At 57.1% G+C, this 46,284-nt stretch carries 42 protein-coding genes and 3 tRNA genes (1 of these 45 running past the window's edge); 21 read left to right on the forward strand and 24 right to left on the reverse strand.

Features of this window, described 5'->3' with window-relative positions; genetic code table 11:
• Positions 1-1,611, forward strand: the 3' portion of a protein-coding gene (locus ACYVJT_RS04960; protein ID WP_343956594.1) for a phosphoenolpyruvate carboxykinase (GTP). 237 nt of this gene lie to the left of the window's left edge; 1,611 of the gene's 1,848 nt are visible here — the last part of the coding sequence; its start codon lies beyond the left edge, outside the window; its stop codon occupies positions 1,609-1,611.
• A gap of 61 nt (positions 1,612-1,672) precedes the next feature.
• A complete protein-coding gene (locus ACYVJT_RS04965; RefSeq protein ID WP_343956595.1) occupies positions 1,673-3,745 on the forward strand; it encodes a RecQ family ATP-dependent DNA helicase in 2,073 nt (690 codons plus the stop codon).
• Here the strand turns inward: ACYVJT_RS04965 and ACYVJT_RS04970 are convergent.
• Positions 3,742-5,160 (reverse strand): phosphomannomutase/phosphoglucomutase, encoded by a 1,419-nt coding sequence (locus ACYVJT_RS04970; RefSeq protein WP_343956596.1) that lies wholly within the window; start codon positions 5,158-5,160, stop codon positions 3,742-3,744. The two genes, ACYVJT_RS04965 and ACYVJT_RS04970, sit on opposite strands and share 4 nt — an antisense overlap.
• A gap of 47 nt (positions 5,161-5,207) precedes the next feature.
• On the opposite strand from ACYVJT_RS04970, the gene ACYVJT_RS04975 reads away from it, so the two are divergent.
• Positions 5,208-6,473 carry an MFS transporter gene (locus ACYVJT_RS04975; RefSeq protein ID WP_343956597.1) on the forward strand — a complete coding sequence of 422 codons (1,266 nt, stop codon included), beginning with the start codon at positions 5,208-5,210 and terminating at the stop codon, positions 6,471-6,473.
• 24 nt (positions 6,474-6,497) lie between these two features.
• Positions 6,498-7,214, forward strand: coding sequence for a hypothetical protein (locus tag ACYVJT_RS04980; protein WP_343956598.1), 717 nt, complete (start codon positions 6,498-6,500; stop codon positions 7,212-7,214).
• A 47-nt stretch (positions 7,215-7,261) separates the two neighbouring features.
• On the opposite strand, the gene ACYVJT_RS04985 is transcribed toward ACYVJT_RS04980, so the two are convergent.
• Positions 7,262-7,576: an XRE family transcriptional regulator gene (locus tag ACYVJT_RS04985; RefSeq protein ID WP_343956599.1), complete on the reverse strand. Its 315-nt coding sequence runs from the start codon at positions 7,574-7,576 to the stop codon at positions 7,262-7,264.
• Between the two features lie 394 nt (positions 7,577-7,970).
• Positions 7,971-8,059: transfer RNA gene (locus tag ACYVJT_RS04990), tRNA-Ser, on the reverse strand.
• Between the two features lie 198 nt (positions 8,060-8,257).
• Between ACYVJT_RS04990 and ACYVJT_RS04995 the strand changes: the two genes are divergently transcribed.
• Entirely contained in the window at positions 8,258-10,171 is a 1,914-nt protein-coding gene (locus tag ACYVJT_RS04995) for an AMP-binding protein (protein WP_343956600.1), read from the forward strand.
• Here the strand turns inward: ACYVJT_RS04995 and ACYVJT_RS05000 are convergent.
• From ACYVJT_RS05000 to ACYVJT_RS05070, 15 genes are all read right to left on the reverse strand, one after another.
• Positions 10,168-10,926, reverse strand: a complete 759-nt coding sequence (locus ACYVJT_RS05000) for an IclR family transcriptional regulator domain-containing protein (protein ID WP_343956601.1) — start codon at positions 10,924-10,926, stop codon at positions 10,168-10,170. The two genes, ACYVJT_RS04995 and ACYVJT_RS05000, sit on opposite strands and share 4 nt — an antisense overlap.
• Positions 10,910-11,566, reverse strand: coding sequence for a 3-oxoacid CoA-transferase subunit B (locus ACYVJT_RS05005; RefSeq protein ID WP_343956602.1), 657 nt, complete (start codon positions 11,564-11,566; stop codon positions 10,910-10,912). The genes ACYVJT_RS05000 and ACYVJT_RS05005 overlap by 17 nt, the downstream gene beginning before the upstream one ends.
• A complete protein-coding gene (locus ACYVJT_RS05010) occupies positions 11,566-12,267 on the reverse strand; it encodes a 3-oxoacid CoA-transferase subunit A (protein WP_343956603.1) in 702 nt (233 codons plus the stop codon). Before ACYVJT_RS05010 ends, ACYVJT_RS05005 begins: the two co-directional genes overlap by 1 nt.
• A 10-nt stretch (positions 12,268-12,277) precedes the next feature.
• Complete coding sequence (locus ACYVJT_RS05015) at positions 12,278-13,471, reverse strand: thiolase family protein (RefSeq protein WP_343956605.1); 1,194 nt, start codon at positions 13,469-13,471, stop codon at positions 12,278-12,280.
• Between the two features lie 108 nt (positions 13,472-13,579).
• Complete coding sequence (gene pcaDC / locus ACYVJT_RS05020; RefSeq protein WP_486389585.1) at positions 13,580-14,776, reverse strand: bifunctional 3-oxoadipate enol-lactonase/4-carboxymuconolactone decarboxylase PcaDC; 1,197 nt, start codon at positions 14,774-14,776, stop codon at positions 13,580-13,582.
• Entirely contained in the window at positions 14,773-16,179 is a 1,407-nt protein-coding gene (locus tag ACYVJT_RS05025; protein ID WP_343956606.1) for a lyase family protein, read from the reverse strand. The genes pcaDC and ACYVJT_RS05025 overlap by 4 nt, the downstream gene beginning before the upstream one ends.
• Before the next feature lie 76 nt (positions 16,180-16,255).
• Entirely contained in the window at positions 16,256-16,849 is a 594-nt protein-coding gene (gene pcaG, locus ACYVJT_RS05030) for a protocatechuate 3,4-dioxygenase subunit alpha (RefSeq protein ID WP_343956607.1), read from the reverse strand.
• Positions 16,839-17,648, reverse strand: a complete 810-nt coding sequence (pcaH, locus tag ACYVJT_RS05035) for a protocatechuate 3,4-dioxygenase subunit beta (RefSeq protein WP_343956608.1) — start codon at positions 17,646-17,648, stop codon at positions 16,839-16,841. Before pcaH ends, pcaG begins: the two co-directional genes overlap by 11 nt.
• A 24-nt stretch (positions 17,649-17,672) precedes the next feature.
• A complete protein-coding gene (locus tag ACYVJT_RS05040; protein WP_343956609.1) occupies positions 17,673-18,863 on the reverse strand; it encodes a 4-hydroxybenzoate 3-monooxygenase in 1,191 nt (396 codons plus the stop codon).
• A 93-nt stretch (positions 18,864-18,956) separates the two neighbouring features.
• A complete protein-coding gene (locus ACYVJT_RS05045; protein ID WP_343956610.1) occupies positions 18,957-19,727 on the reverse strand; it encodes an IclR family transcriptional regulator in 771 nt (256 codons plus the stop codon).
• Positions 19,728-19,851: 124 nt separating this feature from the next.
• Positions 19,852-19,980, reverse strand: a complete 129-nt coding sequence (locus ACYVJT_RS05050) for a putative transporter small subunit (protein WP_343956611.1) — start codon at positions 19,978-19,980, stop codon at positions 19,852-19,854.
• A 1-nt stretch (position 19,981) separates the two neighbouring features.
• A complete protein-coding gene (locus ACYVJT_RS05055; RefSeq protein WP_343956612.1) occupies positions 19,982-21,700 on the reverse strand; it encodes a sodium:solute symporter family protein in 1,719 nt (572 codons plus the stop codon).
• 413 nt (positions 21,701-22,113) lie between these two features.
• Complete coding sequence (locus tag ACYVJT_RS05060; protein ID WP_343956613.1) at positions 22,114-23,184, reverse strand: MFS transporter; 1,071 nt, start codon at positions 23,182-23,184, stop codon at positions 22,114-22,116.
• The gene (locus ACYVJT_RS05065) at positions 23,102-23,293 is read right to left on the reverse strand and encodes a hypothetical protein (RefSeq protein WP_425579858.1); all 192 of its coding nucleotides are present in this window, start codon (positions 23,291-23,293) and stop codon (positions 23,102-23,104) included. Before ACYVJT_RS05065 ends, ACYVJT_RS05060 begins: the two co-directional genes overlap by 83 nt.
• 925 nt (positions 23,294-24,218) lie before the next feature.
• Positions 24,219-24,306, reverse strand: a tRNA-Ser gene (locus tag ACYVJT_RS05070).
• A 112-nt stretch (positions 24,307-24,418) separates the two neighbouring features.
• Between ACYVJT_RS05070 and ACYVJT_RS05075 the strand changes: the two genes are divergently transcribed.
• The 5 genes from ACYVJT_RS05075 (at position 24,419) to ACYVJT_RS05095 (ending at position 29,035) form a co-directional block, all read left to right on the forward strand.
• The gene (locus tag ACYVJT_RS05075; RefSeq protein WP_343956614.1) at positions 24,419-25,435 is read left to right on the forward strand and encodes an NAD(P)H-quinone oxidoreductase; all 1,017 of its coding nucleotides are present in this window, start codon (positions 24,419-24,421) and stop codon (positions 25,433-25,435) included.
• 14 nt (positions 25,436-25,449) lie between these two features.
• A complete protein-coding gene (locus ACYVJT_RS05080) occupies positions 25,450-25,896 on the forward strand; it encodes a hypothetical protein (RefSeq protein ID WP_343956615.1) in 447 nt (148 codons plus the stop codon).
• Positions 25,897-25,963: 67 nt separating this feature from the next.
• On the forward strand, positions 25,964-26,686 hold the full coding sequence (locus ACYVJT_RS05085; protein WP_343956616.1) for a TVP38/TMEM64 family protein: 723 nt from the start codon (positions 25,964-25,966) through the stop codon (positions 26,684-26,686).
• Positions 26,687-26,782: 96 nt separating this feature from the next.
• A complete protein-coding gene (locus tag ACYVJT_RS05090; RefSeq protein ID WP_343956617.1) occupies positions 26,783-27,418 on the forward strand; it encodes a TetR/AcrR family transcriptional regulator in 636 nt (211 codons plus the stop codon).
• A gap of 54 nt (positions 27,419-27,472) precedes the next feature.
• Positions 27,473-29,035, forward strand: coding sequence for an MDR family MFS transporter (locus ACYVJT_RS05095; protein WP_343956618.1), 1,563 nt, complete (start codon positions 27,473-27,475; stop codon positions 29,033-29,035).
• A 76-nt stretch (positions 29,036-29,111) separates the two neighbouring features.
• Here ACYVJT_RS05095 and ACYVJT_RS05100 read toward each other — a convergent pair.
• The 4 genes from ACYVJT_RS05100 to tmk all read right to left on the reverse strand — a co-directional run bounded on the left by ACYVJT_RS05100 (position 29,112) and on the right by tmk (position 32,622).
• Positions 29,112-29,184: transfer RNA gene (locus ACYVJT_RS05100), tRNA-Thr, on the reverse strand.
• Between the two features lie 79 nt (positions 29,185-29,263).
• Positions 29,264-30,802 carry an alpha/beta hydrolase gene (locus tag ACYVJT_RS05105; protein ID WP_343956619.1) on the reverse strand — a complete coding sequence of 513 codons (1,539 nt, stop codon included), beginning with the start codon at positions 30,800-30,802 and terminating at the stop codon, positions 29,264-29,266.
• Between the two features lie 18 nt (positions 30,803-30,820).
• Positions 30,821-31,993, reverse strand: coding sequence for a DNA polymerase III subunit delta' (locus ACYVJT_RS05110; RefSeq protein WP_343956620.1), 1,173 nt, complete (start codon positions 31,991-31,993; stop codon positions 30,821-30,823).
• On the reverse strand, positions 31,993-32,622 hold the full coding sequence (gene tmk / locus ACYVJT_RS05115; protein ID WP_343956621.1) for a dTMP kinase: 630 nt from the start codon (positions 32,620-32,622) through the stop codon (positions 31,993-31,995). The genes ACYVJT_RS05110 and tmk overlap by 1 nt, the downstream gene beginning before the upstream one ends.
• Positions 32,623-32,682: 60 nt before the next feature.
• Between tmk and ACYVJT_RS05120 the strand changes: the two genes are divergently transcribed.
• Genes ACYVJT_RS05120 through ACYVJT_RS05135 form a run of 4 tightly spaced genes read left to right on the forward strand, consistent with a single transcriptional unit; the run spans position 32,683 to position 36,591 of the window.
• Positions 32,683-32,997, forward strand: a complete 315-nt coding sequence (locus ACYVJT_RS05120; RefSeq protein ID WP_343956622.1) for a DUF2516 family protein — start codon at positions 32,683-32,685, stop codon at positions 32,995-32,997.
• An 18-nt stretch (positions 32,998-33,015) separates the two neighbouring features.
• Positions 33,016-33,762, forward strand: coding sequence for a phosphoglyceromutase (locus ACYVJT_RS05125; RefSeq protein WP_343956623.1), 747 nt, complete (start codon positions 33,016-33,018; stop codon positions 33,760-33,762).
• Between the two features lie 22 nt (positions 33,763-33,784).
• On the forward strand, positions 33,785-35,761 hold the full coding sequence (locus tag ACYVJT_RS05130) for a chorismate-binding protein (RefSeq protein ID WP_343956624.1): 1,977 nt from the start codon (positions 33,785-33,787) through the stop codon (positions 35,759-35,761).
• Entirely contained in the window at positions 35,758-36,591 is an 834-nt protein-coding gene (locus ACYVJT_RS05135) for an aminotransferase class IV (protein ID WP_343956625.1), read from the forward strand. Before ACYVJT_RS05130 ends, ACYVJT_RS05135 begins: the two co-directional genes overlap by 4 nt.
• Here the strand turns inward: ACYVJT_RS05135 and phoU are convergent.
• On the reverse strand, positions 36,581-37,237 hold the full coding sequence (gene phoU / locus ACYVJT_RS05140; RefSeq protein ID WP_343956626.1) for a phosphate signaling complex protein PhoU: 657 nt from the start codon (positions 37,235-37,237) through the stop codon (positions 36,581-36,583). The genes ACYVJT_RS05135 and phoU overlap by 11 nt on opposite strands.
• 179 nt (positions 37,238-37,416) lie before the next feature.
• Between phoU and ACYVJT_RS05145 the strand changes: the two genes are divergently transcribed.
• Both ACYVJT_RS05145 and ACYVJT_RS05150 read left to right on the forward strand, forming a co-directional pair.
• Complete coding sequence (locus ACYVJT_RS05145; protein WP_343956627.1) at positions 37,417-38,637, forward strand: sensor histidine kinase; 1,221 nt, start codon at positions 37,417-37,419, stop codon at positions 38,635-38,637.
• A complete protein-coding gene (locus tag ACYVJT_RS05150; protein WP_343956628.1) occupies positions 38,637-39,317 on the forward strand; it encodes a response regulator in 681 nt (226 codons plus the stop codon). The genes ACYVJT_RS05145 and ACYVJT_RS05150 overlap by 1 nt, the downstream gene beginning before the upstream one ends.
• Positions 39,318-39,386: 69 nt before the next feature.
• Here ACYVJT_RS05150 and ACYVJT_RS05155 read toward each other — a convergent pair whose 3' ends face one another.
• Entirely contained in the window at positions 39,387-39,941 is a 555-nt protein-coding gene (locus ACYVJT_RS05155; RefSeq protein WP_343956629.1) for a hypothetical protein, read from the reverse strand.
• A 244-nt stretch (positions 39,942-40,185) separates the two neighbouring features.
• Here ACYVJT_RS05155 and cysS point away from each other — a divergent pair, with 244 nt between their 5' ends.
• The 5 genes from cysS (at position 40,186) to ACYVJT_RS05180 (ending at position 45,552) form a co-directional block, all read left to right on the forward strand.
• Complete coding sequence (cysS, locus tag ACYVJT_RS05160) at positions 40,186-41,634, forward strand: cysteine--tRNA ligase (protein ID WP_343956630.1); 1,449 nt, start codon at positions 40,186-40,188, stop codon at positions 41,632-41,634.
• Between the two features lie 28 nt (positions 41,635-41,662).
• Positions 41,663-42,595 carry a 23S rRNA (guanosine(2251)-2'-O)-methyltransferase RlmB gene (rlmB, locus tag ACYVJT_RS05165; RefSeq protein WP_499418156.1) on the forward strand — a complete coding sequence of 311 codons (933 nt, stop codon included), beginning with the start codon at positions 41,663-41,665 and terminating at the stop codon, positions 42,593-42,595.
• Positions 42,596-42,660: 65 nt separating this feature from the next.
• A complete protein-coding gene (locus ACYVJT_RS05170) occupies positions 42,661-43,689 on the forward strand; it encodes an ABC transporter substrate-binding protein (RefSeq protein ID WP_343956632.1) in 1,029 nt (342 codons plus the stop codon).
• Between the two features lie 104 nt (positions 43,690-43,793).
• A complete protein-coding gene (locus ACYVJT_RS05175; protein WP_343956633.1) occupies positions 43,794-44,768 on the forward strand; it encodes an ABC transporter permease in 975 nt (324 codons plus the stop codon).
• Positions 44,761-45,552: an ABC transporter ATP-binding protein gene (locus ACYVJT_RS05180; RefSeq protein WP_343956634.1), complete on the forward strand. Its 792-nt coding sequence runs from the start codon at positions 44,761-44,763 to the stop codon at positions 45,550-45,552. The genes ACYVJT_RS05175 and ACYVJT_RS05180 overlap by 8 nt, the downstream gene beginning before the upstream one ends.
• The last annotated feature ends 732 nt before the right edge of the window (positions 45,553-46,284 follow it).

Raw genomic sequence — 46,284 nt, forward strand, 5'->3', positions numbered from 1 at the left:
GATCCCGCTGATGTTGCGCGCGTAGAGTCGCGGACGTTTATCTGTTCCGAAAAAGAAGAAGACGCTGGTTTTACGAACAACTGGAAAGACCCAGCAGAAATGAAAGGCATCCTCAACGATGCCTTCGACGGTGCGATGCGCGGACGTACCATGTACGTCGTGCCATTCGTGATGGGCCCACTGGACGCCAAAGATCCTAAATATGGTGTTGAGATTACCGACAGCCCCTATGTTGTTTTGTCGATGCGCGTCATGGCTCGGATTGGCACCGACGTGCTTGAGAAGATCGCCGATACCGAAGCCTTCTTCGTGCCGGCTCTTCACTCTGTTGGGGCACCGCTGGCAGAGGGTCAAGAAGATGTTCCGTGGCCATCGAACGATACCAAGTGGATCGTGCACTTCCCAGAAGAGCGATCGATCGTCTCCTATGGTTCCGGCTACGGCGGTAACGCGCTGCTGGGCAAAAAGGCCTACTCACTGCGCATCGCCTCGGCTATGGCGCGTGACGAGGGCTGGATGGCAGAGCATATGCTGATCCTGAAACTCACCAGCCCCGAGAACAAGTCCTACACCATCACGGGGGCATTCCCTTCGGCAACGGGTAAGACGAACCTGGCACTCATTGATCCAACGCTGGAAGGCTGGATGGCCGAGACACTCGGTGACGATATCGCCTGGATTACCCCCGATGATGAGAATAACCTGCGCGTCGTCAACCCTGAATACGGGTTCTTCGGCGTTGCACCGGGCACCGGCTGGCACACTAACCCCAACGCGATGCGCGCCATCGCCAAAGGCAACAACATTTTCACCAACGTCGCACTGACTCCAGAAGGTGGCGTGTGGTGGGAAGGCATGACCGACGAAAAACCCGCCAAACTCACTGACTGGTTGGGTAACGAGTGGACACCGGAATCTAGTACCCCGGCAGCCCACCCGAACTCACGGTTCTGCACCCCCATCGACCAGACCGATATGCTCGCCGATGAGTACTTCAACCCAGAAGGCATCAAACTCGACGCGGTGCTCTTCGGTGGTCGTCGCGACAATGCCATCCCACTGGTGACTGAAGCTCGCTCCTGGCAGGATGGCGTGTTCAAGGGCGCGACACTGTCCTCGGCGCGCACCGCGGCAGCGGAAGGCAAAGTCGGCGAGGTGCGTCGCGACCCCATGGCCATGCTGCCATTCATGGGCTACGCAGCCGGCGACTACGTCCAAAACTGGTTGGATATGGAAGACAGAATCGGCAGCGAAAACATGCCGCAGATCTTTTTGGTCAACTGGTTCCGCCGCAATGACGCAGGCAAGATCTCCTGGCCAGGATTCGGGGAAAACTCCCGCGTTTTGAAATGGGTCGTGCAACGTCTGGAAGGCAACGGAGCCGGTGTGGATACCCCAATCGGTATCGTACCCACCGAGGATGCGCTCGATCTGACCGGGCTAGACATCTCCGAAGAGAACCTCATCAACTCGATCTCTTTCGAAGCCGAAGAATGGCACGACGAGATCCCGATGATCGAAGAATGGTTCGAAAAATTCGGTGACAAACTGCCGCAGGCCATGACTGACGAACTCGAAAACCTCAAAGCTCGTCTTGGTCTAGACAGCTAAGTTTTCCACAATAAGTCAACCGGGTCTGCATTAGCGGGCCCGGTTGACTAGGTTAACGGGTATGGCATTACGCGACGAAGCAACTCAGGTCCTGTCCGAACTCGTGGGCAAATCCGCACAATTCCACGAGGGACAGTTCGAAGCCATCGAGGCAATCGTGGATCAACGCCGACGGGGGCTCGTCGTTCAACGTACCGGTTGGGGAAAATCCGCGGTCTACTTCGTGTCCACAGCACTGCTTCGTCGACGTGGGGCAGGCCCCACCCTGATCATCTCACCTCTTTTGGCGCTGATGGCCGATCAGATTGCCGCAGCACAACGAGCCGGGATCGTCGCCGAATCGATCAACTCCACCAATGCCACATCCTGGGGCGTCATTGCCGAACAACTGGCGCGCGACGAAATCGACGTCCTGCTCATCTCCCCGGAACGACTCAATAACCCGATGTTCCGCGAAACCCAACTGCCCGACCTGATCGACCGGCTCGGCATGATGGTGATCGATGAAGCCCACTGCATTTCGGACTGGGGCCACGATTTCCGCCCCGACTATCGACGCATCGGTACAGTCATCAACGAGCTCCCCAACACCCCGATCCTGGCGACGACGGCCACCGCAAACCAACGCGTCGTCGATGACGTGTTAGAACAACTCGGGGACAACGTCTTCCTCACCCGTGGGCCCCTGGCGCGATCCTCACTGCGACTTAGCGTCCTACCTACCGCCGATTCACCAACGCGCATCGGATGGCTGATCGATCACCTCGAGCAGTTTGAATCGTCGGGGATAATTTATACACTCACCGTTGCGGCCGCACAGGATATTGCCCAGGCCCTGCAGACTGCCGGGCATAACGTGGCTGCCTACACCGGAGCCACCGCACCGGAAGAGCGCACCGAATTAGAACAGGCGCTCAAAGACAATCGGGTCAAAGCCCTGGTCGCCACCTCGGCGCTGGGGATGGGCTTCGACAAACCGGATCTGGGATTCGTCGTACACTTCGGGGCGCCATCATCGCCGGTGTCGTACTATCAACACATCGGACGTGCCGGACGTGGCACCCAAGACGCTCAAGCCGTGTTGTTGCCGGGAGTTGAGGATCAACGGATCTGGGAGTTCTTTGCCACCGCATCGATGCCAGATGAATCCACCGCACACGCCGTCCTGCAAGCCGCGAGCAGTCCGATATCGGTTCCCGCACTGTCGGCTCGGGTGGATCTTTCGCCCTCGAGACTAGAGCTCCTTCTGAAAATCTTAGCCGTCGATGATGCCATGGTGCGGGTCAAAGGCGGGTGGCAGACCACCGGGACCCCGTGGCAGTACGACGCGGCCCGGTATGAGCACGTCGCAGCCCAACGCGTGGCCGAACAAAACCTCATGTTGGACTATCAACAGACCCCGGTGTGTCGAATGCGGTTTCTCTCGGAAACCCTGGATGACCCCTATGCTCAGGATTGCGGCCGGTGCGACAACTGCGTCGGGCCGTGGCTGACACTCGCCATATCCAATGACGCTCGTGGCCATGCCCAGCGGGTGCTGTCGCGTCCGGGCGTCGAGATCGCTCCGCGGCGGATGTGGCCCACCGGTCTGGACAATTTGGGGATCAAACTCAAGGGCAAGATCACACTCCAGCATGAACCCGGGCGTGCGCTCGCACGGCTCACCGATCTCGGTTGGGGCCCGACGCTGCGCCAGCTGATGGACTCGGAAACGCCCGATGTACCGGTCTCGCAGCACATCGTGAAAGCCATCGTCGAGGTCTTAGCGGACTGGGACTGGGCGCAACGACCCATCGCTGTGGTCTCGATGCCGTCACCGAATCGACCGCAACTGGTGGGATCACTGGCGCACGAGATCGCAAAAGTCGGCCAGATGCCCTATCTCGGTGAACTCCAGTGGCTCGGAGAAGTGGGCACACCTGCGGCGAACAGTGCCTTCCGACTGGCCCAGGTATATGAGCGCTATGCTGTGTCGGACCACGTGCGGCAGGCCCTGGCCTCCGCACCACAGGAAGGTCCCGTGTTGCTAGTCGATGATTTTGCCTCGACGCGGTGGTCACTCACCGTCGCCACGATGACCCTTCGTGAAGCCGGCGCCCACGGCGTGCTGCCGCTGACCCTGGGAACCGCTTAAGCCCGAATAATGCCGAGGACGCTATCGCGCAGCCACACCATCGTGGGTTCATCTGGTGCCTCGGCGTTAAAGCGAAGCAGTGGTTCGGTGTTTGATGGGCGAATGTTGAACCACCAGGAGCCATCCGTTGCTCGTACGGTGGTGCCGTCCATCGTTGAAATGTGCGTTTCCACGCCGGGATCAAATTCGGCCAGAACCCGTGCGACCGTCGCAGCTTGATCCTCGACCTGCGAATTGATCTCACCCGAGGCAACATACGGGGTGTACGCGGCAGCCAGGGTTGACGCCGACTCGTCGGTTGCCCCCAGCATAGCCAGCACGTGCATCGCCGCGAGCATCCCGGTGTCGGCGTTGAAGAAGTCCCGGAAATAATAGTGTGCCGAATGTTCGCCACCAAACACCGCAGAATGTTCAGCCATGTAGGCCTTGATAAACGAGTGTCCGACGCGGGTCTCGATGGCCCGGCCACCGGCGGCTTCGACGGATTCCGGCACCACTTTGGACGTGATGAGGTTATAAATGATGACGGGTGTGGTTTCCCCGGCCTTTTTGGCACGGGCAATCTCGCGGATGGCGACCATCGCGGTAATGGCTGAAGGTGTCACTGACGCGCCACGTTCATCAACCACAAAGCACCGATCGGCGTCGCCGTCGAACGCGAGGCCAATATCGGCACTGTGGGCGCGCACAGCGGCCTGCAAATCCACCAGGTTGGCCGGTTCAATCGGGTTGGCCGGGTGATTTGGGAATGTGCCGTCCAGCTCAAAGTACAGCGGGATAATCTCTAGGGGCAAGGCCTCTAACACCTCGCCCCCGAGCACCGCCGGGGTGGTGTAACCGGCCATTCCATTGCCGGCATCCACAACCACTTTCAGCGGGCGAATGGCCGATAGATCCACCAGTGAGCGCAAGTATTGAGCGTAAGCTTTCAACGTATCGCGCTGTGTCACCTCACCTGTACGCTCGCGTGACTCGAGAAAACCGGCGTCCAAATATCCTTGGGCCAAACGTTGAATGTCCGCCAGCCCGGTGTCGGAGGAAATGGGCGCTGCGGCGGCACGGGTCATCTTCATACCGTTGTACCCGGCCGGATTGTGTGACGCTGTGAAGACGACGCCCGGAGCATCCAGGACACCGGAGGCGTGATACAACATGTCCGTGGAGATCAATCCCAACTGTTCCACATCGGCTCCGGCTGCGACTGCACCGCGGGTGAATGCCGCAACGTAGTCTTCCGAGGACGGGCGCATATCCCCGCCAACCAGCACGCGCGTCGCGTCGGTCACTTCAACGAAAGCGAAGCCCACCGCGAGGGCCGCATCCGCATTCAACGTTTGGTCTTCGATACCTCGAACATCATAGGCTTTGAAACTGTCGGCTAAATCTATACTGGGTTGATGAAACTCAATCTTCACAGTTTCAGAGTCTAGCCCCAAACCCCACACAGCGACGAAAGGCGACCATGCACCCGCCCGTGACCCCCGACCCACAGACCGGGCACATCTGGTTGGGGCACCCACCCAAAACCGCGGGGTTCCGTCGTCTACTGGCCGGGTTATTTTTCGCAGGGGTCGCGACATTCGCGCAGTTATATTCGCCACAGGGTCTGCTGCCACTCATCGCAGCAGACCTCGAGACCACCGCAGACCAAGCCGCCCTGCTCGTGTCAGCCTCGACAATTGGACTGGCAGCGGCCGTGATCCCGTGGTCGTTTGTGGGGGATCGTCTCGGTCGGAAACCCGCAATGACCATCTCCATTGTTGCCGCCTGTCTCTTCGGCATCGGCGCGACCTTAGCGCCGAGTTTTGGGGCCATCCTGGCGTTTCGTGTGCTAGAAGGTGTTGCACTGGGTGGTGTGCCAGCCTTAGCCATGGCCTATCTCAATGAAGAGGTTCACCCGGCTTCAGCCGGTCAGACGGCCGGCACCTTCATCGCGGGAACCGTCATCGGTGGACTGATCGGTCGCATCATCGCCGCACCCATCGGGGAGTGGTATCACTGGCGCATCGGCATGGCTGTCGTGCTTGCGCTTGCCGTCGCATCGGCGATTTGTTTTCTGTTGTTGACCCCGGTGGCTCGGAAATTTACCCCGACGACGACGTCGCTGCGCAGGGCTGTCGCATCGATCACCACCAACCTGCGCTCGCCGGTGCTCAACGTGATGTATTTGCAGGGGATGCTGCTGATGGGTGGTTTCGTTGCGGTGTACAACTTCTTAGGCTTCCACCTGCTCGACGAATTCAGCCTGCCGGTCTCCGTGGTATCACTGGTGTTCTTGGCGTATCTGATGGGGACCGTCACGTCGCCGTGGGCGGGACGCATGGCGACGAAATACCGGCCGTCCCAAGTGCTCATGGTGTTGACCATCACGATGATTGCCGGCGTGCTGCTCACACTCGTCCCAAACATTTGGGTCCTGTTCTTTGGGCTCCTGGTATTTACCGGGGCGTTTTTTGGTGCGCATTCGGTGGCCTCGGGGTGGGCCGGCGCCGCAGCTGAGGGTGGCCGGGCGCAATCGACGTCGTTATATAACCTCTATTATTACGCGGGATCTTCGCTGTTCGGCTGGCTTGGTGGCATTTTTCTCACCGGTTACGGTTGGCTTGGAACCGTGCTCATGACGGCGGGTTTGGCCAGCGTCGCGTTGGTTGCAACGGCGCTGTTATATGTTTTTGTTGTCCAACCGCGAATTAAAGCCGCCCAACAGCAGAACGCGTCACAGCCGTGACCACTTGACAGTACAATGGGCTGCATGGAATTCATTATCCCTCTGCTGCTGCTTGCGGTGTCAGGTTTAGTCGTCTGGGGCTTCATTGCCTTCTTGGGCAAGTCGACCGGTACGAATAACGCCGACGCAACCGCGGGTGCCCGGGGCAAACCGGCACTGTTTGACCGCATGTCTGAAGACGGTGCGGTAGCTGCTGCCAACCGGCTCGACGAAGACACCCATACCAAGGTGTACCGCTATCTTGCTGTGGGCCAGTTGGCGCAGGCGGCCGAGGTGTATCACAAGGCGACCGGTGTGGGTCGTATCGAAGCATTCGTCGATGTGCAAGCGCTCTATCAGTTCCCACAGGAGCACGGCGATGAAGCGCAGGAAAACAGCGATGACGCGCCGCTGGAGGATGTGGCGGGTTCTGATCCGTTTATTCCCGCCGGTCATGATGCGGAACAAGAAGTGACCGATCTGACCGTGCCTGCTGAATGGCTCGAACAGGTGGAAGATACACCACAGCCACAGCAGTTTGAGGTGCAGATTAGTCGCGAATCGGAAACCATTACGATGTCATCCGACGATCTTCCACCGTGGATCCGGGATCAAATCGAAGCGATGGTCCGTGATGAGCGTCTTGATGATGCAGCGGAAACACTCACGGAGCACACGGTGTTGGAGCAGCATGAGGCACAGGATCTGATTAAGATTATTGCGCAGCAAATCCACACCACGGATGATGACGGCAAAGAATAAGACATAATAAAAGCGCCCCGGGTTTCCGGGGAGCTTTTTTCATGGGCTTAGACGTCGTCTTCGGCGGCGGGGCCACCTTCGCCTTCCCAACGATCAATTTGTTTGGCTTTTGAACCGGAGTATTTGAGGCGAACACCGTAGCCACCAGCCTGGGAATCCGGTAGGAACAAGGCGCCGTGTTCGATTAGTACGGCGCGGATGGCATCTTGTTGTTCATCCGGCAGACCCAGGATGCCGCGTTCAAATTTTCTGATATCTTCGCGCTCGATACCGGTCTCGTCGGCGATGTACCAGGTGGAAATTCCCACCAGTGCCCGACCAGCGCGTGCAAGGTTGGAATTGAATACGTCTTCGGTCGTCATAAAATACCCCTCTACTGATTTTGACCACAGGCTATATCTCAGTTTCGCCCGCCTCACGCGGCTTGTGCAAGTCTTGGTCCACCGTGGTTCACTACGCTGGTTGCGATGTATACAGGGCACAAAAGCGCACGTTTATGAAGTCGGAGCTGATCGTGCGCGACTGCTACTCGACCAAGCCTTGAGCAGTATTGGACCGGGCCGAAAGGCTACGCACAGCCGTTCAGGAATATCAGCTTCCAGGAGGCGGGGAACCCTCCGCGATTGTCTTGCCCGAAGGCGTTGTGAGGCGATTGATCAAAGGCGGTCCAGGCAGCTACTGGTCCAGCTGCTCATGCAGTCTCGGGACCTACAGTAAAGCCCCGGAAACGTTGCGTCGTTTCCGGGACTTTCGCTGCGGAGGCGGGGGGATTCGAACCCCCGGTCCGCTTTTAAACAGACCCTTCATTAGCAGTGAAGTCCAATCGGCCTCTCTGGCACGCCTCCTGAGCATTGGACACGCGAGCGTGACCAAATAACCCTTTTACCATATCGGACGGAACGGGATTCGGCAAAACGATGACTTGCCTTGCGGTACAGCGCCACCCGACTTTGTGCCGCACTTCACAAGCAGCTAAGGTGTGACTCACCGAATGTATACATTCTTGGCCGTAAGTCAGTACTCCGGTTTTTCGAAGGAGCATCATGGGCAAACAAACACCCCAAACGTCAGGTAGCACCTACCAGGCAGTTTTCGATCGCGCAGCACAGGATCCCGCGGGGTTCTGGCTCGAGCAGGCAGACCTACTGGACTGGCATACGCCACCGAGTCGCGGGTTAGATTACGACGGCGCAGAATCCTGGCAATGGTACCCGGACGGTCAACTCAACATTACCTATCAGGCCCTGGATCGCTGGGTAGAGCAAGGTCGCGGTGAGCAACCCGCCGTCATCTGGGATTCAGCCATGACCGATCAGCAGGTGACCTATAGTTATGCCGAACTGTTGGATCAAGTCGCTCGGTTAGCGGGAGCCCTGCGGGCTAACGGCATTGAGCGCGGCGACCGCGTGTTGATCTACATGCCCATGATTCCCGAAGCGTTGATCGCGATGTTGGCTGTTGCCAGGCTGGGTGCCGTCCACGTTGTCACATTTGGTGGTTTTGCCTCGAAAGAGGTTGCCACTCGATTGGATGATGCCACCCCGAAGGCCGTGCTTGCCGCCAACGGGGGCGTCGAACCAGCCCGCGCCATCCGCTACTTGCCCAATGTGGCTGACGCGATCGAGCGCGCCAATCATAAGCCAGACGTTGTGATGGTCAAACAGCGTGCCGAAATTGATGACGCCATTGCCGACTTTGATAGTTCATGGCTGGATCTTGACGAACAGCTTTGGGCAAATCAGCCCGTCGATGCCGTGCCCGTGGCCGCCACGGATCCGCTGTACTTGCTGCATACATCCGGTACGACGTCGAAACCCAAAGCGGTAGTTCGCGATCAAGGTGGTTATGCGGTGGCGTCCGCATGGTCGGTGCCGAACATTTACAACATCGAGGCGGGCGAGACGATGTTCGTGGCCTCCGACGTCGGCTGGGTGGTGGGCCACACCTACATTGTCTATGCGCCGCTGATCGCGGGGGCCACCACAGTGGTCTATGAGGGCAAGCCGGTGGGCACACCTGATGCCGGAGCTTTCTGGCGCGTGGCCTCGGAACACAAGGCGAAGATGATCTTCTCGGCCCCCACCGCCTACCGTGCCATTCGGGCGGCAGATCCCACTGGCGACCAGTGGCAGCGCTACGATATGTCGGCTCTTGACGCGGTGTTTTCAGCTGGAGAACGACTGGACGAAGACACGTATCACTGGTTGGGTGAGGTGACGGGCAAACCCGTCGTGGATCACTGGTGGCAGACTGAAACCGGCTGGCCCATCGTCGCCAATCTGCGGGGGCTGGATCCTATGCCGCTCAAAGCGGGGTCTCCATCGGTTGCGGTGCCCGGTTATCAAGTCGGGGTCGTGAATCCGCTGGGTGAACCTGTTCAACCCGGAGCCGAAGGCAATATCGTCATCAAACTTCCGCTGCCACCCGGTGCGATGGTTGGGCTCTACGGCGAACCGGAACGCTTCCACTCGTCATATATGGCCGCATTTCCGGGGTATTACGAAACCGGGGATACCGGGTATATGGATGATGAGGGCTACGTGTTCGTCTTGGGGCGTTCCGACGACGTGATTAATGTAGCCGGGCACCGTTTGTCGACCGGCACGCTTGAGGCCGTGATTGCTGAGCATCCAGCGGTGGCTGAAACCGCGGTGATCGGTGTGGCCGATGGGCTCAAGGGGCAAAAGCCAGTGGCCTACGTCGTGCTCACCGCCGGAACCGATATTGCGCCGCAGCAGTTGAGCGAGGAACTCGTGGCGAAAGTCCGGCACGACTTTGGTGCGGTTGCTGCCTTCCGTGATGTCGAGATCGTCTGGGGGCTGCCGAAAACACGTTCGGGGAAGATTCTGCGCCGCACGATGCGCTCGATCGTGGAGGGCGATGATGTCTCGGCACCGGCTACCATCGATGATGCCGGGGTGCTCGATACATTCGCCGAGCAGACGACACGCTTCTAGAGGGCGTTGGATACCTCATCGGCCGCGTCCAGCAGTGCGGGGAGCAGCTCGGTGAGGTCTTCTGGCGTGTGCCGAGTGACCGTCACCGAGGTATTCAACGCCGCCACGGTCTTGTTTGCGCGGTTGCGAATCGGCACGGCCACGGAGGCCAGGCCAACTTCTAATTCACCTTCGACGATGGCATAGCCCTGCGCCCGGATGTTTGACAGTTCGGCGCGCAGGGAGCCCTGATCGGTGAGGGTCTCAGCGGTCACCTCGGTGAGCTCAGCCTGCGCGAAGTACTCGTTGAGTTCGGCGTCATCGAGTCCGGCGAGCAACACGCGTCCCATCGACGTCGCATACGCGGGAAACCGTGTGCCGACCGTAATGTTGACCCGCATGATGGACGTCGTTTCCTGACGGGCAATGTAGACGACGTCGGTACCCTCGAGCACCGAAACCGAGGTCGAATGACCCAGTTTTTTGGCCAGCGCAGCCAGTACCGGGTCCACGAGCTTCACGAGTGGCTGGGACGCGAGGTAGGCAAAACCCAGGTTCATGATTTTTGGGGTGAGCTCAAACGTTTTCTCGGTCGCCCGCATATACCCGAGACCCACCAGCGTGTGGAGGAAGCGCCGCGCCGTGGCCCGGGAGAGCCCGGTAGCTTCGGCAACTTCTGTGAGCGTCATCGCCGGCGCCTGCCCGAAAGCCTCGATCACCTCGAGGCCCCGGGCAAACGACTGGACGAATAGTGCTGAGTCAGTTTCCGGTTGCATCAATGAATTCGATTTCCGACTTGGACTGCAACTCGTCGAATGACAGACCAAACAGGGCTTGTACTTTCACGGTGCCAGAGTCGGAGAGTTCGAAGATGCCGTGATCGGTGTATAACCGCGACACACAGCCCACGCCTGTCAGCGGGTAGGTCGCTTCGGGGACCAGCTTGATGTCGCCGTCACGAGTAAACAGGTTCATCATCACATAAACCTGCTTGGCGCCGATGGCGAGATCCATTGCCCCACCGACTGCTGGAATCGCATCTTCGGCGCCGGTGTGCCAGTTGCACAGGTCGCCGGTAGCAGAGACTTGAAACGCACCCAGGACGCACACATCAAGGTGGCCGCCGCGCATGATGGCAAACGAGTCGGCTTGGTGAAAGAACGCGGTGCCCGGGGTCTCGGTCACCGGGATCTTGCCGGCATTAATAAGATCGACGTCGATCTCGTCTTCTTCCGCGGCACGACCCATACCCAGCATACCGTTTTCGGTGTGCAGGGTGACATCGTGTTCCGCGGTCAGATAGTTCGATACCAGGGTGGGCTGGCCGATGCCGAGATTGACGAACGAACCCGCTTCGATGTCGTCGGCCACGAAATTCGCCAGGGTATTCCGATCAACTTTTTCGCTACGTAGCATTAGTTCGCTCCTTGTTCACGGGCGGCCAGTGCGGTGGATTCAGTTTCGAGTGCCACCATCACGTCGGTATAGATCGACGGGGTCACCACATTTTCTGGGTCGATCGCACCGGTCGGCACGATCTCTTCGATTTGCACGATGGTCTGTTTGGCCGCGGTGGCCATCATCGGACCGAAGTTGCGCGCAGTTTTGCGGTACACCAGGTTGCCTTTTTCATCGGCCTTGAACGCTTTGATCAGGGCAACATCACCGTGGATGGGATACTCGAGCACATAGTTCCGGCCGTTGATTTCGCGGACCTCTTTGCCTTCGGCCAGCATGGTGCCGTAACCGGTCGGCGTGAAGAATGCGCCGATACCGGCACCTGCGGCACGGAGACGTTCGGCCAGGTTGCCCTGGGGGACCAGTTCCAGCTCAATGTCACCGGCTCGGTAGGCCTCATCGAAGTGCCAAGAGTCTTTTTGGCGCGGAAATGAACAAATAATTTTGTTCACTCGGCGTTCTTTGATCAGCAGTGCCAGTCCAGCATCGGCTTGGCCAGCATTATTATTGACGACGGTAAGGTCGGTGGCGCCGCTTTCAAGGAGCGCCTCAATGAGTTCCATGGGTTGTCCGGCATCGCCGAAGCCACCCATCAATACCGTTGAGCCGTCCGAGATATTGGCGACCGCGTCAGCAGCGGTCTTTACAATCTTGGTCATATCGCTTCCTTTACTCAGTGGCGTCTTCGTTTTCAACCACCACGGCAACACCCTGGCCCACACCGACGCACAGCGCAGCCAGACCCCAACGGCGGTTCTCAGCTTTCAATCGACGAGACAGCGTGCCCAGTACGCGCGAACCGGATGCACCCAGTGGGTGGCCCAGTGCAATCGCACCGCCCCAGGCGTTGACGCGTTCGTCTTCGAGGTCGATGCCCCAGCTATCGAGGTTTACCAACACCTGCGCGGCAAAGGCTTCGTTGAGTTCGATGGCGCCCACCTGATCCCAGGTGATGCCAGCACGTTCGAGTGCAAGGTTGGCCGCCGGTACCGGAGCCTCGCCGAAGTACTGTGGTTCGTTGGCGGCCACACCGCGAGACACCACACGCACCAGCGGATCGGCGCCCAGGGTTGCAGCGGCTTGCTCGGAGCCCATCAGTACCACCCCGGCACCGTCATTCATGGATGACGCGTTGCCAGCGGTCACCGTGCCGTTTTCTTTCCGAAACACGGTGCGCAGATTCGACAGGGTGTCGACGGTGGATTCTGGGCGGATCGTTTCGTCACGTGCCACGTCGTCAACCGAAACCACGAGGTTATCGTACTGGCCGGCTTCCCATGCGGCGTTGGCGCGCTGGTGAGACAGTGCGGCGTACTGGTCTTGGCGGTCGCGTGATACTTCGTATTTGTCCACGAGTTGCTCGGTGGCTTCACCCAACGAGACGGTCCACTCCTTGGGCATATCGGGGTTGATCAACCGCCAGCCCAGGGTGGTCGAGACCATTTGGCTATTGCCCGCGGGGTAGGCGCGCTCGGGTTTTGGCACCACGTAAGGGGCACGGGACATGGACTCGGTCCCACCGGTGATCACCAGGTTATTGTCACCGGCGCCGATGGAGTAGCTGCCGTGGAAGGCTGCGTCCAACGACGAACCGCACAGGCGGTTGACGGTCACACCAGGGGTGGAGGTTGGTAGTCCGGCGAGTAGCGCGGCCATGCGGGCGACGTTGCGGTTTTCTTCGCCGGCACCGTTGGCGTTGCCAAAGACGACGTCATCAATCTTGGCGGTGTCGAGGTTGGGGTAGCGCTCGACGAGCTTGGTGATGACGGTCGCGGCCATATCGTCGGGGCGCACGCCTGCGAGTCCGCCGCCGAGACGACCGAATGGCGTGCGTAGTGCATCGTAAATGTATACCTGCTGCATGATTCCTTCCGAACCTCAAAAAGAGTTGTTCGCTGTGCGAACGTAAGTTCACTCTGCGATATTCTCCACTCTAGCGAATTGCGGTACCAGACGGAAGTGCATGTTTGGTTACGCTTCTTCGTTGTACTCCGCTAGAGCTTTCTTTGCGACGGAGAAGGCGACGTTTGCTGCGGGCACCGAGCAGTAGATGGCTGTTTGGAGCAGGATCTCTTTGATCTCGTCCACGCTCAAGCCATTGCGGCGCGCGGCCTTGACGTGCATGGCTAGTTCTTCCCAGTAGCTGCCCGCAACCATGGCGGTCAGGGTTACGGCAGAACGCATCCGGCGGTCAATGCCCGGCCGGGTCCAAATGCTGCCCCAGGCATAGTGGGTGATGAGTTCTTGGAAGTCTTCGGTGAACTCGTCAGCGTTGGCTGTGGCACGGTCGACGTGAGCATCCGAGAGCACTTCGCGGCGGACCGTCATGCCTGCGTCATAGATCTCATGCATTGGCGTATCGCCTGAAGACTGCTCCACGCTCTGGCCACTGAAGAAGGCGTGCAGGATGTGTGCCGTACCTTCGGGGTCTTCGGCTGGTGCCTGGTGGGCTACGTTGTCCAGCACCGCGGCTTGACCATCTTGGACTGTCGCTGCGACGGTCTTGGCATGTTCCGGCGGTGACACCGGATCTTCGGCGCCAGCCAGTGCGAGCATGGGTGTTGAGATGCTGGAGAGTTGATCGGTCATATCGAATTCGGACAGCGCAATTGCGGCGTGCGCATAGGAGAACCGATCCGCGTCCTGCAGCGAATGCAACAGTGCGGTGGATTCCGTCGGGTGCGCCTCGATGAATCCGGGGGCAAACCATGTCTTCGAAGCGCGCTCTACCATGGCGGGTGTGCCCGCTTTGGCGACAAAGTCTGCGCGTTCTTGCCACGCCTCGGGTGTCCCAAATTTTGGCGAGGAACATACCATGGCCACGCGGTCGAACACGTTGCCGTGCAGTGCGGCCACGCGCTGGGCCACCGCACCCGAGAGCGAGACGCCGGCGAAAAAGACTTTCCTCTCGGTGCCGACGGTCGCATCTGTGGCGATGCGCGCTGCCACATTGGCCAGGTGATCCAACGACCACTGCTCGGTGGAGGGTTCTGAACGTCCGTGGCCGGGCAGATCGTAGCCGATGATCTCATAGTGTTCAGCCAGCAGTTGGGCTGTTTTGCCCCACAGGGGTTCGACCGCTGTGCCGATGCCTGGGCCCAGGATCAGCAGTGGTTTGGAAGGGTCTTGTTCGGTGAATTGAATACCCGAGATCTTTGGTTCGCTCATGTGCTCCACTTTCTATAACGTGCATTGACTGCTGTCACGAGACTCGCAGCTCCGCCGGTATACCCGGCAGGATCCAACATCTTTTCTACGGCCGATACCGTGACCACGCCTGCAGGCAGTTTGGTCACCAGGGTCTGGGCCATATCGTCTTGGGCGGCGATGGCCTCCTGGCAGATACTGCTGACCAGTTGCGTACCATCGCCAGGTTCGGCGCCACCGTGGGCCTCAACGATTGGACCAAGCCAATTGCTGATCCGGCCCAGAAAAATATAGTTTCCATGGATATCCAGGTTGCGCCGCATCGCATCGGCGTGGACTTCGAGCCCACCGGCGAGCTCGGCCAGTACTTCACTGACGGCCCCGGTGGTGCGCAATATGTTGCGCAGCGCGGCCCATTCGGTATGCCAGCCACCATCGGCACGTTCGGCGGTATTGGCGATGACGCCGGTTTGTAAGGTGTTCAAGTCGCCACTGGCTTGTTGGGCGGCATGCTTCAGTCGGATCGACAGGACCGGATTGTGCTTATGCGGCATCGCTGAGGAGCCACCGCGCCCGGCTTTGGTCGGTTCCGACAGCTCGCCGTGCTCAGCTTGGACCGCAGTGAGGACGTCGTTGGCCAGTTTGGCAGCGGCGGCCGTGATCTGAAATGCGCTTTGGGCCAACTGCAGAACGGGCACTCGGTTGGCGTGCCACACCGATGCGGCGCCGAGCCCGAGCTCTTCGGCGAGGAGATCCCGCTGACGATTCACCAGCTCCATCGGATCGGACTCGGGCTGTTGTGCCTTGAAATAATCCACCCACCACGTCGACGTGCCGACCGCACCACCCCACTGCACAGGCAGTGAGGCAAGCGTTCGTTCGAAGTGTTGGCCGGCCGAGCCGAGTGCTTCAATCCACTGGGAGACTCGAAATCCGAAGGTGATGGGTTGGGCGTGCTGATCCAGCGATCGGCCGATCATCACCGTGTGTGCATGCTGATCGGCGAGTGCCGTCAGCTCTCGCACCGTGGTTTTCACGTTGCCCACGACGTATTCGCCCACGCGAGCTGCCACCAGCATCAGCGCGGAATCGATGATGTCCTGCGAGGTAGCGCCGCGGTGGACGTAGCCAGCTGCCGTTGGATCGTGCTCGGCGACTTTGGCGCGAAGCGCGCTCAACAACGGGATGAGAGCGTTGGCGCCGTCGGGGGTCTGCTCGGCGAGTGCCGCGAGGTCATAGTCGGCGATTTTCGAGGCCGCGTCGACGGCATTGGCGATGGATTCCGGTGCGGTTCCGAACCGAATTTGGGCGCGGCACCACGCTGCTTCGACATCGAGCATGGCTTGGCCGAACGCGGCATCTGAGGTGAGTTCAGCCGCCCGGGTCCCGGCCCAGGCGGGATTGAGTAATCCGAAATCATTCACGGGATGCGGGTCCTTTGGTTGGGGATAAACACAACGATACCCGCTCGTATTGACGAGCGGGTATCGGTGAGTGAACCTATGGTTTCGGGTACGTCATGCCGGGGAACTGGAAGAACACGGTCTCCTGTTCGCCCTGCAGATGTATATCGAAGACCAGTCGTTTGCCGTCGCGGGTCGCGATCAAGTTCTGTCCGCGCTCACCCAGTGCCGCAATGGTCGCATCGTCATCAAGACCATCGGTATCCGGGATGTAGGCGCGGGTATGCAGTTTGTTCAGCAGACCGCGAGCGAAGACGACGATGTGGATGAAGGGTGCTTTGCCGTCATCGGTCGCGCCGGGCTCGACGGTGGTGAAACGGTAGGTGCCCACATTATCGGTGGTTGCCCGACCCCAACCGGTGAACGCGAACGGATCACGAATGAGTGAGCCGTCCTGGTTGGGGATGTTGCCGTGTTCATCGGCCTGCCAGATTTCGATCATCGCATCGGGGATCGGGTTGCCCTCACCGTCGTAGACGGTTCCGATCAGTTGGACGGCACGCGCGTCGCCGGGTGGTACGAGGTTGTCCCCATTTTCAAATGGGAGGTGGACACTTTCGGCGGCATTAAAGTATCCGAAGAATGGCCCGATGGTCTGGCCGGGCGTTGGGGTGAGATCATTAGTGGTCATGGTCTTCGTCCTCCATCCAAGTTTGTTGGGATCCGGTCAAGACGATGTCCCACCAGTAACCGGTGTTCCATTCGTGAGTTGTGACCGAGTGATCATAGGTGGCGACCAGGCGATCGCGCGCCTTCTGGTCGGTGATCGACTGGTAAATCGGGTCCAGGGCAAATAGTGGATCACCGGGGAAATACATTTGCGTAATCATGCGCTGGGTGAAGTCAGTGCCGAACAGCGAGAAGTGCACGTGGGCGGGCCGCCAAGCGTTGTGATGGTTCTTCCACGGATACGGTGCCGGCTTGATGGTGGTGAACTCATAGGAGCCGTCAGCACCGGTGATGGCGCGGCCCACGCCCGAGAAGTTCGGATCGATCGGTGCCGGGTGCTGGTCGCGTTTGTGGATATACCGTCCGGCGGCGTTGGCCTGCCAGACTTCGATGAGCTGACCGGCCACCGGGCGACCATTACCATCGAGTACCCGTCCGCGGATGACGATGCGCTCGCCGATCGGCTCGCCGTTGTGCTGGATGGTCAAGTCTGACTCCAACATGTGTACATCACGGTGCCCAAAGGCCGGTGAATACAATTCAATGGTTTCGGGATCGGTGTGGTGTAGATCCTTGGTCGGGTGGCGCAGCAGCGAGGACCGATACGGCGGGTAGTTCAGCCGCGGTTGGGTTTCTTCTTGTGTGGGATCCGCGAGCGCAGACTGGTAGGCCGTCTGAATATCTTGGATTTCGGTATCGATGGTGTCCTGGGAGTCTGCTGTGGCCAGCGGGTCCAGGCGAGGAGTGTTTTGAGTAGACACGTCGCATTCCTTTCGTCGTGTGAATTATTCGTGCGGCCAGCCGCAGTAGGATTCGGCGAGGTATTGTTTGCCATATGTGGAACCCACCACGGTGTGCAACTCACCGATGGCACGACGGGTTTCAAATGAGCTGGCATCCTCGCGGGTGTGCAGCATACTGGTCATCCAGTAGGAGAAGTTCTGCGCTTTCCAAACCCGCTTGAGTGCAGTTTCAGAGTAGTTGTCAATGCCGGTGCTGTCCGCGTTGGTGAAGTACTGTTCGAGTGCGCTGAAGAGTACCTTGACGTCGGCAAGTGCTAGGTTGAGCCCTTTCGCTCCGGTTGGTGGCACAGTGTGCCCCGCGTCGCCGGCCAGAAACAGGTTGCCCCAGCGCATGGGCTCGGCCACGAACGAGCGGAACTTCAGCACAGTTTTTTCAAAGATCGGTCCGCGTTTGAGTTGGAAGCCATCTGGTCCGTCGACGCGTGCCTGCAGTTCGGCCCAAATCTCGTCCTCGGTCCAGTCGTCGGGATTTTCTTCGGGATCACACTGGAAATAGTGACGCTGCACCGTCTCGTTGCGCTGAGAGATCAGTGCAAAACCACGCGGAGAGTTCGCATAGATGAGCTCCTCTGCACTCGGTGGGGCTTCTGTCAGGATGCCAAACCAGGCAAAGGGGTACTCGATCTTGTGTTCGAGGCGTGTCTCGGAGGGAATAGCCCGACGACAATATGAACGCGAACCGTCGGTGCCCACCACGATCTGTGCTTCGATGACGCCTGAAGCGCCCTGCTCGTTGGTGTAATGGATCTTGGGGCGGTCGCTTTCCACTTCGGTCAGATCGGTGACGGTATGTTCATACCGCACATCGCCGTTGTCACGAGCACGAGCTGCCGCAAGATCTACGAAGACTTCGTTTTGCGGGTAGAGCCAAACGGAGGCGTCAATGAGCTCTTTGAAATTAATGCGATGTGATTCTCCGTCGAACCGCAGGTCAATGCCGTGGTGTTCATAGCCGATGTCTTTGACGCGGGATTCCACGCCGTAGTCGGTCAGCAGTTCCACAGCGCCGGTTTCTAAAATGCCCGCGCGGTGCGTATTTTTGATCGTGTCGTAATCGCGTGCTTCCAACACGATGTTGTCGATGCCGGCGCGTTGCAGCAGGTGCGATAGCATCAAACCGGCCGGCCCACCGCCGACAATACCCACCTGTGTGGTTTCTGTCTGTGTGGTCATTTCAACTCCTGTCGACTCAGCTCAACGTGACCTACCCTCTCAGTGTCGGATACATGGAGTGCTCCACGCCACTGGATTCTCACGCAATGAGAATTATGTGGGCTCGGGGAGTGGGTGCAGCGCCCGGGAGAGGCCCCGCGAGGCAGCCATCAGGACCGGGATGACGGCGGAACGTTGTTCAAAGTCTTCGGGGACGACGACGGAAATTGCGGCAATAGCGACTCGGTTGCGCCCGGTCAGCGTGTTGAACACCGGGACGGCTGCGCCGGTGGTGCCATCGTCGAGCATGCCGTCCAGCATGGCGTAGCCCTCGCGTCGGATTTTGGTCAGGGTCGTGTGGATATCGCCGGTCGTCGGGTAGTTCATGTCTGCAACTTCGGGGTGTGTGGTGAAATATTCTTCGACGATGTAGCCGGGTTGGAAGGCGAGCTGTGCCAATCCCATGGAGACGGTATGGAGTGGCATGCGGGTTGCCACCGTCGCCTGGTTGACCACGGAGTTGCGCGATGAGAGACGTTCCACCACCAAGACTTCGTGATTATCGAGCACCGAGAGTTGGGTGTGTTGACGGAATATGGCTTGCACGTCATCAAGAAACGGCATGGCGGCCGTCCGCAGGCTGACGGCGGGGGAGGAACGGGCGACGAGTTCCCACAGGCGCATCCCGAGACCGACGGTGCCGTCGGGATAGCGGGTGAGGATATCTTCGGTACTGAGCTGGGTTACGAGGCGATAGGTCGTGGCCAGGGGAATATCGGCGAGCCGGGAGAGTTCTGCAACGGAAAGCTGTCTGCGCCGGGCATCAAATGCCGACAGAATGCGCAGGATTCGGTCTAAAAGTGTCTCACCTGAGGGATGCTTCATGGTGCTTTGTAGTGTATCGGCCCTCTGGGATGCTGCGCAGTGGTTAACCAAATATTCCCGTCGGCTTGCGGAACCGGCTACGGCCGAGTCCACAAGCGGACGGGAATTTGTCAACGTCGAGTCGTTAGATAATCGTGCGTCTCTCGCGGCGGGCTTCAGCCCAATCCTTGAAGAACCCACGTGCGATGACGAACATGCCGCCGGCCACCAGTACCGGCCACATCAGAATGTAAAAGGTCAGTCCAGCAGTCATATTATTCTCCTTGTTTCTTCCCGGTTGTGTTTTTGACTGAGACAAGTTCGGTCTCTGTGAGCTCTTCTTCCTCAGGATCGAAGTCACCGGTGATCTTCTGAATCACCGAGTAGTCAAAGTTTTCTTTGGACCGCACGGACATGAAGTAGCACACGAGGAAGCTCACCGCGTAGGCCACAAGTGATCCGGTCAACACTGGATAGTCCCGTAGGTAGTCGAAACTGAAGGGCAAGACCGCGACCATGGCGACTGTCGCGATGATCAGGGCTGGTTTCATGCCGAAGAACCCGAAGCCCATGATGCCAAGGATGACGCCGACCCCAACGATCGAAATGAGCTCTACGCCGTAACCCAGGATGCCATCGACGGGGATCCATTCGAAGCGAACAGGTAAGAAAAAGACCAGGGCGGCCAGCACTGACGTGGTGAAGGCTGCGTTTGTGATCTTCTTCCAGTAGAACGATGCGATGACCGGAAAGACCAGGCAACCCCACATCGCGCCGACGAACACTAAGAGGTCCAGAATACTGAACTGCGCCGTCGCGAAATAGAGTGCGGCCGCCGTGGCGACGATCATGGTGACACGACCGATGAGCAGCATGGTACGTGGGTTTGCCTTGCCGCGGCCCTTGCCTTGACCGTAAATATCGGTCATCACAATGGACGACAGTGCGGAAAGATCTGAGTCGGCGGTCGACGACAGCGAGCCGATGATCATGATGAATGCCAGGCACAACAGCACTGGGCCGAGATATGTGCCAGCCATCTGTGGGATGAGGTTGTTGAGGTCTCCATCAAGTGGTTCGAGACCAATATATAGTGCAATGACGCCGAACATGCCGATGCCGATAATCGTGGCACCGTACCCGACCGTTGCGGTAATGAACGTTGGTTTGATGAGATCTTCACGTACCGCAAAGAGACGCTGAGCGATCGTTTGGTTTCCGATGGCGTAGGCGAGGACGGCAGCAATGTAGGGTGCGCCTTGGTTCATGAACGCTTCGGATGAGAAGAAATTTTGCTGTTCAGCGGTTACGTTGCCGGCAGCGGCGCCAGCTTCGAACATGCTCGGGCCGCCGGCGGCGAAGAAGACCACCGGAATGATGATGGCGGTGGCCCCGAGCATGGCCATTACCTGCCCAAAGTCGGTCAGAACAGAAGCGCGGAAACCGGACCACAGGGTATAGAGCAGTACACCGGCCGCCACGACGACAATGCCGGTGCCAAATGTCAGAGGCGTCAGGATCGCGAAGAGCGCTCCGCCAGCAATAAAATTTGAGGTGAGAGAGATGGTGGAGCCCAGAACATTGGAGCCAGCCAGCATCAGTTGTGAAGAGCGGCCATGCCGTGCATACATGACTTCGGCTAGCGTATGCGCTCTGGGTGCCACTTTTCGAATGCGTTTACCGAAGGGATAGATGAACAGAATCATCAGCGCGCCCCAGAGTCCGTAGTGGATTGGTCCAGAGACACCGTAGTTATATCCAGCCTCGGCCGATGCGTACATCGACGACGCCCAGATCCAGGTAGCTGTCATGGAGGCCGCGGAAACACCGAAACCGATTTTGTTTCCAGCAGTCATGTAATCATCAGCGTTCTCCTTTTTACGGCTGATGAACCATGACATGAGCAGAGTTCCTCCGTAAAAGAGGACGATCAACAACACCACGACAGGGATGGATATTTGGAATAATTCTTGACCTTGCGATGCAGGTGGCACAGCATTCCTTTCGCTCGAACGTCCAATATGGCGCCTCTTGCGCCATACGGCCCGACCTCTCGCGCAGGCTCACTCCGATGCAACGATTAAACGCATCGCCACAGAACAGTTGCCGTGGTTAAAGCACAACATTTCAAACCAGGTCGGGCACTCACGCAGGATTTCGACTGGCTGCACAGGCCCGGATACTCTTCGGCGCGCGCCTTAGTCAAACCCACTTTTCGTGAGTTTCAACTCCTTAGTTGAACAAGGGTTAACATTACACAGTTGAGGGAGAATAGCGAATCCGTAACGCCCCGATCCTGCTATAAACGCTGCCGAACCGAGTTGGAGCCTTAATAAAGACTCCTTAAATATCTCGGGGCATGACGCAGTGGATACTGCATCATGCCCCGACGGTGTGTCGTGCAGACCTAGATCCTGACCTTCTGGTCGACGTGCTCAACAACCCGTTGGGAGGTGACCTCATGGTTCGAGCGTTTTCCACGAGATTCCTTCGCCATCCGGATGCCCAGCAAACTCAGCGCCGATAGCCCGGCAACGAGCCACCAACCGAGAGCGGAGCTACCGAGCTGGGTACCCAATGTGTAGACGTAGGGGACGACGACCGCGCCCAAGTTGCCAAGCGTCAGTACCAGGCCCAATGCCGTTGCGAAGTCCTGACTCGAGACTTCTTCGGGGTATTCACTTGGTGACACGCTGGCGGGGGAGAGATACATCATGCCGAAGACGCCGATCAGGCTGAGGACGACCCACAGTAGAACATTGCTGACGAGTGGTATGAGCGCCAACAGGACGACGATGATAGTCGCTGGGACCCATAGTGTGGAACGGAATTTCTTGGCGCGGTCTGCGAAGATACCGCCGAGGATTGAACCTGGGATACCCACCAACAGCATGACCAGGCCCAGCAGGCTGGCGTGTGAGGAGCTGAAACCGTGCTCGGTTTCAGCAAACCCAGGGCCGAGCTGGGACACCGTAAAGAATGCCCCGTAGGCGGCAACACTGACGATACCGATGCCCCACATGGTCTTCGATGTCAATACCTTCTTCGTGTTGGCCCAGCTAAACTCATCACCTTCGAGCTCATCCATATTTTTCGGAATCTCGATGAGCGCGGCTGCGGCCAGTGCAATGACGATACCGATCCCGGTCGCAATCCACAGGCTGCTTCGCCAGTCCATAGCCTCCGTGAGGATTGTCCAGACGTACAGTCCAACAGCAGAGCCTCCGGTCAATCCCAGGCCGTTGAGGATGCCGGCCACGAGTTTGCCGTTTTCAGGTTTAGACCAGTAGTTACCCAACGGGAAAATGGATGCGACGACCAAAGACATGCCGATGCCACCGATAAAGCGCGAGGTCAGCATGAATCCATAGGACCCGGACATGGCAATCAGGCCGCTAGAGACGGCGGTTATCAGGCCGCCCCAGACCGCGACGTGTTTCAAACCCCAGGCAGCTGCTGCGAAAACCTGCCGGCACATGAGCAATCGAATACCCCAGGAACCACAGTGACACCATCAACCCGACCTGTGAGTAACTCAAGCCGAGCTCTGTGGTCAACGTTGGATATGCAGGAACGATCGCATACATCTGCAATCCGTGTGAAAATGCGAGCAGCGTCGAAATCGTGATGACTGTGCCGCCTGTCCGCTTTTTCGGCGGATTCCCCGCGAGATTTGGTGCCGTATGAGTCTTCAGAAAATACTCCTCCAGTGCTCAAAAATTGCAAGGCAGATCAGTCACGTTCCAGTCGCACACACCTCCGTCGTCCTGCGGCTCATAGCTGACTATCGCCAAAGTCATCTCTGGCATTACATCAAGTTTTGAGATTCTTGACGCGGTTACAAGCCTCTTGCATGAACCATCTCGAAGCGGCTTCTTCCCCCGCTGTTTCGCGGGTCATCCCAGCCGTGCTTCTCCTGTTGTCCTCGCGCTGCTCGGACAGTTTGCGGGGTGGTCCAACGAGCTTCAGCTTAGCGTGACGGGACATTTCCCGACAGTTGAAGTGGCCGATTTGCGACGAAAACCGGTTTTCGGAGTATCAAATAAAGCGCAAATCTTTCCAGAATTCAGCATGAAAAAGCGATATTGAATGGTGGCGCGAGAATAATCGATGAATTTCACCCGCTCCCTAGGGATTGCAGATCATGAGGGACTCGAGATCCCTTGCCGCCGGTGGGTATTTCAGGTGGCGAATGTTGGACAGCAGGCCCAGGAAAAGTGCTCATGTTGCTTAGCCCATTTCATCGGTAGCGAACCTGCTCGCAAGACGGTGAGAGAAGTGCTGGACGCGTCGTATCCACGAGGACAATTGCCGGAGAAAATTCGGGTAGGTGAGACTAGCGAGTGACTACATGGCCCCCTACATCATCGACGCCGAGAGGAGGCCAGAGATATAGCCTCGGGATGCCAGGGGTCGGCTCCTCCGTCGCGTTGAGAGCCCGGCCGTGACGCGTGAGAGGGGTCAAGCAAGGCGAAAGGCCCCCGAATCGCGATGATTCGGGGGCCTCGTCAGCGGATGGTGGGGGATTTGAACCCCCGGGACGGGGTTGCCGCCCTCTGGTTTTCAAGACCAGCTCCTTCGGCCGCTCGGACAACCATCCAGACGAGGTAACAGTGTACCCGCTGAAACCCGCACGTGCCTAATCGGGCAGGCTGAGGGCTGGGACGGCCATACGTTGACGCCAGCGAACCTGAATGACGATGATGAAACATATGTCCTTACCTCCACAAATGCAAGCAATTCGCTTTATTCCTCAGCGCGGCGTCGACAAACTCAGCAAGGAGCATCCTGCTGATATTCGCCTCGTCTCCCAGGATGTACCGAAGGTGGCAGCAGGGGAGGTGTTGATCAAAGTTGAAGCTGCTGGCATCAACAACGCCGATGTGCTCCAGCGCATCGGAGGTTACAACGTGCCAGAAGGCGCCACGGATATTCCTGGCCTCGAAGTAGCTGGGACTATTGCCGCGGTCGGCGAGGGCGTATCCGATTGGAACGTCGATGACCGCGTATGCGCGCTGCTCGCTGGTGGTGGTTATGCTCAATACGTGGTTGTGGATGCGCTCCAGGTGCTGCCTGTGCCAGATCAGCTCGATGCCATTGAAGCCGCAGGTATTGTCGAGACAGCCGCCACCGTATGGTTCAACGTTTTCATGACCGCAAAATTTCAAAAGGGCGATCGAGTCCTCATACATGGGGGCGCCGGAGGTATCGGCACGATGGCCGTCCAAATGGTGAAAGCGATGGGTGGCCAGCCAATCGCCACGGCAGGTTCCGACGCGAAAGTCGAGTATGCGCAATTTCTCGGGGCCCACGGCATAAACTATCGAACCGAGGATTTTGTGGAACGCATCGACGAGATCACCGATGGTCACGGTGCTGACATTATTCTCGATATCGTTGCCGCCCAATACTCTGAAGATAATATGCGAGCCCTTGCACACGGTGGCCGTTGGGTCGTCATTGGCACTCAAGGCGGTATCAAGGGGCCAATCAATTTTCTACGGCTCATGGCCAAGCAAGCGGTGCTGACGGGCAATCTTCTGCGTCCACGCACAGCATCGGAAAAAGGCGAAATTCTTCGCGGTGTGGCCGAGCAGATTTGGCCGCTGTTTACCGAAGGGAAGATTGACCCGCTCATTGCCCAAACGTTTGCGCTCGCAGAGACCGCAGAAGCTTACGAACGTTTTGCAGAGCCAGACCGTGTTGGAAAAATCGTGTTGACAGTATGAGACACTGATTGGTGATGAGACCCCGCCCGTTTGCCCGCCGTCGTGAGGCAAAGAAACTCGATCAAGAGCTTGGCACCCTGTTGTGGCGCCATGCTCATGACCGTTTTGCCCGCTCGCTGGATCGGTACTGGCAAATTATTGCGCCAGACCGGCAACACGAGATTTCGAAAGAAGAACAGAATGGGCTCGTCAATGCGGGCAATGTATTGACTGACGCGCTTGAAACAGTCCGCACCATCTGTTCTGACGCACGTGAACGTTTTGGCGAACGTGATCTTGATGTGCCACCCGGAGCAAACGATATCCATCGTTTGATGTCTCGCGCCGCCAATGATCTCGCCGCTACGGCTCAGGCAGCTGCTATGTTTCAGCGTGGCCAAGCAGATATTCAATCGGTCGGTATGCGAGCAGAAAAAGTATTGGAATCTGTCACGGCAGCTCAAGAACTCACAAAGCGCTAACAGTTCTATCGCTCGAGCAGAATACAAACAGGTGCGCTCACTGCACGTTGAGCACTACAGTGGTGGCATGTCGTCAACGCAAGACGGAAACGCGCCCGGTGGGCAGGACCGCAACGAAACGGATTCCTCTCGTTTCGCATGGGAATCACTCATCCGCAATACAGCACTTGTCGTAGTGCTCCTTCTGCTGCTCTGGTTAGTGTTCAACGTCCAACTGCCTTCCGCCGACGAGTTGCGTGACCTCATCGCTTCTTGGGGGTGGGCCGCATGGCTGATCTTTATCGGTATCTACGCCGTGGTGGGGTTGACTCCGATTCCGGTGACCGTCATGGCCGTGACGGCCGGATTGCTCTTTGGCGTGGTCGAAGGAACCATCCTGTCGGTCATTGGGGTCCTCATCGGCTGCTGGGGTGCATACTGGATGGCTCGTGGTCTCGGACGTGAAGCGACCGCTAAATTGTTGGGTTCACATCACAGCACGGTTGAACGCCACCTGGATCAGGCCGGGTTTCAAGCAGTGTTTATGCTCAGGTTGCTGCCTGGCTTCCCTTATTGGCCCATCAACTATGGCAGTGGGGCGTTCGGCGTGGGCCAACGGGCTTACATGCTGGCCAGTATTATCGCGGTCATCCCAGGTCAGATCTCCCTGGTTGCCATCGGCGCATTCATCTCAGCTCCAAACATTTGGCATGGCGCCGTTGTGGGGATCGGATGGGCAGTGGTGATCGTGCTGACGATTTGGTCCTACCGACGCTGGCAAGCAGCACGGCCGGAGAGCGCTACAGAATAACTCGCCTGTGCCCCATGTCACCAGTGATGTATCGGTCAGTCAGAGTGACAATAAAAAACTTGCACAGTGTGCAAGTTTTGTTTAGTATCGTCTTCTATGCAATTTGTGGAAGACGTCTCGCTGGGCCGCCGTGAACAGAAAAAACTTGAGACACGACGTGCCATTCGAAGTGCTGCCCTGGACCTCGCCCTAGACGACGGGGTTGAGAGTCTTACCGTGGAAGGGATAGCTCAAGCTGCTGGCGTTTCGCCTCGCACATTCTTCAATTATTTCGAAAGCAAAGAAGACGCACTTGTCACCGAAGCCGCCGAGAGTGCGGTGCAAGTGCGGGCTTTGCTACTAGACCGGCCCGCTCATGAGCCGCCAATGCGAGCGTTGCATCAGGCGATCATGAACACTGAATACTTTGGTGAAGAACCAGCCGACCGAGAGCGCGTGTTAGCACGTCAACGGCTGACGCAAGCCCACCCATCGTTGATGGCCTATCAGTTGGGGAAGATTGCCCTGGTCGAACAGACCTTTGCGCAGGCGCTGGCAGAGCGCATGGGCACCGAACTGGATGATGACGTGTTTCCCGAGTTGCTTGCTGCAATGGCCGTCAGCTTGGTTCGTGTGGCTATGCGACGCTGGGTCACCCGAGGCGAGGAACCACTGAACGAACTGATTGATATGGCATTTCGTCGGTGCGAGCAGGTCGACCTGTTTAACGATCATGCTGTTGCTGCGGATTGATAGTGAATTATATGGACTTTGGAATGCGACGACTTAGAGGAGAGATGACCCCGATTGGCTAGCGAAGTTACCGGCTCTATACCGACGGTAGAAAGTCGGTACAACCAGGCGCAGTACGAGCGCACGAAACTGTCAAAAGCCGAATCGAAGCGCAAAAAGCCGATCAACCGCAACGTGGTCTTAGCTGTGCTCGTATCGGGCGCATTCGTCATCATCCTGAACCAGACGCTGATGAACACCGCACTGCCAGCCTTGATGCTCGATTTTGACATCACTGCCAACTCAGCGCAGTGGGTGACCACGATCTTCATGCTCGTCAACGGCATTATGATCCCTGTCACCGCATTTCTCGTCCAGAAATTTTCCACGCGAAGTTTGTTCTTTACGGCAATGGGCCTGTTTAGTCTTGGCACGATTCTTGCGATCCTCGCGCCAACCTACTCGGTCCTGCTAGCAGGTCGTTTCGTGCAAGCTGCTGGCGGCGGAATCATTATTCCGCTGATGCAAACCATTCTGTTCGCGATTTTCCCGATGGACAAACGCGGTCAAGCGATGGGTACCTTCGGGTTGGTCATCTCATTTGCACCCGCTATTGGCCCAAGCTTGTCGGGCTGGATCGTCGAACATTTCCCCTGGGAAACCCTGTTCATAATGATGCTGCCGATCGCGGTGATCGACCTGATTATCGCGTACTTCATCTTGGATAATGTCACCGAACGAACGAATCCGAAACTGGACTCGCTGTCCATCGTATTGTCGTCATTAGCCTTTGGCGGTCTCCTCTTTGGCTTCGGGAGTGCAGGAAACACCGGTTGGGTCAGCTACGAAGTCATGGTCCCATTGGCCATCGGTGTCATCACTCTGGGCCTATTCATCTGGCGTCAGCTGATATTGGAAGAACCAATGTTGGAACTGCGCATTCTGAAATACACTATGTTCACGCTGAACACCCTGCTCGGCATGGCAGTGTTCATCGCCATGATCGGCGGGATGATCATTCTGCCGCTGTACATGCAGAATATGGCCGGCTTCACCGCAACGGAATCTGGGCTGATGCTGCTGCCAGGTGCAGTCATCATGGGTCTGATGTCACCGGTCACCGGACGAATCTTTGACCGTATTGGGGCGAAGTGGCTAGCAATTACCGGCTTCGCGTTACTGACCGTCACCACGTTTATGTTCACCACATTAACGCCCGCGACCACGTTCACGTATTTGGCTGTAGTGAATGCTGTGCGCATGTTCGGTACGGCCATGGTGATTATGCCCGTCACTACCGCAGCCTTGAACCAGCTACCACAACGCATGATCCCGCACGGCACCGCCCTCAATAATACGATGCGACAAGTGGCGGCATCGGTAGGTACTGCAGTACTAGTGACGGTCATGACCGGTGCTGCTCTGGATCCAGTGCAGCACGGAGATGACGGACTTGTCCACGGGGTCAATGTCTCCTTTATCGTTGCCACTGCGGTCGCGTTTGTCGGCTTCATCAGTGCCTTCTTCATCAAAGGATCTCGCCCCGTTCGTCCAGCCACCGATGTGGAAGACGCGGCTCAAGAAGCGCAGAACGAGACCGAGGGACAGGCAGAGGATAAGCCCGTCACCGAGAAATAACGATCCCCCAGGTAAGAAAAATGCCCCGGCTCCTGCGAAACGCATGGAACCGGGGCATACCTCTTCAAGTGACGAGAGCCGACTACCGGATTTGAACCGGTGACCTGCTCTTTACGAGGGAGCTGCTCTACCAGCTGAGCTAAGTCGGCATCAGACAACGTTTTGCAACGTAGTCCGATATGAGATCATAGCCAGTTGAGAACCCATTGGTCAAAATGCACTGGAACTTTACGCACACACCATGCCGTCTTCGGGCAGCTCATCGTTGAGAATGTAGTTGTCGATGGCTTCGACGATGCACTCGTTGTCAGGGGAGTAAGCTCCGTGGCCTTCACCTTCCACCGTGATGTGAATGCTGTTGTCGAGTTCATCCGCAAGCTCGTGTGAGAAGTGGATCGGGGTCGCTGGATCTGAAGTCAGGTTGGTTACCACAATTGGGTCGGACCCCTCGGCTACCGTATCGCCGATAGGTTCGGCAGGATCGACTGGCCAGCCGTTACATCCGGTGGAATAGGACATATATGGTCCAAAGATCGGTGCATCGGCAGCGATTTCTTCGGCCTCTGCATCGGCTTGCTCATAGGTTTTGTTGCTGCCGGTGTAGTCCAGGCAATTAATGGCATTGAAAGCTGCTGTGTCATTCGAGTACTCACCGGCCTGATCACGGCCGTGGTACGCATCCGCAAAAACCAAAAACAGGGGCTGATATTGAGAACTCGCATAGTCATTTTCGATGCCTTGTTCAAACGCCAATGCAAGTAATTCCCAGCTGTCACGCGAGTACAGTGGAGTTACAATACCGAAGAATACATCCGAAATTGGTTGGCTTCGACCATTGGGATATGTCAGCGGTTCGTCTTCAACCCGGTCGATGAAATCCGTCACAGCCGTCATCACTGACTCGGCGTCATCATCTTCGCCGACGTTGCACTCAGCAGTTTCGGCACACCAGTCGGCCCAGGCACGCAGAGATTGTTCAAAGCCTGCAGATTGAGCTTTGGTTACCTCGAGTGTTTCAGCAGATGGTGCCAGTACGGAGTCGAGCACGAACTGACCGACTTGTTCTGGGAAGAGTTCTGCGTAGGTGGCGCCAAGTTTGGTGCCATAGGAGATGCCAAAGTAATCCAACTGAGGTGCACCGAGTGCGGCACGGATGACATCCATATCTTTTGCAGCCGATGCGGTATCGACAAATCCTACGATGTCGCCAGAGCGTTCTAAACACTGCTCTGCATAGGCTTCGTTTTCTTCAATCGAAGTTTCCCAACCTTCGGGGGTGGAAGGATCCAAGACGATCTCACGCGACTCGTCGAATTCTTCCGCACTCAGACACTCGACGGGTTCTGACGCGCCGACACCACGTGGATCAAAACCGACGGCCGAAATATTCTCGGCCAAATTGTCAGAGAGCATCGAACCCAGCGAATTCTGCACGAATGATATACCCGATGCGCCGGGGCCGCCCGGATTAAATAACACAGGCTGTGCATCGGCGGTCTCGACGGACCGTGTTAGGTGGATATCGATCGTGGCATCATCCGGGTTTTCATAGTCCATCGGTACTTCGATGGTCCCACACTCAAATGCGTCTTGTCCTTCACAGTCCTCCCAGGCAATGTCTTGATCGTAGAAGGCCTCCAGACCCTCGGGTGCGGACTCAGCCTGATCTTGCTCGGTGGGCTCAGGACCGTCGTTGGGGGTACAGGCGGTGAGTATGAGTGCTGCCGCAGCGCCCAGAGCAGCCAGGGTTCGGGTGGGTTTTGACACGGCTTTTCCTTTGGCTGGTTAGAGAGCGGCGTGGCGACGAGTACGAGGAATAAATGCTAACAGCATCGCTTCCAGCGCGAGTAACGGGGGGACGTTGCCGGCAAGTCGTCTCCGAGCGAGCGTGATCGCTTCTGAAGCACCCAGGCAGTGTTCTGCGGTCACATTGGCACTGTATTCGTCCAACGTTGGACGGAGGTGTTCATTGATCAATGCGGAGTCTTTGGACAAATGCAGGACGAGCAGGTCCCGGTAGATACCGGAGAGATCTATCATGGCTCGATCCAGCGCGTCGTGGATGGCACGGCGGTTGCGTGCGGTTTGGTTATCTTCCATGCGTCGGACGTGAACTCGCAACTTTCGCGGAATGGTTTCATCCTCGCTCAAGCCCAAAGAACGCAACAGGTTGGCGCGTTCTGCAGCATTACGATCCGATGATGAGGATTCGGCTTCATCCTGGACCAGCTTGTGCAGATTCTCTGCAGACTCCATCGCCGCTGAAGCAGAACGAATTGTCAATGGCAGATTCACAATCATATCGCGACGCTCACGGGCTTGCGGCGAGCGGGCCAGCCAGCGTGCCACCCCTACGTGTGATTGGGAGGCACGTGCGCAGGTTTCGGCCAGCTGCGGTTCGATGCCGTCACGGTTGGTGAGCAGCTGTGCGACATCCTCGACAGAGGGTATCACCAGGTTGATGTGTCGGGTACGCGACCGAATGGTCACCAGCACATCGGCTGGCGACGGCGCCGAGAGCATCCAAATGGTGCGCTCTGGCGGCTCCTCAATGGCTTTGAGTAACACGTTGGTGGCACGTTCGGTCATGCGGTCAGCGTCTTCGATAATGATGATCCGCCAGCGGCCCGTCGATGGACGATCATGCGCTGCTGCTACCAGATCGCGGACATCTTCGATGGCGTAGGAAACTTTTTCGGTGGTGACAATATTGACGTCGGCGTGTGTACCGGCGGCAATTGTCGCGCAGGCCTGGCAGGCGCCGCAGCCCCGGTCCTTCAGATCAGACTGTTCGCATTGCAAGGTTTGTGCAAACGCCCGCGCTGCCATCGACCTGCCCGAACCGGGTGGTCCGGTGAAGAGCCAAGCGTGTGTGGGGGCGCTGATGGTTTCTGGATGCGAGAGCTGTTCCACTGCCGCGCGTTGACCTGCCAGGGACTGCCAGACTGGGTTGGCCATTACAGTTGCACTCCATGTTGCGTTTTTAGGTGGGTGAGAATCTGGGCGGTGATGGTCTCAGACGGCTGTGCAGCGTCGAGGACCAGGTGCCGTTGCGGTGCGGCTTCGGCCTGGTGCAGGAACGATGCGCGGACTGCATCTTGAAAACCGTCGGGGGCTGACTCCATGCGGTCGACAAGTTGGCCGCGATCATCACGGCGCGTCCCGGCCACGGCTTCATCGAGGTCGAGTACCACGGTGACATCTGGAGTCATCCCGCCGGTGGCATAGCGGTTAATATCGGCCACGGCCTCTTCGCTGACGCCGCGTCCGGCGCTTTGATACGCAATCGACGAGCCGACGAACCGATCCGAAATCACAATCTTGCCCCCAGCTAATGCCGGAGCGATGGTTTTGGCGATGTGATCGGAACGAGCTGCAGCGAATATCAGGGTCTCGGTCATATCGTCGATGTCAGTTGCCGGATCCAACACGAGAGTGCGTAATGTTTCGGCAACATCGGAACCGCCCGGTTCTCGCGTGACGAGTATTTCTCGGCCTGCCGCGCTCAATGCCGCGGCCACGGCCGTAACTTGGGTCGACTTGCCCGACCCATCAGCGCCTTCAAGCACCACAAATAGCCCCGTCACGACACAACCTTTCTGACAGCATGCACCCACTAGCCTAGTACCACCCACTAGACTAACCTCATGGATTTTTTGCAACTGGCGTTGATGATTGAATACGGCCTGCAGGCAGCCCTGGCACTGGTGGGAGCCGGTATGGTGATTTGGGCGATGGCTGACGCCGCGCGCCGGTCCGGGGACAAGTTTGAAAATCACACCAACCTGACGAAATCCACCTGGCTGCTTATCCTCGGTGGGGCGCTGATTTTTGGGCTCGGGTCAGCCTCATTGACCGTGCTTTACGGTGGTCAAATCGGGCTGTTCGGGCTCGCCTCCATCGTCGCCGCTGGTGTGTACTTGGCCGGTCCCAAACGTGAATTCGATATGTGGAGCCACTAACCGGGTAAAGTGACCGTCATGGCTACAACATCAAAACTTGTCTTACTGCGCCACGGCCAATCGACGTGGAATGAACTGAATCAATTCACCGGTTGGGTGGACGTCCCATTGACCGATAAAGGCCGCACTGAAGCGGCTCATGCCGGTCAGCTCCTGAAAGACGAAAACTTGCTGCCCGATGTCGTGCATACCTCATTGCTGCGCCGCGCAATCACGACCGCCAATTTGGCGCTCGAGGCTGCAGACCGCCAGTGGGTTCCAACTCAGCGCAGCTGGCGCCTCAACGAGCGACACTACGGGGCTCTACAAGGCATGAACAAGGCTGAAATCCGTGCGGAACACGGTGAAGAAAAGTTCATGACCTGGCGCCGCTCGTATGACACCCCGCCACCGATGCTCGAAGATGACCACGAATTCTCGCAGTACCGTGATGAACGATACGCCATGCTCGGCGAGGACATTCCACGCACTGAGTGCCTCAAAGACGTGGTCACCCGCCTGATTCCGTACTGGTACGACAACATTGTCCCTCAGCTGGTCACGGGCAAAACCGTGCTCATTGTGGCCCACGGAAACTCCCTGCGCGCCCTCGTGAAACATCTGGAAGGCATTTCAGATGACGCCATTGCCGAACTCAACCTACCAACCGGTGTACCTTTCGCCTACGAACTCGGCGAAGACATGAAAGCCCGTGGCGCAGCACGCTTTCTGGATCCAGACGCCGCGGCAGCTGGTGCTGCTGCCGTCGCCGCCCAAGGTAAGTAACCCCGCCAACAGGGGTCGGCGCATGATACTCGTCATTGACAATCACGGTTTCACCACGAGGATTCTGGCACACCAGCTCGGGGCGGTAGATATCGTTCCCGCCGCCGAGCTGGCTACGGTCAACCTGACGGATTACACCCACGTGGTGGTCAGTCATGGCACCGCCGATGCTCAATTGCAGGCATTACAGGCCGTGCCGAACCTGCCTGTGTTGGGTATCGGATCTGGCGCTGACCAACTGGCCCGGCTGTATAGTCACACCGAAACAGCAGCTGGCCAACCGAACTATGGGCAACGGGTGGCGCACCGACATACCGACACCGGAATCTTTGCCGGCGTGCCGCAACGCGCCCAGCTGACGAGCTACCATTCGCCTCGATGGGCCACCATGGATTCGGCGATATTTCGTGTCCATGCGGTCGATGACGATGATGCCGTGCTTGCGTTTCGAGTCAACGGGACCAACCACTGGGGCCTCCATGCTGACCCAGCAGCACTGCAGTCCACCGAGGGCACTCGCGTGGTCGAGAACTTTCTGGCGCTAGCGCCGCGCCAGGAAGCACAGGTACGGCATAGCTCACCATTGGCACCGAAGAAACAACCGCGGGAGTGGTTCAGACGAGAAATTCCGGGGATGCTTGACACCGCCGCGACGTTTGCGGCGCTCCAACAGGGCGCGACGGCGGCATTCTGGTTAGATTCTGCCGCAGCTCACCTGGGTCAAGGTGACACGACAATCATGGGGACCAACCGCGGGGAACTAGCACAAACCGTTCGTTGGGATGTCACGACGAACCAGCTAGACGTCTCAAACGCAACGCAGACGACGCATCATGTCCAGGACGTGCTGGACTACCTGCACGACCATGCATGGGAACCCACCGCCGACATGGAGCAGATCCCCGGATTTACTGGCGGCTGGGTCGGTTATCTCGGGTATGAAGCGAAACAGGCCACCATGGCCGGCCACACGAACGTCTGGGAGGCACCGACCCCCGACGCGTACTGGATTCGACCTCAAGCATTTCTTCGCTATGACCATCAACATGAGCACACGATGCTGTTTGCCTACGGCGACTCAATGCTGCTGGATGCCCTGGAACAGACATTGGTCTTCGGTGAGACAGTTGCTCCCGCTTGTGCTGAGCACAGTGAATTTGATGGGTCGTGGGGCCTGACGACGCGCGAGTATCAACAACACGTGCGCACCATTCAAGCAATGCTGCGTTCCGGCGATGCCGCTGGTATTTGTCTGACCGACACATTTTCGATGCTCGCAGGTGACATCGACGGGCTTGAACTGTACTTGCGGTTGCGAGCAAATAACCCTGCACCCTATGCCGGCTATCTTCGGTTCAACACGTTCGGTGACACCGTCGAAGTGCTGTCTGCCTCGCCCGAAAAGTTTTTGAGTGTGGACGTGGCAGGCACGATCGAATCCAAACCCATCAAAGGCACCGTCGCGCGCAGCGCTGACCCTGCAGTTGATGCCGAGGTGGCATCACAGATGGCCGTTGATGCAAAGATACAGTCAGAAAATCTGATGATCACCGACTTGTTACGAGACGATCTGGCGCTCGTTGCAACACCGGGATCGGTACGAGTGCCGAAACTGATGGACGTGGAAACATTCGCCACGGTCCATCAACTTGTCACGACAGTGACTGGACAATTACTGCCCGACACCGCAGCAACCGAAGTACTCAGAGCAGTATTTCCCGGCGGCTCGATGACCGGAGCACCGAAAGTGGCCAGCCTCGAAGCACTCGATACCCTGGAATCCGGGCCTCGCGGCATCTATTCCGGTGCGATGGGCTGGCTGGGCGACGATAATACCGCCGAATTGAATGTGATTATCCGCAGCATTGTCATGGCTGACGGACAGCTCACCATTGGTGCTGGTGGCGCGGTCGTCGTGGATTCTGATCCGGTGGCAGAGGAGCAGGAAAAACGGCTCAAGGCACGCTCGTTAATGCACAGCATTGCTGAATACCTATGACTGATATCCCAACGTATTACACCTGGAATAACCAGGCCTTCGAGCCGATAGAGCAGCCTTCAGCCGAGCGTATTCTGGTCGCAGACTCCTGGCGAGTCCGAGGAGGCGTCACCTGGGGCTTGGCCGATCATATTCATCGGTTTGTCACCGGACTGCAAGCACGAAATGCTCCATCAGAGGTACTCATCGCCGCAGAACTGGAAACATTTGAAGTGGCACTGCGGCGACTGCTCTATGCGCAGTGGTCCAAAGCTCAAGAAGACTTGTTTCCGCGCATCAGCTTGCATCAAGATCGGGGACGCTGGCGGATTGAGCTGGTCGTGCGGCCTGCCCCACAACCTCGAGACACGACCTCACTGTGGATCCCGCCGTACACGGATCCGCGAGCCTACGCGACAATCAAGGGACCTGATATCAGCCTCATGCGCGGGCTCGTGGCTGAAGTAGCCGCCGATGATATCGTCCTACACGATGGCACATTCGTACACGAAGCAACGACGGGGGCCCTGATGGTCTGGCACAGCGTAGACCATCTCGTCTTGTCCCAAGCATCGAGACAATTAGCATCGATTTCTGTGCGCAGAATTGCCGACTATGCCCGCTCACAGGGGATCACGGTGACCACACAGCCGGTGACGCTTGAGGAATTGGTTACGCGAAAGGCTCCGGTCTGGTTTTCGAACACGCTCCATGGAATTTCCCCGGTCACGACCATTGGCAGCGCTACCGGGGAAACACAGGTTGCCGCCCACCCCGATGTTGCGCAATGGCAAGCAGCGTGGTGGGCGGATTTCGCAGACGATCTAGGTCACGTACGTCCTATGAGATGACCGGTGGTTCCCATTCACCGGTGACCAGGTAGGCGATCTTGCGGCTGATCGAGACAGCGTGGTCGCCGAAACGTTCCAGACGCATGACCAGAAGAGTCAGATCCTGTGATTGTCGAGCATCGATTTTCCACTCGTCATCACGAACACAGGTCATGATGCGGGTGTGCAGCAAGTCGATCTCATTATTGAGCTTGACGATTTCACGACCGTGGGTGAGGTCGTAGTTCGTCATCAACTGTTCGAGGCGTTCACCGATTTGAACGGTCAACTCTGCCATCTCCTGCACCTCAACCTGGCTTGGTTCAGGGATCAGCGGATCAGGGTGACGCAACCGAGTCAGCGCCGAAACGTGACGCGCGAGATCTCCCATACGCTCCATTGACGAAGATACACGCAGCGCAGAGATCAGTACGCGCAGATCGGTAGCAACAGGGGACTGCAATAACAACAGTTCAATGGAGCGTTCATCCAACGCGTTTTGTAGGTAGTCGATTCGAGCGTCCTGGGTAATGACCGCTTCAGCCAAACGCAGATCCTGAGTTTCCAGAGCTACCCGTGCTTGCTTCATAGCCCGATTTACCAGGGTGGCCATCTCGAGCAGCTGGTCACCTACGGCCTCCATCTCGGCCATAAAGAGTTTTCGCATGTGATTAGTCCTTGTAGATACATTGAACGATTGCAGGCCAACTGTACCTGCCCAACATTGTCCACTGTCACCAACAAAAGTAAACGAGTGGTGAATTTTGCCGGACAAGTACATGTATTAGGGCTCAAATGACGAAAAAGGGTCAACGATGACATCGAAGTATGGGTACTGTTACAACTGTGGAAAGTCTAGTTTCTGTGGCCGTACTCTTTGGTTTGGCCGGTGTGATTGTGACGGTGGGTGCGATGGTCGCCTTCCGGATCTCGTCACGTTCAAAAATTGAGCGGCTGGCAGACCACGAGCAGTCCATCCCGGATGGGGCGCTGGATGTACTCGCGGTTGTAGGGCAAGCCTATGTCATTGTCGACGCGGTGGACACGGTGGTGCGTGCGAACCCATCGGCCTATGCCTTCGGCCTAGTCCGTGGCAACCAGCTGGGTCATAAACAACTGGGGGAGCTCACGTCCCGGGTCCGTACGGCGGGCCAACTGTACGATTTTCGCTTCGAAATACCTGCTGTCACAGCCGCCGAAGGTCACTGGCTCGTGCATTTGCGCGCAGCTTCTATCGGGGATCAATACATTGTGATCATGGCCGAGGACCGCTCCCAGCAACATCGAACCGAAGCGATTCGTCATGACTTCGTTGCCAATGTGTCCCACGAACTGAAAACCCCGGTGGGCGCGATGAGCCTGTTGGCGGAGGCAATTGAAGATGCTGCTGACGATCCGGAGGCTGTGAGACACTTTGCGAATCGTCTCTCGATAGAGTCGGTCCGCCTCAGCGCGCTGGTACAAGATGTGATTTCCCTGTCGAGACTCCAAGGTCGGGATATTGTCGAAACTGCCGAACCCCTTGAGATTACACGGCTGGTTTCGGAGGCCATCGATCGTGTTCGTACGGAAGCCTCGGCTCGCGACATCTCGATCCACAACCGGCAACCCGAAGCGCTCTCGGTCTTCGGCGATTATGACCAGCTCATGACAGCCATCCGGAATCTCATCGATAACGCGGTGACGTATTCACCCGATGGCTCTACGGTGTGGGTTGAGGTCACCAAGCATGAAGACGTCGTGCACATATCGGTGAGTGACCAGGGCACCGGCATCGCTGAAGAGGATCGCGAGCGAATTTTCGAGCGATTCTATCGCGTGGATTCGGCCCGCTCGCGAGCAACCGGTGGTACCGGGCTGGGCTTGAGCATCGTCAAACACACCATCTCGAATCACGGTGGTGAAATCATGGTGGAATCGGCCCTTGACGAGGGATCGACATTTATTATCCGTCTTCCGGAACTAGATCCAGAAGCACACGAGGCCGCCACCGAAGGAACTGAACCGGATATGAACACCGTGGATACTGATTCACATACCCCTGCTGAAGGAAAAGGAAAATACTGATGACTCGGATTCTCGTCGTTGAAGACGAACCTTCAATCTCGGACCCCCTGTCGTACTTGTTGCAACGGGAAGGATATGAGGTGACCGTCGTCGCCGACGGCGTGGAAGCGGTAGAAGAATTCGATCGCAATGGCTCCGATCTGGTGCTATTGGATTTGATGTTGCCTGGACAACCCGGGACCGATGTGATCCGTCAAATTCGGCAGGATTCACAAGTACCGGTCATCATGCTCACCGCCAAGGACGGCGAGGTCGACAAGGTGGTCGGGCTCGAACTCGGTGCAGATGATTATGTGACCAAACCGTATTCGGCCCGTGAATTGATCGCTCGTATTCGCGCCGTGATGCGTCGCAATGCTGATGCCGATGAGCTCATCCCAGACACCGTCTCAGCAGGCCCGGTGCGTATGGATGTAGAACGACACGTGGTGGCCGTTGGTGGCGCCGACATCACGATGCCGCTCAAAGAATTCGACCTGTTAGAGATGCTGCTGCGCAATGCCGGGCGCGTGATGACCCGCGGGCAGCTGATCGACCGCGTTTGGGGACCGGGTTATGTAGGGGATACCAAGACGCTGGATGTCCACATCAAGCGGTTGCGTTCCAAGATTGAACCAGACCCATCGTCACCGCGGTACCTCATGACCGTGCGTGGGCTCGGATACAAATTCGAAGCATAAACACCACCCATAAAACAGTGCTGGCCGGTCCAAATGGACCGGCCAGCACTGTTTCGTAAGGTCTATGCCTTATTCCTCGTCGTGGTGCTGACCTTGAAATTCGTACAGGTGCTCGATCTGTTCTTCAACATCAACGTCACCGGGGTAGAGCTCACGGTACTCTTCGAGCGTTGGTGGCAGGACCGATACGTTGAACTCGCTTTCGTTGCCGAAGGCTGAGGCGACGCCCTCTGCTAGCAAGCCTGGTTCGGTGCCGACCGAATCCACGATGACTTCTTCATCATCAAGCTTGAGGATCTCTCCGGCATCAAGTGAGAAGGACAACGTTTGGTTATTGATCTCCAAGTCAACCGTCTGGTTGCTATCTGAACGGTTGTCAATGCTGCCCATCAGACGGCCGGGCTCGTCGGCGGAGTTCGTGATGACACCAATGTTCACCAGCCGAACGTGATCAGAATTGGCGTCAGCAGCTTCGTCTCCGGCAACAGTGGTTTGGGTGCCGTCGGACGGCGCATACTCAAACGTCGTTGCCTGCGGGTTGACGACAGAACAACCCGTGGTGCCCAAGATGGCAGCCACCGCCAGGCCGGCAAATACGTTCCGGCGAGTGTTGTTGACCTTCACGATGGTTCTCCTCGTAAGAATAAGGTGCGCTAGAGGTGATGTTGTACCGTGCACCGGGCGCACAAGCGCCGATGATGCAAGTAGCTTTCTTCACGAGGTTATCGCATATGCCTAAATGGAAGCTACTTTACGACAACATATCTCGCAGATGAGCCACCCGAATAGCGTGCAACGCTACCGACATACTCGATGCGTATCTGAGAAATTACCCCGGAACAATCACACTGAGCTAAAATCGTGCAGCGTGGGACAACGATTTTATGATACCGCCACCGGGGCCATCCGGGACTTCACACCGATCCATGCCGGAGAGGTCTCGGTATATTACTGTGGCGCAACCGTGCAAGGCAGGCCGCACGTCGGTCACATCCGCTCTGCCGTGGTCTTCGACATCCTGGTCCGTTGGCTAGAATATGCCGGCAATAAGGTCACGTTGGTGCGCAACGTCACCGATATCGACGACAAGATTTTGTCCAGATCTGAGGAATCCTATACGACGGATTTCGTCGCGACCGATAATTATCCGGCACGAGAACCGTGGTGGGCGCTTGCTTACCGCTTCGAAAATGCATTCGCGTCGGCTTATGCCGCACTCGGTGTGCGCCGACCGAGCTACGAGCCACGTGCCACGGGTCATATTCCCGAAATGATCACACTGATTCAACGCCTCATTGATGCCGGTCACGCGTACCCGGCACTCGATGATTCAGCCGATGTGTACTTCGACGTGAAATCGTGGCCCGACTACGGTGCCCTGACCCATCAATCCGTCGAAATGATGCAGGATGCCGACGATGCCCCACCCCGAGGCAAAAAAGATCCACGCGACTTTGCGCTGTGGAAATCCGCACTAGAGGCCGATCCGCACGGGGCAGCTTGGGATTCTCCATGGGGAGTGGGACGCCCGGGGTGGCACATTGAATGCTCGGCCATGGCGACAAAATATTTGGGCACCCACTTCGATATCCACGGTGGAGGACTCGATCTGCGGTTCCCACACCACGAGAACGAGCTGGCACAATCCAGTGCAGCAGGCGATGAGTTTGCCAATTTCTGGATGCATAACGGGTTGGTCACCGCCGAAGGTGAAAAAATGTCCAAATCCGTGGGCAACACTGTGTCACCAGAACAAATGCTGACGATGGCCCGACCAGGGGCGGTGCGCTACTTTTTGGGACAAGCGCACTACCGTTCCCAACTGGACTATCATCCGTCAGCATTATCGGAAGCGCAGACGGCACTGGAACGCATTGAAACATTCCAGAGCCGTGCGGCCGAAACACTCGCCGTAACCGCCGGGAAAGGCAATGTGCCCAATGCCTTTACTGAAGCCATGGAAGATGATCTCAACGTGCCCGAAGCGCTGGCGGTTTTACACGCCACCGTCCGTGCGGGCAATGCCGCACTCGACGCCGGTCAGCATGAGACCGTCCACGAGTATATGGAGCAGGTCAACACCATGGTTGCTGTGCTTGGGCTGGATTCAGCGCAAGAAGCGAAGGATGATGCAAATTCTGCAACCTACCGGGCGCTGGATGAACTCGTGCAAGCACAAATCACCGCGCGTGCACAGGCGCGCCATGCGAAAGACTGGGCCACCGCTGATGCTATTCGAGATCAGCTCGCTGCAGCAGGCATCGTAGTCAAAGACGCTGCCGATGGTGCAACCTGGTCGGTAACAAACCAAACCTAAAACTTTTCCAATCAGAAAGGACGAGCAAATGAGTTCTCGTCGCAGTGGATCCCCAAAGAAAAAGGGCCCAACCAAAGGCTCCGGCGGCCAAGGCCGCCGGAAGCTGGCCGGACGTGGCCCAACCCCGAAAGCCTCGGACCGTACCTGGCATAAAGGGTATCGGCCACCCGCCACACGGCAGAAAAAGTCGGCCCCAACCGGCGACGCTGTGGCAGGCCGAAATCCCGTTGTGGAAGCACTCGAAGCGGAAATCCCTGCCTCGACGTTGTATGTGTCCATCGGCGTTGAAATGGACGATAGGATTCGGAACTCGGTTCGACTGGCTGCAAACCGCGGTATCCCCGTCTTGGAAGCAACCGAAGCCCAGTTGGCCAGGGTCACCGATAATGCTCGGCACCAGGGCATAGCACTCCAAGTGCCACCGTATGAATACGAAAACGGAATCGAGCTGGTCACCGGACTGATGTCGGACTGGAATAACGGCTACCGCCGGACACCACCGCTCGTGATCGCATTGGACTCCATTACCGATCCGCACAACCTCGGCGCCATTCTGCGCTCGGCTTCCGCATTCCAGGCCGATGGCGTCATCATCCCGTCCCGACGCGCCGTCGGCGTGAACTCCACCGTGTGGAAGACCTCGGCCGGTGCGGCAGCTCGTGTTCCCGTGGGTCAAGTGACCAATCTGAATCAAGCCCTTGATGAATATAAGAACGCCGGACTGTTTACCATCGGGCTTGACGGAGACGGAGAGCAATCCGTCACCGATCTTCCGTTAGCAACCGATCCGTTGTGTGTGGTCGTGGGGTCGGAAGGCAGCGGTTTGTCTCGCCTCGTCTCAGAAAAAGTCGACCAAATAGTATCGATTCCTATCTCCTCCGAACTCGAGTCCCTCAACGCTTCGTTGGCGGCTGGCATCACACTTTACGAAATTGCCCGACTTCGGCATAAGATTGTGTGAGCCTGCGAGATTGTTGCGTAGGACACAAGGCACATCACTCACATAAGTCGAGAGTTGGAGTAAAAATGAAAAGGAACACCCTGCTGAAAACAACGGCGACCGCTGCAGCTGCTGGTCTGTTGTTGACCGCTTGCGGCTCTGATGACAACGGGGGCGAGGGCAACGGCGACGGCGAATACACCGTGGGCTTGGCCCAATATGTCTCACACGCCTCGTTGGACGCAAGCGCAGAGGGCATGCAAGATGTTTTCGATGAGGCCGATGCCGACATCGAAGTCGAAGCGCAAAATGCTCAGGCCGATCAAGCAACTATGAACAACATCATTGGTAGCTTCGCTCAGGACGACAACTTGGATGCGGTTGCTGCGATCGCTACCCCGGTCGCCATCGCCGCAGCTACCTCCATCCCCGAGACGCCCATAATCTTTGCGGCGGTCACCGATCCCGTCGATGCCGGGCTGGTACCTGACTGGGACACACCCGGCGAGAATATCACCGGTGTGTCAGATATGAACCCAGTAGAGGAACAGCTTCAGCTCATCCTCGATGTCGTTGGTGATGTCGAAGTGATTGGTGTTCCATACTCGTCAGCAGAATCCAACTCGGTGGTTCAGGTTGAGGCAGCCAATGAAGCAGCCGAATCACTGGGCGTTGAAATTCAAAAAGTCGCGGTGACCAACACATCGGAAGTAGCTCAGGGTGTCGAATCGTTCTCTAATATCGACGCGATCTACGTGCCGACTGATAATACCGTGGTGTCGGGTCTGGAAACCGTCATTTCCTACGGTATCGACAACCAGATTCCTGTCTTTGCTGCTGAATCCGATTCCGTAGCACGCGGCACCATTGGCACCTACGGGATTAACTACTACGAACAGGGGCGCCAAGCAGGCGAAATGGTCGTCGACATTATCACTGGTGATGGCGAACTGGCCGATATGCCGACCGTCACCGCGAGTGAAGACTCGATGCAGTACACCTTCAACACAGAAGCTGCCGAGCAGATGGGTGTCGAAATCCCACAAGAACTGCTCGACGAAGGTGAAGTCGTCGAAACAGAGAGTGAAGGCGACGAGGACGATTCTGACGAGTAATTCGCGCCAACTTCAATAACCTGCAAAACTATAGACGGGCCTGGGACAGCGCAGACTGCCCGGGCCCGTTTACTGCACCTCCTGAAAGGTAAGTCCGTCCCGTTATGATCGTGACATTAGAACTCGGTCTCATATATGCCATCATGGCCCTTGGCGTCTATCTGACCTTCCGCATTCTGAATTTTCCCGACCTCACGGTCGACCAGTCGTTTACAACTGGCGCGGCAACAGCGGCAATCCTGATGGTGAACTACGACCTCAACCCGCTCCTCGCGATGGGCGCGGCATTCGTTGCGGGAGGACTCGCCGGTATAGTTACTGGACTTTTGCATGCAAAGGGTGGAATCAACCCGTTGCTTGCCGGGATTTTGACGATGCTTGCCCTGTATTCCATCAACCTTCGTATTATGGGCGACCGCGCCAATGTCCCGCTGCTAGGCAATGAAACGTTATACACCTGGTTCAACGAAAACGGCATTACCGACTGGACACTGATTCTCGTTCTTGCCGTGATCGTGTTGATCATCAAGATGCTGCTGGACTGGTTCCTCGGTACCGATATGGGGCTAGGGCTCCAAGCCACCGGTGATAACGAGGAAATGGTGCGCTCCTTTGGCGTCTCGACGGACACGATGAAAATTGTGGGCCTGGCCGTATCGAATGGGTTGGTCGGCATGGCGGGTGCCTTCATCGCACAAAAACAAGGCTCATCAGATATCTCGATGGGTATCGGATTGATCCTGGTCGGTCTCGCCTCGGTCATTCTGGGCCAAGCGATTTTCAACAACCGACTCGTCGCGCGCTTTGCGGATACCGCTGTTGGTCGGGTGCTCTTCGGGACCCGCAACAAAGAGGTGCTCATCGCCACGACTGCGGTGGTGCTTGGGTCAATCATTTATCGCGCAGCGGTGCAGGGAGCACTCGCTGTCGGATTCAATCCAAATGATATGCGACTTATCTCGGCAATTATCGTAGTGATCGCCCTCCTCCTACCGAAGTGGCGGATCCGGCGGGGTCCAAAGAAATCCGAGAGAATCTACGAATCCAAACCTGAGCTGAAGGAGGCCACCGATGCTTAAGCTGCAAAACGTGAACAAGACGTTCTTTCCGAACTCCGTCAACGAGCGTGTGGCACTATCCAACATTGATCTCGAACTCGGCAACGGGGATTTTGTGACGGTCATCGGATCCAACGGTGCTGGAAAGTCGACCGTGCTAAACACGATCGCAGGCAAGGTCAGCCCAGATACCGGGATTGTCGATATCGCAGGCAGAAACGTCACCCGAATGAAAGATTACAAACGTGCCACGTATGTGGGCCGTGTCTTTCAAGATCCGATGGCGGGGACCGCTCCAGATCTCACCATTGAACAAAATATGGCTTTAGCTGAACGTCGGGGGATGCGGCGTGGCTTGGCTTCTGGGATCACGAAAGCTAAGAGAACGCGATTTGCAGACGAACTCCAAGTGTTAGAACTTGGACTGGAAAACCGTCTGAGTGCAAAAGTTGGTTTACTTTCTGGTGGACAGCGCCAAGCGTTGTCGTTATTGATGGCAACTTTTTCACAACCCAAGATCCTGCTACTCGATGAGCACACCGCAGCACTTGATCCAGAACGGGCACGCCTTGTCACAGATCTGACGGAAAAGGTCGTAGCCGAACAAGAATTGACCACGTTGATGGTTACTCACAACATGGGTCAAGCCCTTGAAGTGGGGAACCGGTTGATCATGATGCACGAGGGGCGAATCATCTTGGATGTGTCTGGAACAGAAAAATCTTCTATGACGGTTGAAGATCTTTTGGCACAGTTCACGAATATCAAGAATGCGACCGTGTCAGACAGGACGTTGTTGCAGTAACGGACATATTCAGTACTTGCGGGTGGAAGCTAGATGAGCTTCCACCCGTTTCCTCTTTAAAACACGACTCTTTTAGAGACGTCGGTCACAGCCTGTTGAACGCAGTATGCACACAAGGTGAATAAACGGAACGTCCGAGACAAGAACAAGACTATAACGACCATACGAGAAGGCAGTACGTCAGTTTTGTGTTCCAAAAATATCTGTGTATAGTTATCTCTCGTGCCCAGGGCAGACCGGAGACGGGAAGCGCTGAGACACAGAAGTTCTTTTTAGAAAAAATATATAGCGATTCCAACTTCTGACTGGAGTTGACAAGCTCGAATCACTTCGTGATAAGCTGTTGATCCGGTTCAGAAACTGAACTAAAAGTTGTTTCAAAATTTAGATCACGGAAATCTCCGAGTCAATGCAGCGTCACCTCGCCGGTGCGCACTGTAAAAGCGAAAATGGAGGGCGCCGCCCACCAGCACTTCGTGTGACCGAGATAACCAAGCTCGGAATTGACATTCTGATCAGCTTGTCTGATAGAGTGTTCTTCTGTTGCCGAAGCTGTTCAGCTTCCGGTAACCAAGAATTCAGATTCCAGCTGATCCGATTTGACTTTGTTGTTTGTTTTGGTTTAGTGTTGTGTCCTGCACTGTGTTTGGTGTGGTTCATGGCTTGTTTGTGGATCGTGTGTTTTCACTGCCTGGTGGTGGCTCTGCGTTTGTGGGGTTGTTGTTGGGTGTG

This window comes from Yaniella soli, from assembly GCF_054782375.1.

What these genes read in the sequence shown, in the direction of transcription:
- ACYVJT_RS04965 (WP_343956595.1), top strand. Translation starts at nt 1,673, where the DNA reads ATGGCATTACGCGACGAAGCAACTCAGGTCCTGTCCGAACTCGTGGGC.
- ACYVJT_RS04975 (WP_343956597.1), top strand. Translation starts at nt 5,208, where the DNA reads ATGCACCCGCCCGTGACCCCCGACCCACAGACCGGGCACATCTGGTTG.
- ACYVJT_RS04980 (WP_343956598.1), top strand. Translation starts at nt 6,498, where the DNA reads ATGGAATTCATTATCCCTCTGCTGCTGCTTGCGGTGTCAGGTTTAGTC.
- ACYVJT_RS04985 (WP_343956599.1), bottom strand. Translation starts at nt 7,576, where the DNA reads ATGACGACCGAAGACGTATTCAATTCCAACCTTGCACGCGCTGGTCGG.
- ACYVJT_RS04995 (WP_343956600.1), top strand. Translation starts at nt 8,258, where the DNA reads ATGGGCAAACAAACACCCCAAACGTCAGGTAGCACCTACCAGGCAGTT.
- ACYVJT_RS05000 (WP_343956601.1), bottom strand. Translation starts at nt 10,926, where the DNA reads ATGCAACCGGAAACTGACTCAGCACTATTCGTCCAGTCGTTTGCCCGG.
- ACYVJT_RS05005 (WP_343956602.1), bottom strand. Translation starts at nt 11,566, where the DNA reads ATGCTACGTAGCGAAAAAGTTGATCGGAATACCCTGGCGAATTTCGTG.
- ACYVJT_RS05010 (WP_343956603.1), bottom strand. Translation starts at nt 12,267, where the DNA reads ATGACCAAGATTGTAAAGACCGCTGCTGACGCGGTCGCCAATATCTCG.
- ACYVJT_RS05015 (WP_343956605.1), bottom strand. Translation starts at nt 13,471, where the DNA reads ATGCAGCAGGTATACATTTACGATGCACTACGCACGCCATTCGGTCGT.
- pcaDC (WP_486389585.1), bottom strand. Translation starts at nt 14,776, where the DNA reads ATGAGCGAACCAAAGATCTCGGGTATTCAATTCACCGAACAAGACCCT.
- pcaG (WP_343956607.1), bottom strand. Translation starts at nt 16,849, where the DNA reads ATGACCACTAATGATCTCACCCCAACGCCCGGCCAGACCATCGGGCCA.
- ACYVJT_RS05040 (WP_343956609.1), bottom strand. Translation starts at nt 18,863, where the DNA reads ATGACCACACAGACAGAAACCACACAGGTGGGTATTGTCGGCGGTGGG.
- ACYVJT_RS05045 (WP_343956610.1), bottom strand. Translation starts at nt 19,727, where the DNA reads ATGAAGCATCCCTCAGGTGAGACACTTTTAGACCGAATCCTGCGCATT.
- ACYVJT_RS05050 (WP_343956611.1), bottom strand. Translation starts at nt 19,980, where the DNA reads ATGACTGCTGGACTGACCTTTTACATTCTGATGTGGCCGGTACTGGTG.
- ACYVJT_RS05060 (WP_343956613.1), bottom strand. Translation starts at nt 23,184, where the DNA reads ATGTGCCGGCAGGTTTTCGCAGCAGCTGCCTGGGGTTTGAAACACGTC.
- ACYVJT_RS05065 (WP_425579858.1), bottom strand. Translation starts at nt 23,293, where the DNA reads ATGTATGCGATCGTTCCTGCATATCCAACGTTGACCACAGAGCTCGGC.
- ACYVJT_RS05075 (WP_343956614.1), top strand. Translation starts at nt 24,419, where the DNA reads ATGTCCTTACCTCCACAAATGCAAGCAATTCGCTTTATTCCTCAGCGC.
- ACYVJT_RS05080 (WP_343956615.1), top strand. Translation starts at nt 25,450, where the DNA reads ATGAGACCCCGCCCGTTTGCCCGCCGTCGTGAGGCAAAGAAACTCGAT.
- ACYVJT_RS05085 (WP_343956616.1), top strand. Translation starts at nt 25,964, where the DNA reads ATGTCGTCAACGCAAGACGGAAACGCGCCCGGTGGGCAGGACCGCAAC.
- ACYVJT_RS05090 (WP_343956617.1), top strand. Translation starts at nt 26,783, where the DNA reads ATGCAATTTGTGGAAGACGTCTCGCTGGGCCGCCGTGAACAGAAAAAA.
- ACYVJT_RS05110 (WP_343956620.1), bottom strand. Translation starts at nt 31,993, where the DNA reads ATGGCCAACCCAGTCTGGCAGTCCCTGGCAGGTCAACGCGCGGCAGTG.
- ACYVJT_RS05120 (WP_343956622.1), top strand. Translation starts at nt 32,683, where the DNA reads ATGGATTTTTTGCAACTGGCGTTGATGATTGAATACGGCCTGCAGGCA.
- ACYVJT_RS05125 (WP_343956623.1), top strand. Translation starts at nt 33,016, where the DNA reads ATGGCTACAACATCAAAACTTGTCTTACTGCGCCACGGCCAATCGACG.
- ACYVJT_RS05130 (WP_343956624.1), top strand. Translation starts at nt 33,785, where the DNA reads ATGATACTCGTCATTGACAATCACGGTTTCACCACGAGGATTCTGGCA.
- ACYVJT_RS05135 (WP_343956625.1), top strand. Translation starts at nt 35,758, where the DNA reads ATGACTGATATCCCAACGTATTACACCTGGAATAACCAGGCCTTCGAG.
- phoU (WP_343956626.1), bottom strand. Translation starts at nt 37,237, where the DNA reads ATGCGAAAACTCTTTATGGCCGAGATGGAGGCCGTAGGTGACCAGCTG.
- ACYVJT_RS05150 (WP_343956628.1), top strand. Translation starts at nt 38,637, where the DNA reads ATGACTCGGATTCTCGTCGTTGAAGACGAACCTTCAATCTCGGACCCC.
- rlmB (WP_499418156.1), top strand. Translation starts at nt 41,663, where the DNA reads ATGAGTTCTCGTCGCAGTGGATCCCCAAAGAAAAAGGGCCCAACCAAA.
- ACYVJT_RS05170 (WP_343956632.1), top strand. Translation starts at nt 42,661, where the DNA reads ATGAAAAGGAACACCCTGCTGAAAACAACGGCGACCGCTGCAGCTGCT.
- ACYVJT_RS05175 (WP_343956633.1), top strand. Translation starts at nt 43,794, where the DNA reads ATGATCGTGACATTAGAACTCGGTCTCATATATGCCATCATGGCCCTT.
- ACYVJT_RS05180 (WP_343956634.1), top strand. Translation starts at nt 44,761, where the DNA reads ATGCTTAAGCTGCAAAACGTGAACAAGACGTTCTTTCCGAACTCCGTC.